Source organism: Pseudomonas putida, from assembly GCF_028682175.1.
GTDB lineage: Bacteria > Pseudomonadota > Gammaproteobacteria > Pseudomonadales > Pseudomonadaceae > Aquipseudomonas > Aquipseudomonas putida_AD.
Genome location: NZ_JANHKS010000024.1, coordinates 1 through 56516, shown reverse-complemented (window position 1 = coordinate 56516; position 56516 = coordinate 1). Strand labels below are relative to the sequence as shown.

The following is a 56516-nucleotide window of genomic DNA, read 5'->3' as shown; positions in this document are numbered from 1 at the left end:
GCGTTACTTCAGCAACTTGACCTTGCCGTCGTAGTAGCCCGCCTTCTTGAGGATGTCCTCCATCTTCGTCCCGATGGCCTTGGCCCCGGCTTCGACGCTGGTCTTGCCGAGCATGATGGCGGTGCCGTTTTCGCCGACCACTTCAGAGATTTCCGGCCATTGCGGGAAGCGTGGACGGTAGTCAGGCACGCCGCCTTCCCAGGAGGTCACCATCGGCTGCACGAACGGGTATTTCTTCTGCACCTCAGGATCCTTGTACACCGACATCCGCCCACTCACGCCACCGGCCTCCAGGTACGGCTTGGCCATGGCCTCGGAGGTCACCCACTGGATGAACAGCCACGCGGCGGCTTTCTGTTTGTCGTCCGAGTGCGCGTTGACCCCCAGCGAGAACCCGCCCAGTGCCGGCTTGAGCCCCGCAGGCCCCTTGGGTTCGGTGGCCACGGCCAGGCAGTCGGTGATCTTGGATTTTCCGGGGTCGGCCAGGGTGCTGTAGAACGCCGACCACTCGGTGATCATCGCCACCTTGCCCTGGGCCAGCGCGTTGACCGCTTCGTTGTGGTCATAGTCGACGATGCCCGGCGGCATGAACTTCATCAGGTCCTGGCGGAATTGCAGGCCTTCCTGGGATGCCTTGGAGTTGAGGTTGGACTTGAAGTTGGCGTCCAGCAACGAGCCGCCGAACGGCCAGAGGAAGCGCATGAAGCTGTCCGCCGACTGCGTTTCGCCACGGCGCGATTGCAGGGCGTAGGCGTAGCGGTCCTTGGCCTTGTCGGTGAGCTTGGGCCCGTAAACCTTGAGCACCTCGTCCCAGGTCGCAGGGGGCTTGTCGAAGCCTGCATCCTTGAGCATGCACTTGTTGTAGAACAGCAGGCCCGAATAGTTATCGAAGGGCAGGCCGTAGGTCTGGTTGTCCCAGCCGCCGAAGGACTCCAGCAGGATCGGGAAGAAGCCGTCGAGCTTGAGGTCCGGGTCCGCGAGCTTGGGGTCCTTGGTGAAGGTGGTCACCGGTTCCAGCCAGCCGTTGCCGGCGAATTCGCCGATCCACACCACGTCGGTCAGCACCACGTCGAGCTGTTCGCCGGAGGTGAAACTCAGCACCTGGCGTTCGCGGCTGTTCTCGTAGGGGATGGTTTCGTAGCTGACCTTGATCCCGGTTTTTTTCTCGAACTCGGGCAGCAGCTTGATGGCGGCGGCGTAGCCTGGGCGGTCGAGGAAAATGGCCTTGATCTCGGTGCCCTTGTAGGGCGTTGCGGCCTCTTCGAGCGTCCAGGCCTGGGCGGCGCCTGAGCCGAGTGCGATTGACAGGGCCAGGGCATTCCATACCAGCTTGTTCATTACGTGACCTCTTTGTTCTTGTTGGTGAGGATTACGCGTTGTGTGCGCTGACGCGCGTCGGGAGTTACAGCACTGCTTATTCGGGGTGGGGGAGAATCACCGTCTTGAGCGCCCCGTCGAGAAATTCCGAGGGGTAACTGAACGCTTCTGTGGCCTGGGCCAGGTCGAAGCGATGGGTCACCAGGCAATCGACGTCCACCGAGCCTTGCGCCACCAGTTCAATTGCCCGGTCATACACATGGCCCATGCGCCGGGACATGCGAATGTCCAGCCCCTTGCGCCGCAGCAACGAAGCACTCAGGGGCGCGTACTGGTCGCCATCGGGAATGCCCACCAGCACCACCCGGCCGCCAATGCGCGCCGATTGCGCGGCGATCTGAAAGCCTTCCGGGGAGTTGGTCGCCTCCAGCACCAGGTCGACGCCGCGCCCCTGGGTCCATTCGGCGATGGCGGCGTGATCGGCGGACACCTCATCAGCACCCAGTTGCCGGGCTTTCTCGGTGCGGTAGTTGATCGGGTCGATGGCGTAGATCGCCTTCTTGCACAGCATCCGCGCCAGTTGCAGCAGGCACAGGCCGATGGGGCCGCAGCCGATGATGGCGACGGTTTCGAAGAGTTTTTTACTGCCCGCCAGGTCCATCGCATGGATTGCCACGCCCAGGGGTTCGAGCATGACTGCCTGAACCGGGGTGAAGTGATCGGGGACGGGGTAGATCTGGCTGGGCGCGACCACAATGTATTCGGTCATCGCGCCGTGGGTGTGGGGCGGGGAGCCGAGGAACTGCACGTGGGGGCAGAGGTTGACGTGGCCGCGATGGCACCATTCGCACTGCCCGCAAGGTTTGGCCGGGTCCACGGCGACCAGTTGCCCGGCCGCAAGGTTCAAGTGCGGATGATCGTCGACCACACGGGCGGCAAATTCATGCCCGGCGATGAATGGCTGGGTGATGCGGGCGTGGCCGATGGCGCCTTCCTTGTAGTAATGCAGATCGCTGCCACACACGCCGACGGCGCTGACCCGCAACAAGACCTCACCGGCCGCAGGCACTGGCACCGGCTTTTCGCCGATGCGGATGTCGCGGATGCCATGGATATACGCAGCCCGCATTCGGTGTGCTCCTTGACATTTGTATTTTTAGAATTACAAATGATCGTAGAGCGAAATATTTTGCTGTCAAGTTCCAGAATGAACACGCACCTGTAGGAGTGAGCTTGCTCGCGATTGCGGACCGTCAGCCCCCACATGTGTGACACCTAGACCGCCATCGCGAGCAAGCTCACTCCTACAATTGATCGGCGTTGGCAGGACCACAACAACAATAAATCCAGGGGACACGATTTTGACTGAGCTCAGTTTGACCGGCATCGAGAAGGCCTACGGCGATATCAAGGTGTTGCACGACATCCACCTGAATATCGAAAGCCGCGAATTCGTGGTGTTCGTCGGGCCGTCCGGTTGTGGCAAGTCGACCCTGCTGCGCTGCATCGCGGGGCTTGAAAGCATCACCCAGGGGCAGATACGCATCGGCGCCCGAGACGTGACCTACCTTGAGCCCGCCGACCGTGGCGTGGCGATGGTGTTTCAGTCCTACGCGCTGTACCCGCACATGTCGGTCTACGACAACATCGCCTTCGGCCTGAAGATGCAAAAGACCCCTCGCGAGCAGATCGAAGCCAAGGTGCGCAACGCTGCGCGCATCCTGCAACTGGAACCGTTGCTGGAGCGCAAGCCCAAGGCGCTCTCGGGCGGTCAGCGTCAGCGGGTGGCGATCGGACGTGCCATCGTGCATGAGCCCGAGGTGTTTCTGTTCGACGAACCCCTGTCCAACCTCGACGCCTCGTTGCGGGTGCAGATGCGCATCGAGATCGCCAAGCTGCATGCCGACCTGCAGGCAACCATGATCTACGTCACCCACGATCAGGTGGAAGCCATGACCCTGGCCGACAAGATCGTAGTGCTGAACAAAGGCTGCGTCGAACAGGTGGGCTCGCCGCTCGAGCTGTATCACCACCCGCGCAACCGCTTCGTGGCAGGCTTCATTGGCTCGCCGCAGATGAGTTTCCTGCCGGTGCAGGCAGTGCTGGTGAGTGCCGAAGGGGTACAGGTCAGTCTGCCGGGCGGCGCCAGGCTGTTGGTGCCGGTCAAAGGTGAGAACGTCAGCCCCGGTCAGCCGCTGACCCTGGGTTTGCGCCCGGAGCACTTGTCCGAGCGTGGGGCAGGGGATGCGCAGATTCCAGTGACGGCATTGGTGGTTGAGCACCTGGGCGGCGAGACCTTCACCCATGCCCAGACCGCCGAGGGCAGCGACCTGATGGTCAAGGGCGACGGCATGTCTTCGGTCAAGGCCGGGCAGACGCTGGCTGTGGGTGTATCAGGGGCGCGCTGTCACCTGTTCGATGAGCAGGGGCAGGCGTTGGCGCACCTTCGGCATTACACCCAGACCTACACCGACGGCGGTGCCCTGTACGGCGGTAAGCTTACTGCGCCAGTCACCTCGTTCCCGTAGCAGCCGGGCTTGCCCGCGGGTGATCTTGAGACCGCTCCCGCCGGCAAGCCGCGCTGCTACGGTAGTGGTCATCAGAGAAATGGTAGAGAGTCACTCCCGCTCCGACATCGTCTCCTCCAGGTGGTCGATGTGCTCGAAGCGCTCCACCAGAAAATCGATCAGGCTGCGCACCCTCGCCGACAGGTGCAATTGCTGCGGGTACACCGCGTAGACGTCGGCGCGGGTCGGGGTCTGGTCTTCGAGCACCAGCCGCAGGCGACCACTGCGTACATAACGGGCGATGTCCCATTCGGCGCGCAGCAGAATGCCGAACCCCTCCAGCGCCCAGTTCAGGGCCACCTCTCCGTCGTTGCAGCCCAGCGCGCCTCGCACCTTGACGTTCTGCGTCCTGCCGCCGTTGGTGAAGCTCCATACCCCGTAAGGCGTTTCGTTCTGGCGCAGGAAAATGCAGTTGTGATCTTGCAGATCTGCCAGGCGCGCCGGCACGCCATGTTTTTCCAGGTACAGGGGCGATGCGCACAACAGGCGCCGGTTGGAGGCGATCTTGCGGGCATGAAAGGCCGCGTCGGGCAGGGTGCCGAAACGGATGCCCAGGTCAAAACCGTGGGCGGTCAGATCCAGCGGGTGGTCGCTGATTTCCAGCTGGATTTCCACCTCCGGATAACGGGCGAAAAACGCCGCCAGCGCCGGGCCAATGTAGCGCCGCCCGAAGCCCAGTGACGCATTGACCCGGATCAGGCCCTTGGGCGTTGCGCGGCTGCTGCTCACCAACTGCTCCACCTCTTCGATCTGCGTGAGGATCCGCGCGGCGTGGGAAAAATACAGCTCGCCCTCGGCGGTCAGGCTCATGGAGCGGGTAGTGCGGTTGACCAGCCGGATGCCCAGCCGGGCCTCAAGGGCGGTCAGGCGCTTGCTCACCGCAGGCGGCGTCACGCCCAGCTCCCGAGCGGTTGCGGCGAGGCTGCCTTGCTTGGCCAGAAGGTAGAAAAACTGCAGGTCCAGAGACTGATTCATTCGTAACTCAAAGTTATGGATGTAGTGATTTCAAGGAACTCACTGCTTTGGTTTCACTACATATACTCCGCTCACACCCCGCTTGAACAGCCCTGTTCGAGGGGAAAAACAAGAACGTTTCGAGAGTGGAGTTGAACATGAGCGCATACAAGATTGCAGCGATCCCAGGCGACGGCATCGGCGTGGAAGTGATTGCCGCCGGCGTTGAAGTGCTGCAGGCCCTGTCGAAGAAATCCGGCTTTGCCCTGGACTTCAAACACTTCGACTGGAATTCGGACAATTACCTGAAAAACGGCTACTACATCCCCGAGGGCGGCCTTGCGGAACTTAAAACCTTCGACGCGATTTTCTTCGGCGCCGTGGGTGCGCTGAACGTGCCGGACCACATCTCGCTGTGGGGCCTGCGCTTGCCGATTTGCCAGGGCTTCGACCAATACGCCAACGTGCGCCCGGCCCGTGTGTTGCCAGGCGTGAAGAGCCCGCTGCACAACGGCGAGCAGATCGACTGGGTGGTGGTGCGCGAAAACTCCGAAGGCGAGTACTCGGGCAATGGCGGTCGCGTGCACCGTGGGCTGCCGGAAGAGGTCGCCACCGAGGTGTCGGTGTTCACCCGTGCCGGGGTCGAGCGCATCCATCGCTTCGCTTTCGAACTGGCCCGCAGCCGTCCGCGCAAGCACCTGACCATGGTCACCAAATCCAACGCCCAGCGGCACGGCATGGTGCTGTGGGACGAGATTTTCTACGAAGTCGCCAAGGACTTCCCGGACGTGAAGATCGACAAGGAACTGGTGGACGCCGTCACCACGCGCATGGTGCTCAAACCCGGGACGCTGGACGTGATCGTCGCCACCAACCTGCACGCCGACATTCTCTCGGACCTGGCCGCCGCGCTGTCCGGCAGCCTGGGCATTGCGCCCACCGCCAACCTCAACCCGTCCCGCCAGTTCCCGTCGATGTTCGAACCCATCCACGGCTCGGCCTTCGACATCACCGGCAAGGGCGTGGCCAACCCGGTCGCGACCTTCTGGACCGCCGCCCTGATGCTCGAACACCTGGGTGAGCCGGCGGCGGCCAAGCAACTGATGTCGGCCATCGAAGCGGTCACCGAAAGCGGCCTGCACACGCCTGATCTGGGCGGCACGGCGACCACCCGGCAGATCACCGATGCGGTGCTGGCGCTGATCAATCGCTGATTCGAATCACAGGCTACACCGATGCTGATTGTAGGAGCGCGCTTGCTCTGGGCGGCATTCCGACGATTGCGGTAGGTCTGCAACGAATGAGTTGGCTGACACTATGTCATCGTCGGAATGCCGCCCAGAGCAAGCGCGCTCCTACAGAGACTGGGCTTCGGCCTGACCTCAGCTATTCCTGACAACAATAAAAAATCAGGGCCCTGTCATGAAAAGAATCCTGTCCAAGCTCTATGTCCAAGTGCTCATCGCGGTGATCCTCGGCGCCATCGTCGGCGTGCTGGTTCCCGACACCGCTGCCTCGCTCAAACCCCTGGGCGATGCCTTCATCAAACTCATCAAGATGCTGCTGGCCCCGGTGATTTTCCTCACCGTGGTGTCGGGCATCGCGCGCATGGAAAGCATGAAAGAACTGGGGCGCGTGGGTTTTCGCGCGCTGCTGTATTTCGAGGTGGTCTCGACCCTTGCGCTGGTGGTCGGACTGATCGTGGTCGACGTGTTCAAGCCCGGCGCCGGGATGAACATCGACGTCGCGACGCTGGACACCTCGAGCCTTGCCACCTACACCGCAGCGGTCAAGCATGACTCGTTCATGGACTTCGTCATGAACATCATCCCCGACACCATCGTCGATGCGTTCGCCAAGGGCAACGTGCTGCAGATCCTGCTGTTCTCGATCCTGCTGGGCGTGGCGCTGGCGCAGGTCGGGCCGCGCGGCAAGGTGTTCGTCGATGCGCTGGACAGCCTGATGCAGGGCATGTTTCGCATCGTCAACATGGTCATGCGCCTGGCACCGATCGGCGCGTTCGGGGCGATTGCGTTCACCATCGGCAAGTACGGCTTCGGCTCGCTGTTCTCCCTGGGCAAGCTGATGGCGTGTGTCTACCTGACCTGCGCGCTGTTCGTGATCTTCGTGCTCGGACCGATCTGCCGCTACAGCGGTTTCAGCCTGTGGAAATTCCTGCGTTTCATCAAGGAAGAACTGTTCACCGTGCTCGGCACCAGTTCTTCGGAGTCGGTGCTGCCGCAGATGATTTCCAAGATGGAAAAGGCCGGGGTGTCCAAGCCGGTGGCCGGGATGATCATTCCCTCGGGTCTGACCTTCAACCCCGACGGCCAGGCGATCTACTACACCATCGCGGCGATCTTCATTGCCCAGGCCACCAACACGCCGCTGACCCTGACCGACCAGTTGATCGTGCTGGCGGTATTGATGTTCACCTCCAAGGGCTCGGCGGGGGTGACCGGTTCGGGCTTCATCATCCTGGCTGCAACCCTGGCATCGCTGGGCACGATTCCGGTGGCCGGGATGGTCTTGCTGCTGGGCGTGGACCGCTTCATGTCCGAGGCGCGTGCGATCACCAACACCATTGGCAACGGCGTCGGCACCATGGCCATCGCCAAGTGGGTCGGGGCGCTGGACACCGCGAAGATGCACCGTGCCCTCAACGGCGAGCCTGAGCCTGTCGCGCAGCCGCAGCCTGTCGAGAAAGCACCATCGTCGTCAACGGGGCTTCGGCCTGCGCTGGGGAGCGTTTCTCAGGGCTGATGCGTTGGCGCGCAGTGGATGAAGGTCGATGACTTGAGCCACTGCGCGTCGGGGTAGTAGATGAACAGCAGTTGCCCGTCTTTCAGGGTATCGATCAAGGGCCTGGCCACGGCGCTTCCCACAGCGGGGCAGCCGTGGCTTCTGCCGAGCCGGCCATTCTCGCGGGCGAAGGCATCGCTGACGTAATCGGCCCCGTGAATCACCACATCCCGTTCGAACGCCCGGTCATTGAAGCCCGGCTCCAGGCCGTCCATGCGCAGGGAATAGCCGTTGCGCCCGGTGTAGGGTTCGCGCGTGCTGTACAGGCCGATGCTAGACGCAAGACTTTGCGACTCGTTGGAGAAATGCGTGGCCAGGTTTTCGCCGCTGTTGCGCCCGTGGGCCACCAGCTCGCGAAACAGCAGGCTGCGCTTGGGCAGGTCGAATACCCACAGGCGCGGCGTCGTGGAGGGCAACGAGTAATCGATGACCGCCAGGCGTGTCGGCTCAAGCGGGGTTTGCCCGGCGCGGCATTGTGCCGACTGCACTGCAAGCTCGATCACCTTGGGGTCGGCATCCGGCGCGGCCTGTTGCAAGGCCGCTTGCAGCGAGGGCGGGGAGGCTGCACACGCAAGGTTTGTGCAGAGCATCAGCGCTGGCAGAATCCACGGTTTGAACGGCATCGGCAGGCACTGCACGGGCTGTGAAGGTAGCCGCCAATATCCTCAACCACACCCGTGTTTGGCAAGCCTCAGTGATCCCGATGTCACGCGCCCATTGCATAAAGCCAAAGGGCCACTATGCTGCTCCCAGCGACTTGTTTTACAGTTGCGCTTGCTGTTCGGCGTTCCATTCATAACAACCCATAACTTGTCGAAGACAGCTTGCGATGTTCCGTGCGTTGCTGCCTGGCGAGCCTTGAAATGGCACCGCAGGCGTGACACGGGTGCAGGAATGATCGGCCTCGCAAAGAAGGTTCGACGATGCGCCTCACTTCTCTGTTTACCGGCCTGTTGCTGACGCTGTTGGCAAGCTCCGTGCTGGCCGCCGACGCCACCCCGCAACCTGAGGCCGTGGTCAGCAAGGCTCAGGTACTGGAAGAAAAAGCTGCGGAAAAGGACGGCCCCACATCACCAGTGCCCAAGAGCGAAACCATTACCAAATCCGAAGCCCAGGCCGTGGACCCCGCTGGCGTGCAGCCCGTCGATGACGCGCTGGTGTGCCTGTCGCGCACCATCTATTGGGAAGCCAAGGGTGGCAGCGATGCGGACATGGAAGGGGTGGCCAGCGTGGTGCTCAATCGCCTTGGCCATGAAGGGTATCCAGACACCATCTGCGCAGTGGTCAAGCAGGGTGTTGAGAAAAAGGCCTGTCAGTTTTCCTGGTGGTGCGACGGGCGCTCCGATCAGGTCAAGGAAGATGATCGCTACGCCGCCTCCAAGGAAATCGCCCGCAAGGCCCTCAACCAGCAACTGACCGACCGCACCAAAGGCGCGATGTACTTCCACGACCGCAACGTCAAGCCAGACTGGGCCAGCGAGTACATCAAGACCGCCGAAACCGGGAAGTTCCTGTTCTACAAGCCCAGGGACGGCAAGGCGAAGTGAGGGGAGCGCTTCGATCCCAATTCTCCGTAGCAGTCCGGGGTCAGACACAAATCCTGGGAACGCCCCAATCCCCGTAGCAGCCGGGCTTGCCCGCGGGAGCGGTCTAGAGGGTGAACCCGTTACTGCTGCACCCCAAACATCGCCGTCCAGTAAATCCCCGCATCGCTCTTGGGATCGGTCGCATAGGACGCGCCCAGTTCGCGGTACGCCGGGTTCATGAGGTTGGCGCAATGGCCGGGGCTTGCCAGCCAGCCTTCGACCACTTTGCGGGCGCTGTCCTGGCCTGCGGCGATGTTTTCGCCGATCTGCTGGCCGATGTAGCCCGCCAGTTCAGCCCGGTCCCCCGGCGTTCCGCCGTTGCGGCCCTTGTGGTCGAAGTAGTTGTTGTTGGCCATCGAGCGGGTGTGGCCCTCGGCCGCGCTGGCCAGGCTGTCGTTCCAGGTCAAGGGCGAAGCAGGGCCGTAAGGCTGCCCGCCACATTGATGGGGCACGCTGCGGGCGGCGTTGATCAGCCCGAGCAGTTTCTGCCCTTCAGCCTGGGAGTTGCCCAGCCCGCCTGCCAGCAGCGGCCGCGCCAGTACGATGCGCCAGTCACGGTCGACACGGCTGACACCCACATCGACGAATTGCGGATCGAGCACCACCTGGCAGAAGCTTTCCTGCACCGCCTTCATGGCCGACTGCGCATCCCGGGGGCCGGACAGTGAAATCGCCTGCACCGTCACCATCGGATACGAGGCCCGGGCCAGCACTTGTTGCAGATCGACGCTGCCAGTGGCCGGCAGGTTCAGGCGCGGGTCGGCGGTCAGGGGAGGGAGTTCCTGCGACACCACGTTGGCGCAAGGCTGGGCCTGGCTGCGGAAAGTATTGATGGACTGGATCAGTTGCGTTTCTTCGCTGGCCAGCGCGGTCCCGGTCAACATCAGCAGCGATGACAAGGCTGCAAGACCTGTAGTGAATGAGGTGAAGCGCATGTGGATCTCCCTTGAACTGGCTGCGGCCATGATGCGCGATTTTGTCAGTATCGAAATAGTCTGAGCGACAGAATCTGCGGAGGTTGCAGTGTGATGGCAGCTTTTTGCAATGATGTGGGCAAAAAACACTGTGACCAACTGCATCCTGCCTCAGTTGCCTTACCACCATTCTGCTCGATTCACGCCTTGCATTGACAAGATTCCATCCATGAAAGCTCTTGCAGACAAGCACCTTCCAGCCAGTCCCCTCAGGAATGGCTGTTATCACCCGGCCCCGTCTTCTGGGCGGGCAGGCGGATTGAGAGGATGACGACGTCGAAACCCTCACCCTCTACAAGGAATACCGCCATGACCCTGCAAGTAAGACTCGATGCCTTCAAAGCCGATTTCGTCGCCGGCAAACCGCCTTACAACGCCCCCGCGCCGGTGCACGCGATCATGAAGCGTGCAACCGACGAACTGATCGCCTCGGGCCAAGCCCTGCGCACCCTTAAAGTCGGTGACAAGGCGCCGGTCTTCACCCTGAACGACCCGGACGGCAACCCGGTATCTTCCGCCGAACTGCTGGCCAAGGGGCCGTTGGTCATCAGCTTTTATCGGGGTGTGTGGTGCCCGTACTGCAACATGGAGCTGCAAGCGCTGGAAGAGGCACTGCCGCAGTACCGCGAGCTGGGCGCGAATCTGGTGGCGATCTCTCCGCAGACCCGCGTCAACAGCCGCAAGTCCGTGCGCCAGAATCACCTGAGCTTCCCGATTCTCAGTGACGTCAAAAGCCGCGTCGCCGAAGCCTTCGGCCTGCGTTTCAAACTGCCGGATTACCTGATCGACCTGTACAAGGGGTTTGGCAATGATCTGCCGGTGTTCAACGATGACGACGCCTGGGTGCTGCCGATGCCGGGCCGTTTCGTGATTGGCCAGGATGGCGTGATCGCATACGCCGAAGTCAATCCGGATTACACTCAGCGCCCGGAACCCACTGATTTGCTGCCCGCGCTGCGTGGCTGAAACCTGCAATGCAACCGGGCCGTCACTGTTGTGGCGGCCTCTTGCGTATTGATCTGTCTTGAGTCTTGCCGAGGAGTGTCGATGGATCGCCTGGCCGCGATGCAAACCTTTATCTGCGCTGTGGAAACCGGCTCGTTTTCCGCCGCTGCGAAACGCCTGGGCGTCGGGCAGCCGGCGGTGTCGAAGTCCATCGCGGCGCTCGAGGAAAACCTGGGCACGCGCCTGTTGCTGCGCACCACCCGGGGCCTGACGCCGACTGAAGCCGGGCAGACCTACTACGACGCTGCCCGCAGGGCCATCGATCAGGCCGACGAAGCCGATGCCGCCGTGCGCGGGGCAGGTTCGGGGTTTACCGGGCGCCTGCGGGTCAGCGCCGCCGTGACCTTCGCCAGCATGCACGTGGTGCCGTATCTGGGGCCGTTGCTGGCTCAGCATCCACAATTGGAAATCGACGTGGTGCTGGATGATCGCAGCGTCGATCTGGTGGAAGAGGGCATCGACGTTTCCCTGCGCATGGGTGACCTGGACGATTCTTCGATGACGGCCAGGCGCATCGCCCGGGGCAAGCGTCGGATCATTGCCACACCCGCTTACCTTGAATGCTACGGCACGCCGAGTCATCCGCGGGATCTGGAACACCATCAGTCGGTGGTCTACAGCCGGGGCAGTGGTGGCAACAACTGGCAGATGCGCCGAGGGGATGAGGTGTGCAATGCATCGCCCATAGGGCGCTTGCGGGTGACGGCGGCGGAAGGGGTGCGAGCGGCGGTGCGCGCCAATCTGGGACTGGTAATGGCCTCGGAATGGATGTTCGCCCCGGAGCTGGCGAGCGGTGAAGTGGTCACCGTGCTCGACGACTGGACGCTGCCTCCCATCGACCTGTGGGCGGTCTTTCCCGCAGGACGCATGAGCAGCGCCAAGGCGCGGGTGTTCGTCGATTACGTGGCCGCGTTGCTGGGCGGTCTTCCGGCCCCGACGAACCCGTAGCAGTACGGCCGGGCGGCGTTCCGCTTGCCAGCGAGGGCGATCTTGCGGCCGTCCCCGCCGGCAAGCCGTGCTGCTACGGGTCTGAGGTCGACCTCGAATCCCGCAGGCAACCACGCCCCCGTAGCAGCCGGGCTTGCCCGCGGGAGCGATCTTCAGACCGCCGTCGCCGGCAAGCGGAACGCCGCCCGGCCAAGGCTGCTACGGGGCAGGCGTTACAACGTGGCCTTGACCTGCAAACCGACGATCAAGGTGTTGTCGATGTTCTCGCCATAGAACGCGCCGGGCTCGATGATGTACTGCACCGACGGGCGCAAGGTCAGCCACGGCGTCACTTGTGCGCCGTAGGTCATCTCCACCAGGCCTTCGCCACTGGCCAGGTCGGGGAAGTCCTGACCGTTGGCCAGCGCGGCATTTTCCTGCACGTCGCGGCTGCGGGAGTTGAAGACTGCGCGACCATAGCCGATGGCGACGGTGTCATTGGGGCGCGACACGAACGGCTTTTTCAACGCCAGACCGGTCGAGTACCAGCGACGAAACGGCGCGGCGGCTGCGCTGGCATTGGAGAACTGACCGAACACATGCACGTTGCGACCGCTCACCTCATCGGAATTCCACACGGCCTGGTCCATCAGGAAATACGAGCCTTCGCGGCCGGCGACTTCCTTGTTGGTGCCGATACGCGGCGCGTCAGAGGTGTCGTAGTAGTAACCGACGCGGTACTCGCCGGGCATGTCGCCGAGCACGTTGTAGATCGCTTCGATGGGCAGGATGTTGCCGGTGCTGTCCTTGGGGGTGACGTGCCAGGCGCGGCTGGAATTGCCGTTGCTTGCGGCATCGACCTTGAAGGCGGCGACCTGCACGGCGAAATTCGGCGTGAAGCGGTACTTGGCCATGCCGCCCAGGTGCGCGTTGGGGTAGTTGCTCCAGCCGCTGCCGCCGGACATCGCCAGCGGGTGGCCGCAGAAACCGGCGTTCATGAAGTTGCACAGGATGCCGCTGGACAGCCCGCCCAGGTCGTTGCCCATGGCCATGTAGCCCAGCTTGACGTTCAAGGCCGGCGTGAACAGGGTGTTCTCATAGCTCAGTTCGGTCAGGCGCGTGTACAGCCCGCCGTAGTTTTCCTGCACCGGCAGGCGGTTGCCCACCAGATCGCCCGAGCCGTCGTTGCCGCGTCGGTCGTTGATGGTCAACTGCACCTTGCCGCCGCTTTCCAGGTCCAGCAGCTTGCCCAGGTCGAACTGCGCACCCAGCTTGACGTTCTGCGAGTAACGGGTGCCGCGCTGCTTGCCGCCGTGGGCGTTATAGACGGTCTCGCCGCTGTAGTCTCCGGTGAGCTTGACCCCTTGTTCCGCCAGGCGCGTACGGTTGCCATTCCAATCGCCGGTCATGGTCGAGCGGTCCATCCAGTCATCGGCGATAACCGGCGCAGACGCCGCCATTGCCAACATGGAACCGACGACCAGCGCCGTAGAAAACCCACGGCGCGAGCCGGAATCTGCGAAGAAATGCGAAGGAGTGCTCATCAAGAAACCTGAAATTACATAAGACCACCCCCAGGGGCGAGGGCGGCAAAAGAAGGGGTATGCGCAGGCGCGCTCAAAAGCGGGCGATATGAAAACATATTTATGTACCGACTAGTTAATTCATTTTGGCGATTGCGACTATCGTCGTAGGTCATTGTTCCTGGACGATCTCGATCGGCACCTGGCCGAAGTCTGTAGGAGCGCGCTTGCCCGCGATCTGGCGCGAAGCGGCAGCAACGTTGGTGGATGCGTAGTATCTGGAGGAACTGCGCCGTCTGGTTTTGCTGCCGGTCCCCGGCAGATCGCGGGCAAGCGCGCTCCTACGGTCTGCGGCCAGGATCTGTGTCAGTTCAGGCCTTCCACCAGCCGCCTGAAAGCCGGCAACGCCGGATTGTCGTTGTCGTGCCGCGAGACCATGTACAGCTCGGCATGCAGTTGCGCATCGAGCAGCGGCTTGAACACCAGACCCTCGCTGTGCAGCTGCGCGGCAGAGGCGGGGACGATGGCCAGGCCCAGTCCGGCCTTGACCATGCTGACCACCGTATGGGTCTGCCCCAGGTGGTAGACGTAGCGCGGCTTCACCCCGCTCAGGGCGAACAGGCCGGCGATGCAATCGTAGAAATAGCGGCCTTCGTCGGGGGCATACATCACGAATGCCTGCTGATCCAGGGCGTTCACGGCAATGGCCGTCTCCCTTGCCAGCGGGTGATTGTGCGGCAGCACCACCAGCAAGGGTTCGCGGCTGATCAACTGCCCACCGAGCCCGTCGGCGTCGTTGATCTGCCTCACGAAGGCGACGTCGATCCGGTGCGCGGCCAGGGCTTCCAGTTGCGCGCTGGACACCATCTCCCTCAGGGTGAATTGCAAACCCGGCAGCTGTTCCTGCGCACGGGCCAGCAACTGGGGAATCATCTGGTAGGCGCTGACCGCTGTGAACCCCAGCGTCAGGCTGCCGGCCTCACCCCGTGCCAGGCGTCGCGCACCGTCGGCCGCCTGATCGGAAAACGCCAGGATATGCCGCGCATCACGCAGGAATCCCGCCCCCGCGATCGTCAGCCTGACCGAGCGGTTATTACGCTCGAAGAGTTGAATCCCCAACCCCCGTTCCAGCAACTGCACCTGTCGGCTCAGGGGCGGCTGAGTCATGTGCATACGGATCGCGGCGCGGCCGAAATGCAGCTCCTCGGCCACTGCGACGAAGCAGCGCAGTTGATGTAATTCCACGATTCAATATCCGCATCAATCCATACAGTCTCTATGTTAGACCTGAATCGATCCCTGCTCCTATCATCGTCACGAGGTTGTACGACAACAAAAACAATATGCCCGCCCTACAGGGAGCGGGAGGGAGACACACCATGCTCAGCAAAGCCCTTCCAGCGGACTATGCCGACGCGCAAGCGAAGGTCGGCCGCCACCGTTTTCTGATTCTCTCGATGATCTTCATCGTCACCGTGATCAACTACGCCGACCGGGCGACCATGTCCATCGCCGGCACTGGCGTGGTCAAGGACCTGGGCCTGGACCCGATGATGCTGGGCATGATCTTCTCCGCCTTCGCCTGGGCCTACGCCCTGGGGCAGATCCCCGGCGGCTGGCTGCTCGACCGCTTCGGCGCGCGGCGTGTGTATGGCGCAAGCCTGGTGCTGTGGTCGGTGTTCACCATGGCCCAGGGCACCGTGGGCTGGTTCGGCCTGATGGGCGCATCCGCGGCGATGAGCCTGTTCGCCATGCGCTTCATGCTGGGGCTGGTGGAGTCCCCGGCGTTTCCGGCCAACAACCGCATCGTCTCCTGCTGGTTCCCCACCAGTGAGCGCGGCACGGCCTCGGCACTGTTCAACTCGGCGCAGTACATGGCGGTCGTGCTGTTCACCCCGTTGATGGCCTGGCTGACCCACGCCCTTGGCTGGGAGCACGTGTTCCTCTGGATGGGCGCGTTGGGCCTGGTGCTGAGCGTGTTCTGGTTCGCCCTGTATCGCGAGCCCCACAGTGACAAGCGCCTGAGCCCCAAGGAACTGGACTACATGCGCGAAGGCGGCGCCCTGGTGGATCTGGAGCTCAATCGCACAAAACAGAAGAGTAAAACCAACTGGGGCGAGGTCCGTCAGCTGTTCACCAGCCGTACCCTGTGGGCGATCTACATGGGGCAGTACTGCATCACGGCGCTGACGTATTTCTTCATCACCTGGTTCCCGATCTACCTCATCAAGGGCCGTGGCATGACTATCATGGAGGCCGGCTGGGTGGCTGCGTTGCCGGCGATCTGCGGCTTCTCCGGCGGTGTACTGGGCGGGATGTTGTCTGACCTGCTGATCCGTCGCGGCATACACCCCTCCATTGCCCGCAAGACCCCGTTCCTGATCGGCATGCTGATGTCCACCGTGCTGGTGCTGGCCAACTTCACCGACGCCAACTGGATCGTCATCGCCCTGATGGCCATCGCGTTCTTCGGCAAGGGCCTGGCAGCGGTGGGCTGGGCAGTGCTGTCCGACACGGCGCCGAAAAACATGGTGGGGCTGAGCGGCGGCGTGTTCAACGGCATCGGCAACATCGCCGGGATCATCACGCCGCTGGTGATCGGCTACATCGTCGCCACCACCGGCTCGTTCAACACCGCCCTGTGGTTCGTGGCGGCCCACGGGTTGCTCGGGGTATTTGCCTATGCCGTTCTGGCAGGGCGTTTCGAGCGAGTGGTGCTGCGCTGATCCCCTGGCGCAGGGACGCGCTCGAACAATAATTGCAGGATGTATCAAGGCGGCGGACAGTGTTTCTTACTGTTGCGCCGTCACCCCCTGATTTTCCTTCCCCACAGGTCAGTTCTGACCTGCCTTCGCTGATTGATGAATCCGGCTCAAAAGCCTGTGCCATTCCCTGTGTATAGTCATCTTGGTTGCCCGCCGTTAACGTCGCCGTCTGACGCCCATGCCTGTTTTTTGGCTGGCGACGGGCCATTGGTCCAGTTCACGACACATCAGTGCTCACTTTTGCAGTGAAAGCCTGTCGGAATCAATGAACAGGCTGAGGGCATTACTGGCCCAGCTCATTTCCGCCCGTTTCACCAAGGCATTGGTCATTGCAGCAGGTAGGCGCTTGATGAAACAGCTCGATCTACAAGTGATACAAAAGGCCCGCCAGTGGCTCGCTGCCGGGGAGTCGATATGGTTGTGCACGGTGGTGTCGACCTTCGGCTCGGCACCTCGCGGGCCGGGGGCGATGCTGGTGGCGCTGCCCACCGGGGAGCATCGCGGCTCGCTGTCCGGCGGGTGCGTGGAGGATGACTTTCTCGAGCGCGTTGCCAACGGCCAGTTCCCGCCGGGCAATCAGGTGGTTCGTTACGGCGAGGGTGGGCTGGCCCCGACCTTGAAACTGCCGTGTGGCGGCGTCCTCGATGTGCTGGTGGAATTCATCACGCCGGATGAGGCCAACCGCGCCCATCTGGCCTGTGTCGAGGAGGCGTTGACCGGCGGTGAACTCGTCACCCGCCGGGTTTTTCTCGACAGTTGCGAAAGGACCCACCGCCCCGGCGCCATGAACGAGCCCCGTGTCGCGGTGGACGACGGCTGTATTTCGGTGCGCATTGGCGCAGCGTTTCGCCTGTTGCTGGCGGGGCTCTCACCGGTGGCCGAGTATTGTGCCAACTACGCGCTGGCGCTGGGGTACGAGGTCATCCTGTGCGACCCGCGCACCGAGGTGACCGCAGGCTTTTCCATGCCCGGAGTGGAGCTGGTGCCAGTGCTGCCTGCGGTTTTCATCTCGGAAGGGGGCTGCCACGGCGCAACGGCGGTGGTGGCGCTGACCCACGACCCGCGTCTGGACGACCTGACCCTGCTCGAAGCGGTTCGCACCCAGGCGTTCTACATCGGCGCCATGGGCTCCCAGCGCACCAGCGACACCCGCCGCGAGCGGCTGGTGCGCATTGGTGGGTTGAATGAGACCGCACTGGCCAGAATCCACGCGCCCATCGGGCTGAACCTTGGCAGCAAGACACCCGCTGAAATCGGCATCGCGGTGATGGCCGATATCATTCGGGTGTCCAGCGGCGTCGAACGCCGGGCGCTGTAACTGGCAGGTCGGGATCAGCGTGCGGCTAATACGTCCTTGAGCACCGGTACGGCAGACATCGCCTTCGGCCAGCCCACGTAAAACGCCAGATGAGTGACCACTTCCGCCGCCTGCTCGCGGGTCAGGCCGTTGTCCATCGCACGGTTGAGGTGGAAGGTCAGTTGGGCGGACTGGTTCTGAGTGATAAGCGCTGCCACGGTGATCAGGCTGCGGTCCCTGGGCGTGAGGTCAGTGCGGCGCCACAGATCACCGAACAGCACGTCATTGGTATAGCGCGCCAACTCCGGCGCCGTCGCGCCGACCGAGCCCTGAACCGAAGCTCGGCGTTTGGCCTCGCTGTCGGGGTCCAGTTGCAGGGGCTCGCTGGGCGGCGGGGTGATTTGCGCGGGGTCCAGCCCTCGTTCGGCAAACACCTGTTTAGCGACGCCCACTGCCGACATCGCGTTGGGCCAGCCACTGTAGAACGCCAGGTGGGTGATTAGGCCGGTGATCTCGCTCGGCTTCACGCCATTGTCCAGCGCAAGCTTGATGTGCCCGGTCATTTGCGCCGTCTGGCCGCTGGCGACCAAGGCGGCCAGGGTAATCAGGCTGCGGTCGCGGGGCACAAGGCCCGGGCGTTTCCACACCTCTCCGAACAACAGGTCGGTGGTGTATGCATACAGTTGAGGCGTGACCTGCAACACGTCCGGCGAGGGCTTGGGGTCGGGACGCGGTTTGCCTTCTTCAGCACTCGCCAGCGCGGAAAACAACACGCTGGCCAGGGTGGTGGTGATGAGTTTCATGGGTGTGCACCTGTGCAAGGGCCCGCCCGCCACATAAGCGGCGAGGGGCGGTAAGGGACAGAATCAGCGGTTCACATTCTTTTGCAGGTGCGCGGGATAGCGCTCGCCGACGATCTGGATCTGGCGCAGGGCCGAGTCGATGGCGTGCAGGTCCGAGACTGTCAGCTCGATGGCCGCCGCGCTGTTGTTTTCTTCCAGGCGATGGAGTTTGGTGGTGCCGGGGATGGGGGCGATCCAGGGTTTTTGCGCGAGCAACCAGGCAATCGCGATTTGCGCGCGGGTGGCGACTTTGTCGTCCGCCAGCACCCCGAGCACCTCAACCAGTCGGGCGTTGGCCTTGCGGTTTTCCTCGGTGAAGCGCGGCGCGACGTTGCGGAAGTCGTCCTGGGCGAAGGTGGTGCTGGCGTCGATGGCGCCGGTCAGAAAGCCCTTGCCCAGCGGACTGAACGGCACGAAGCCGATCCCCAGTTCTTCGAGCAACGGCAGGATTTCCTTCTCCGGCTCACGCCACCACAGCGAGTATTCGCTCTGTAGCGCCGCCACTGGCTGCACAGCGTGGGCACGGCGGATCGAGTCGACGCCGGCCTCGGACAGGCCGAAATGCTTGACCTTGCCTTCGGCGATCAGATCCTTGATGGTCCCGGCGACCTCTTCGATGGGAACGTTCGGGTCGACGCGATGCTGATAGAACAGGTCGATGCGGTCGGTCTTCAGGCGTTTGAGCGAGGCTTCGGCCACGGCACGAATGTTCTCGGGGCGGCTGTCCAGTCCTTGGGGGACTTCGCCGTTCTTGAAGCCGAATTTGGTGGCGATAACGACCTGATCGCGAAAAGGCGCCAACGCCTCGCCCAGCAGCTCTTCATTGGTGAAGGGGCCATAGGCTTCGGCGCTGTCGAAAAAGGTCACGCCCTGGTCGAAGGCAGCATGAATCAACTCAATGGCGGCCGATTTTTCCATCGCCGGGCCGTAGGCGAAGCTCACGCCCATGCAGCCCAGACCGATGGCCGAAACCCTAAGGCCGTTGTTGCCCAGTGTGCGCTGTTGCATCTGTTGTCTCCTCGATTGGCATTCAACACACCTTATATTCCTGTACCATCCTCAACAATCTGCCATAGGCTGCATGAGTACATGAGGAAAATTCATAAATGATTCGTGCCGACTTGCCCGAGCTGACTGCCTTCATCGCGATTGCCGAGCACCAGAGTTTCAGTGGTGCGGCCCGGATACTGGGGGTTTCGCCTTCGGCGCTGAGCCATTCGATGCGCAACCTTGAGGCGCGTCTGGAGATGCGCCTGTTCAACCGCACCACGCGCTCGGTGAAGTTGACCGAGGCGGGTGCGCAGTTGCTTCAGGGCGTGCGCCCGTTGCTCGTTGACCTGACCAATGTGGTCAACGAGGTCACTTCGGCGCGCAATACGCCGTCAGGTTCGATTCGTATCAGCGCTTCGGAATCGGCGTTTCGTCCGCTGGTGCGGCACGTGGTGCCGGGTTTTCTGGCGAAGTATCCGCACATCCACCTGGAGTTCATCGCCGACGGCAAGCTGCTGGACATCGTGGGGGAGGGGTTCGATGCCGGGATCCGTATTCTCGATGATGTACCCAAGGACATGATCGCCGTGCGTTTCGGTGCGCAGATGGTGTTTGGTGCGGTGGCGTCGCCCGATTATCTGGCGCGTCATCCAGCGCCGGTGACGCCGCAGGATCTGAGGCAGCACCGTTGCATCCGTTTTCGTTTTGCCAGTGGTGCGCTGTTTCGCTGGGACATGCAATACCAGGAGCAGAGTACGAGCCTGGATGTCGACGGGCCGATCACCCTGGACAACCTCAATCTGATGATCGAAGCGGCGCTGGCCGGGGTCGGGATTGGCTGGGTGCCGCTGGACCAGGTGAGTGGGCACCTTGAGGCCGGGCGTCTGGTGCAGGTGTTGCCGGAGTGGGGCCCGACCTACCCCGCCCATTGCCTGTATTACCCGGCCAACCGCCATCCGCCAACGGCCTTGCGATTGTTTGCCGAAGCCGTGCGCGAATGGGCGGCCACCCAGGAAGGCCGGTAGCGAACTCAAGCGCGCTGACGCCGGCAAGCCGGACTGCTACGGACCTGCGGGTGCACACCAACCCCGTGAACACCCCAAACCCCGTAGCAGTCCGGCTTGCCGGCGTCGGCGATCTCGAGGAGGCCCCCGCCGGCAAGCCGTGCTGCTACGGACCTGCGGGTGCACACCAACCCCGTGAACACCCCAAACCCCGTAGCAGTCCGGCTTGCCGGCGTCGGCGATCTCAAGGGCGCCCCCGCCGGCAAGCCGTGCTGCTACGGGATCGGGGGGTACGCATATCTTGTGACAGCCACAAACCGGGTAGCAGTCCGGCTCGCCGGCGTCGGCGATCTCAATGACGCCCCCGCCGGCAAGCCGTGCTGCTACGGAATCGGGGGGTACGCAAGTCCTGTGAGCACCACAGATCCCGTAGCAGCCGGGCTTGCCCGCGGGGGCGATTTAATGGGCGTCACCGTGAGCAAGCCCTGCCGCTACGGATAATACCGCTCCATCACATACTCAAGCGAAGCCGGCAAGGTCTGGCCGTGGCTCATGCCATCGAAGCTGTGGTACTCAAGCTTCAACCCTGCAATCCCCTTGAGCCTTTCAACCAGTTGCCTGGCCAGCCGATCCGCACCGGCCGCCGGCGTCGCTTGCGGGGTGGCGGGCTCGGCGCTGCCGCGCATCAGCAGCAGGCTGGCGTGGGGCGTGCGCAGTTGTCCGCTTTCCTCCTCGATCAGCTTCTCGTCCCACCACAACGACGGGCTCGCCGCCGCATAGTGGTTGAACAGCAGCGGGCGGGTGAACAGCGTGTGCAGCACCAGCAGCCCGCCATAGGAATGGCCCCACAGCGTCTGCTCATGCTCGTCGAGCTTGAACTGCCCGGCCACCTGCGGCCGGATCCGGTCGCGCAGCAGGTCGAGAAACCGGTCGGCGCCGCCGCTGGGCACCTGGGTCAACGGATCGGTCTGGGTTGCGGCACCCGGACGCTGCGGGGTGTAGTCCATTGTGCGGGCATTACGCTCGATGCGCAGCGGCGTCTGGTAGCCGATGGCGATCAGCACAGGCGCCTGTCCCTGCGCCAGCTTCTTCAGCGCAGCCTCGTCGAACGCACCCAACGCCGCGTTGCCATCGAGCATCCACAACGAGGGATAACCCTGGACAGGTGCCGCCCTGTGCGGCTTGCCGACCCAGATCCGGTAATGGCGCTCGCCATCGACTGAATCCAGATCGAACGAGGTGAAGCTGTAGGGCAGGTCCTGGCGCTCCAGGATCTGCGTGTCCATCGGCTGGTCCGGTGCGGGCCGCGCCAGGGTGGTTAACCCGGGCACAGTCAGCAGCAGGACGAGCGCCAGAGGTCTTGGCAAAAGGTTCATCAGGCGGTCTCGTCAGGTTCAGAACGATGCAGTCAGGCTGGTGTACAGCGTGCGGCCAGGCTCGTTGTAGGTCGCCGCGCCCGCACCTTCGATGTTGGCCACGCCCTGGGCGTTGCCCTCACGGAACAGGCGCTTGTCGAACAGGTTGTCGACGCCGGTGGTCAGGCTCAGGTTTTTGGTGATGGCGTAGGTGCCGCTGACACCTGCGATGGCGTACGGCGACAGCTGGTTGTTGGAACTGCCGGTGACCCGCGCGCCGTGATAGTCGTATTTCTTCGGCTTCTGTTTGCCGTACCACGCAACGCTGGCCTGGAACGACAGGTCGTTGGTGGCCTGCCAGTCGAGCATCGAGTTGAGGGTGTACTTGGGCGTCACCGACAGCACATCGCCGGTTTCCTTGTTTTTCGATTGCAGCATGTAGGTGAAATTGTTGTTCCACGTCAGCGCCTCGGCCAACGGAATCGTCAGGTTGCCCTCAAGTCCCTCGACCAGGGCCTTGGGCACGTTCTCCCACTGATACACCGCCGCGTTGGCATAGGTGCCGGTGCCGCCGGTGGCGCTGCCGACCGGGGACAGGCCCGACTCGATCTTGTTCTTGTAGTCGTTGCGGAAGTACGTCAGGCCCGCGACCCAGCCATTGGCCTTGTACTCGATGCCCAGTTCCTTGTTGACGCTGGTTTCGGCCTTGAGGCTGTCGTTGCCTTGCAGGTAGCAACTGGTGGTCTGGCCGTAGCAACCCTGGCCGCGGCTGTAGAGCAGGTAGTTGGGGTTGAGCTGATACAGGTTCGGCGCTTTGTAGGCGCGGGCGATACCGGCCTTGAGGGTGAGGGTGTCGGTCAATTGGTGCGACAGGTTCAGCGACGGGCTCCAGTTATCGCCGACGATGTCGTGGTGATCGAAGCGCAGGCCCGGGGTGAGCATGGTGCCTTCGAACAGCTCGATGTTGTCTTCGGCGAACAGCGAGAAGATGTGCGCTTCGGAGGTGGTGTCACGGCCGGTACTGGCCAGGCCGCTGACGGCGCCGCCTTCGCTGGTGGTCTGGGTGTTGGCGCTCGGGTCGTCGAGTTTCTGCTCGACCCATTCGCTGCCCAGGGTCAGGGTCTGGTCCACGCCTGCGTGCAGCGGCAGGTTGACCTCGCCATGGGCAGTCAGGTCGTGGAGGGTGGCGGTGTAGAAATCGCTGTTGCTGAAGATGCCTTCGGTGCCGCCCGCCAGGCCTTCGTTGATCCGCCGGTTGCGGGTCTTCTCGTATTGCAGGTAGGCCAGGGTGCTGCCGAAATCCCAGTCGCCGCGATGGGTCACCGAGTAGGTTTCGCGGTAGGTGCGGTTGGTTTCGTGGCCCAGCAGGTTCTTCACCGTGGCGTTGCTGTTGGTGTTCTGGGTGTCGCCGGTGTAGATGTTGCCCTGGCGGCTGAAGCCGGCTTCGAATTCCAGGGTCTGCTCGGGCGTCAGGTGCCAGCTGAGCAGGCCGTTGACGTCCTTGTTGCGTACGCCTTCGCGGCCAGCGGGCAGGGTGCCGATCTGGTTGCCGGTGCGCAGGGACTCGTGGCCTTCGTTGATGTCGGCGTCGTCGGCATCGGTCTTGGCGACGTTGCCGTACACCCGGTAGCTGAGGGTGTCGGTCAGCGGGCCGCTCAGGCCGAAGTTCATGCGCTTGGTGGCGCCTTCGTCCTTGTGTGTCGGGAACGAGGTATAGACCGTGGCGCTGCCGTGGGTCTGGGTCCCGGCCTTCTTGGTGATGATGTTGATCACGCCGCCTGCGGCACCGTTGCCATAACGCGCCGCAGCCGGGCCGCGGATGACTTCGATGCGCTCGACCTGATCGGCCGGCACCCAGTTGGTGTCGCCGCGGCTGTCGCGCTCGCCACGCCAGCCGTAGCGCACCGAATTGCGGCTGCCGACCGGTTTGCCGTCCACCAGGATCAGGGTGTTTTCCGGGCCCATGCCGCGGATGTCGATCTGGCGGTTGTTGCCGCGCTGGCCGCTGCTGGAGTTGCCGGTCAGGTTCACGCCCGGCATGGTGCGGATGATCTGCGACAGGTCATTGGCCGGCGGGCGTTTCTTGATGTCCTCGGCAGTGATGACCGACACCCCCGGTGCCTGCTTGATCTCTTCTTCGGCGGTGGCAACCACGTTCTGGTCAGGCAACTGGATGGCGGTGGATGGCTCCGGTTCAGCAGCGGCGTGGACGGCGCCCGCCAGCAGGCAGCCGGACAGCAGCACGAAAGGGGCAAGTGAGGGCAGGGGGCGCAACGACATCGATGATCTCCGAGGGAACGACATGACGCAGGAAGATCACGAATGATAATGACTGCTTTTTGCGAGTAAAGCGCATTAACTTTCTAAACATACTCCGCCGTTTCACACGCTTGCAGGAGCGCGCTTGCCCGCGACCGCTGTCTGACCGGCAATGCTTTATCGCCAGAACGATCGCGGTCGCGGGCAAGCGCGCTCCTACAGGTCGCAGGTACACAGGCGCAAGCGTTGCGCACGCCGACGCCGGCAAGCCGTGCTGCTACGGGATCGGGGGTGTACGCAGATGTTGTGAACACCACAAACCCCGTAGCAGTCCGGCTCGCCGGCGTCGGCGATTTCAAGGACGCTCCCGCCGGCAAGCCGTGCTGCTACGGGATCGGGGGGGACGCAAATCCCGCGAACGCCACAAACCCCGTAGCAGCCGGGCTTGCCCGCGGGGCGATTTCAAGGGCGCCGACGCCAGCAAACCATGCTGCTACGGCTGGTGTTCATGTGCTAAGGGCAACGTCATGTGCATGATGAGCCCGGGCGTGCCGTTACTGGCCCACAGGTTGCCGCCCTGCAACTGCACCGCGCGGCGGGCGATGGCTAGGCCGAGGCCGAAGCCTTCGCTGCTGGTGTCCAGACGCTGGTAGGGCACGAAGATGGTTTCCAGATCGTCCTCGGCCACGCCCGGCCCTTCATCCTGCAGGCACAGGTGCCAGTGATGGTCCTCGCGCCAACCGGAGAGGGTGATCTTGCCTTCGGGCGGTGAGAAGCGAATGGCATTGCGCAGCAGGTTTTCAAGGGCCTGGGCGACGCTGTCCAGATGCACCTGCACACAGCAGTCGGTATCCAGCAGGCACAACAGGCGCCGGGGGGACCAGCCACTTTCGAAACTGGCGTCTTCGCACAGCGCCTCCCAGACCGACAGCATCAGCACCGGCTCAGTGGGCAGTTGCGGGCGTTCGGTGTCCATCCAGGCCAGATCGAGGGTGTCTTCCAGCAGGCGCTGCATGTCGTTGATTTCAAGATCAAGCCGCGCTCGCAATTGCTCGGGGGCAAGATCGCTGTCGTGGGCGATGCGCAAGCGCGCCAGCGGTGTGCGCAGTTCGTGGGACAGGGTGCGCAACAACAGCCGCTGCTGGTTCAGGCTCTGGCGCAGACGCTCGGCCATGTGCTCGAAGGCGCCGGCCAGTTCACCCAGTTCATCGCGCCGGTTCATCAGCGGCAAACCTGGGCCGGCGCTGTCCAGATCATCGGCCTTGAGGCTGTCGGCGCGGTCGCGCAGGCGGTTGAGCGGCACCACCAGATGCCGATAGATCAACAGCCCGAGCAAGGCCGCCAGCAGCGTCGGCATGACCCCGTGGCTGAGCACGTGGGTCCAGGGTGTCAGGCCGCCGGGCAGCAGGCGTTCGGGCAGTTGCATGACCAGCCGGCCCTGTTCCGGCGCCTCGGGAAATTCGATGCTGACGAAGGGCAGCTCATCCTGAAGGCGCCGGCTCATGGGCCAGTCGAGTTTGCGCATGAAGGTCAGGTGACTGGATTCCAGTGCGGTCAGCCGCGTCGTGCCCAGGCTCTCCAGATGGGGACCGATGATCGCCACCCAGGTGTTCTCTTCATCCGCCAGCCGATGACGAAACTGCTCGATGCCTGTCGCACCCTGATCGCGCCAGATCTGCTCGGCCTGTTGCGCGTAGCGGGCCAGATAAAGCCGGTCCGCCTGATCCAGGAAATAGGTGCTGCGCTCGGCCGAGAGGCCCCAGGTCCAGATGATCCACGTCAGCAGCAGGCAGAAGGAAATCTGCAGAAGCGCCAGCTTCCACAGCAACGGATGACGACGCATCAGCTTCTGTCCGTGTCGATCAGGATGTAGCCCTGGCCGCGCACGGCCTGAATCTGCAGGTGGTTGACCCCCACGGCGAGCAGCTTGCGTCGCAGGTTGCAGACGTGCACGTCCAGCCCGCGATCCAGCCGGGTGTAGATCCGGTGCAGCACCTGTTGATAGAGAAACGCTTTGCTCAGGGCTTCACCGGCGTGCTCGCGCAGGGTCATCAGCAGCCGGTATTCCGAAGCGGTCAACCCTGCACGTTGATGAGCATGGGTGACGTCCTGCACCTCGTCATCGAACTGCACCAGGGCGTCGTCACGGGCGACCCTGGGCGCCTGGGTGCGGGCCATCCGGCGAAGCAACGCATTGGCGCGGGCATCCAGTTCGGCGAGGCTGAACGGCTTGGGCAGGTAATCGTCGGCGCCCCGGGTAAACCCGGTAATGCGGTCCTGCTCGGCACCCAGGGCCGACATCAGCATCACCGGCGTGTCGTCCTCCGTGCGCAGGGTTTCGAGCAATGTCAGGCCGTCCATGCCGGGCAACATGATATCCAGCAGTGCCAGGTCGAAACGCCTGGCTTGCACCGCCGCCAGGCCCTGATTGCCGCATTGGCAGGCGGTCACGGCAAAGCCGCGCTTTTGAAAATGCAGGTCCAGGTCATTGCGCAGGCGCGCGTCGTCTTCGACCAGCAGCAGAGTAGGGGTCATGGGGAGGCTTAGGTGAAATGACTTTATGAGAATCGTTCGCGGTTGCGAATATCTCATTCCTGGCCTGTTTGCGCAAACGTTCAGTGATGTCCTACGCGGCGCAGTGCCGACGCGGTTGACGTTCTGATCGTTGTGGATGCGCCGCTTTCAAGATCGACCCGCGGGCAAGCCCGGCTGCTACGGGCTTGTGTCGATCCCCTCGTAGCAGCACGGCTTGCCGGCGGGAGCGATCTTGGAAACGCCTCACACCGACTGCACACCCTCGCACCGCTGGCTGGCATGGCTGCGGTACAACGCCACAAGCGCCAACACCGCCAACCCCGCGATCACACTTGCCAATGCACTGATCGCCACGTGCAAACTGAACAGGTCAATCAGGTACCCGGTCACCACCGGGATGATCCCTGCTGGCACATAACCGCCCATGTTGAAGATTGCGTTGGCCTCGGCACGGCGCTTGGGCGCGACGTTCCGGGCGATCAGGGTCAGGCCGCCCAGTTGACCGAAGCCTTGCCCGGCACCGGCCAGCAGTGCCGCGGCGATCAGCCAGGCCGGTGAGCCCAGTTGCAGGGCGGTCCACAGGCTGCCCATCGCCAGAATCGTCATCAGGCCGCTGAGCATGAACACCTGGTTCATGCCGCGCTTTTTGGCCGCAAACTGCACACCCACGGCGGTGAGAAACATCGCAAAAGCCATGAAACCGGCAATCAGCGGGCTGTTGGCGTGCAGCAGGGTGGCGAGCATTTTCGGCCCCAGGGCGAGCACGAAACAGGTGGACGTCAGCCCCGGACCGAAGAACGAAACACCACGTGCCACGATGCCAACGTGTTCTGCGGCCACCGATGGCAGCTTCGGCCGAAAGCGCCCCGTGCCCAGCTTGACAGCGGGCTGGCGCATCACCACCAGCAAGGCCAGCAGCAACAGCACGATTTCGCTGTTGAACACCCAGTCGATGGGCGCTGCAACGTATTGCGCGATCACGCCTGCCAGCAACGGCCCGGTGCCTGCGCCCAGGACCATCGACACGGAGGCAATCAACGAGGCGAAAGGCTTGCGTTGTTCGCTTGCGTGTTCGACCACATTGGCCATGCCCGCCGACACCACGATCCCCACTGAAATCCCGCTGAGCAGCCTGGCCAGCATCAGGATGGCGACGCTGTCTGCGTGTTCGAACAGCAAGGCGGCGACAATGGCGATCACCACTCCCGGCACCAACAGCGCCTTGCGGCCATAGTGGTCAGCCAGTTGCCCGGCCACGGCGAGGGTCAGCAGCAGGCCAAGGATGTAGCAGCCGAAAATCACCGTCAGGGTGCCGGAGCCGAACCCCAGGCTCTGCTGCCAGTGGCTGTAAAGCGGGGTGGCGGCGTTGGACAGGATGAACACCGCAGTGACGATCCAGGCGGCCCTGAAGATGGGCAGGTTTCCCGAATGTGGGGGTTGTACGTTCATGGCAAAAGCCTCTCATGGATTTCTCTGTTGCCGCCGAGGATAGAGAGCAGCATGAGGGGCGGGAATTGGCCGCAGGCGCATACGGCATGTGAAAAAATTCACATGGGGTCGGGTGACGCCAGGCATTCGATGAGGAAATCCAGCACCACGCGAATCTTGCCTGCGTTGCGTAGGTCCTCGTGATAGGCCAGCCAGACGGGCAGGCTCAGGGCTGTGTCGCAGGCCGGAGCGCGCTTGAGCCGGTACTCGTGGGCGAGAAAGCCGGGCAGCAACACCAGCCCGCCGTCGCCGGCAGCCGCCTGGGCCTGCACCCGCAAGTCATTGCTGGAAATCACCAGCGCCCGACCGTCCAGATGGCCGCGCAACCATTGCTGTTGCACCGAATGGTCCATGCTCTGGTCGTAGCCGATGAACTGATAGTCGGCAGGTGTGTGGTTGTCCAGGTAACGTTCGCTGGCGTACAGCGAGAAGGGCAGGTCGGCCAGGTGTTTGGCCACCACCTGGGCCTCTTCGGGGCGGGCGTAGAGCAGGGCGACGTCGGTTTCCTTGCGCGCCAGCGAAGCAATGGATTTGGAACCGACCATGCGCACCGTCAGCCCAGGATGGCGCTCGCGCAGCCGGCCGATATTCGGAGCAATCAGGGTCGCGAGAAAGGCCGGGGGCGAGGAGATGACCACCTCGCCTTCGATGCGATCATGCTCGCCACCGGCAAAGCGTTGCAGGGCGAACGAGGCGCTGGACATCTGCTCGGCGAATTCACTGACCCGCAACCCGTCGACGGTGAGTTCGTAGACCCGGCCACGGCGGTCCACCAGCTTGAGTGCCAGCGACGCCTCCAGTGATGCAATGCGCCGCGCCACGGTCGCGTGCTCGACGCCCAGCGTGCGGGCTGCGGCGGCGAGGCTGCCTTCACGGGCAAAGGTGGCAAAGAAGCGCAGATCGTCCCAGTCGAACATGGTCGCGGCGGGGTCCTGAAAAAGTGGGATTGCGGCCGCTCACCTTAGCAATTCGAGCGCGCCGGCAGAAGCCGGTATGATGCACGGGTTCAGCCTTCATCAGGATTTCCATGTTCACCATCACGCGCCTTGCGAACACCCCACCGGAATCGATCGACAGCCAGATCATGCAGCTGGTGATCGACTACGTGACCGACATCAGCATGGTCGGCATCGCCCCGAGCAACCCGTTGTACCCGCTGTATCAGTACGGCGTGGGCCATGAAGTGCACCAGTACCTGCAGGCGATGGATGGCTCGCGGGGCATGCCGGTGGAATTGATCGTCGCGCTGGATGCCGAGGATCCGTCGATTGTCGCAGGCTTTCTGCTGTACCTGCCGGTGCAGGACGATCCGCAGGCCTGTGCGGTGGCGTACATGGCCGTGCAGGCAGCCCGCCGCAGGCAGGGTATCGCACGGGCGATGCTGGAGAAGATGCTCGAGCGTTATCCCCACGCGGAACTGGCCTGCTTTGTCAGCAAGGTGCCGTACTTCGAGGCGATGGGGTTCCAGGTGCTGTCCGCCCGCGGCCCACAGGTGGTGATGAACACGCGGGACCGACAGACCGACGGCTTGCTCGCGGTGCTCGACGTCGCGCCGATCTACAGCTCGGTGGAAGTGCGGCAGATTCATGCGTACCTGCTCAACCAGCACGGCAAACGGGCCATGGTGGACGCCGAAAAACAGCGCGACCGCCACCTGGACCAGATGACCCGCCAAGCGAAGTTGTTCGTGATGGGCCGGTTAGCCGCTAACGACCCGCAATCCCCAACCCCGTAGCAGCACGGCCGGGCGGCGCTCCGCTTGCCGGCGTCGGCGATTCCAAAGCCGCCCCCGCCGGCAAGCCGTGCTGCTACAGGGATAGGGGTTGGCCTCAAGTGGCGTGACCAACCCGATTGCGTAGGAGCGCGCTTGCCCGCGAATGCGTCAGGCCAGACACCTCGATATCGAGTGAACCACCGCCGTCGCGGGCAAGCGCGCTCCTACAGGTTTGTGCCAGACCCGGATCGTGCGCAGTACGCTCAGTCCTCCCGAATCTGTTCGTCCAGATCGATGCCGCCAGGCTGTCTGCTCCACACCTCCAGCAGGAAATCCGGTTCCTCGTGGCGCAAGGTGCGATGCAGTCGCAGCCTTGAATGCAGCAGGCTGTGGGCCTCGCGTCCGGTCATGGCGCAGCCGTCGATCGGTTGCAGCCAGTGGCAGGCCAGCACGGCGCCCTCGGGCGTCAGGCTGGCAAGCATGTGGTCGATCACCTCGATAAAGGACGCAGGCGTCAGGTAATACGCCCACTCGCTGACCACGATCAGGTCGAACGATCCTTGGGGCCAGTCCTCTGGCAGGCGACCCTGCAAGACCTTTGCCCTCGCAAACCGTTTCAACCGCTGCACGGCCAGTTCCACGGCGCGCGGGCAGAGGTCCATGCACACCAGGCTGTCGCAACGCCGGGCCAACGCCACGCTCAGCTCGCCGTTGGCGCAGCCGGGTTCGAACGCCCGCTCATAGCGCTGGCGGGGCAGTGCGGCCAGGGTCAGGTCGCGTTTGCGCTGCTCGTACCAGCGGGTGCGAAACGCCCAGGGATCGTCGCTGTCAGCAAACAGCTCATCGAAATAGTCGGCAGGCAGGCTCACAGGAACACCAGTTCGAAAGGCTGCAGCATGCGCTCCAGCGTGTCAGGAGCCAGGACCGGGGCGCTACCGGTGCTGGAGTCGGTCTGCAACTGGGTGGCATGGGCTTCGATGGCCCAGCGCTTGCGCCGCTGCTGCTCTTCATTGAGCACCAGCTTGCGTGCATGGGCCCAGGGAATTCGTGGGTCGTTGGGCTCGGCCCAGTGCCAGGCCCACACCGGTGTCTCAAGCAAGGTCGCCCCGGTATTGGCCGCTGCCTGAGCGGCGCAATGGCCTACGGCTTCGTGATCGCAGTGGCCGTCGTGTCGCCAGGTGGTGATCACCACATCGTCAGGCCCCAGGTCTTCGCTGAGCAGGGCGATCAGCGATTCCGCCCGATCCGCCACCTGGCCGTCGGCGATGCCCAGGCGTTGCCAGCACAGACGCTGCACATCGAAGCCCAGCCGGGCGACGGCGCGCTCGCTTTCCTTGCGCCGCTCCAGACGCAGCATCATCTGTGGCCACTGCGGCGAATCCGCATGGCTGGCCTCGCCATCAGTCACCGAGATCAGTTGAACAGGATTGCGCCGCCCGACCATCCCCGCCAGCAGGCCACCGCAGGCGAGGATTTCGTCGTCCGGATGAGGCGCCAGCACCACCAGCCGCGAGCCGGTGGGCACCAGTTCGCTGAGGGTAATGGGGCGCACGCCTTGCAGTGCCGGGCTGGTCTGCCAGTCGGTCAAGGGTGTGCCACGCACGCCAAAGGGATCTGAGTTACTCAGGGCCATGTTCATAGGGTCCAATCCTCCGTTTCCTGTTTGGCCAGTAACTGGCCCAGGTGCGCCAGATCCCGTTCGGCGTGGCTCTGACGAATAAAGACCGGCAAATCCACTGCCAGCCGGGCAAAGTGCGAGTCGCGACAGAATGGCGTGGCACCCAGTGCGCGGCCCACGTGCTGACACACCTGTTCGACAGCCATTTCCACCTGGGCGCGCAGGCGTTGCACTGCCAGTTGCGCGTCATCCCGGGGATGGGCGTCGATCCACGCGGCGCATTCGCGCAGGGCCGCCGCCGCGCCGCACAACGCGGCATCCACCGCGCCCAGGTGTGCGTCCCCATGAGGGTCGTCGCGGCCTTTGCCACGCTGCTCGCGCAGGGCCTTGGCCAGCGCCACCGCCGCGCCATACCACGCCGCAGCGATGCCTGCGCCGCCGTGCCAGAATCCGGGCCTGCTCAGGTAGGCGCCGGGCCCGCCGACGCTGTGGCCCACCACGCCGTCGAAGTGCACGTCGACACTGGCGGTGCTGGCCATCCCGACTGCCTGCCAGGCCTGCCCGTCGACACTCACGCCGGGGCTGTCCAGGCGCACCGCGACCAGTTGCGGTTGATCGTCTGCAGCCCAGGCAGTCAGCAGCGCGTAGTCGATCTGCTGGGCGCCGGAACACCACGCCTTGCGGCCGCGCAGCAGCACTTCGGTACCTTGGTGCTGGACGATAGAGACACGCGCATCCGGCGGCTCGGCCGCCCAGACACCCCAGATGCCGGGCAGGAAAAACGGGTTGAAGGCCAACTCGGCGAGGATCGCCAGGGCATCGGTGTGGCCCTCGTACAGCTTGAGCAGCGCCAGATCGATGCCGCCCACGGCTGCCAGTTGTTGCCAGCGCGCCAGGGTCTGGCCGCTGGCGGGCAGGGGCAGTTGGTCCAGGCCGTGCTCGATGCACAGGCGCATGGCTTCGGCCAGCGCGTCGCCGCTCATGGGCGGGTTGGGACGCCGGGCAAAATCGGCCAGCAGCGCGTCGAGGGTGAGTGCGGTGTCCGCCATGCCTGAAGTGCTCCCTGAGGTATCTGGCTGTCGAGCAGCTCCTGACATTCGGCACTGACCCGGGCGCGGGGTTCCGAGAGATTTCAGGTCAAATAAACCAGGCTGATAGAGATGCGCGGTTTTGTCGCACCCGCAAGTCCGGCCCCGTTACATCTCGGGGGGCGCAAGCAGGTAGAATGCGGCCCCATGAAACTCGTCCGAACCCACCAATCGCTCATTGCCTGGATGCTCTACGGCGCCATCCTGTTCACCGGGCTTGTGTGCAGCACCAGCCACGGACAGATGCTGCGGGCATTCAATCAGGTCGGCCCATCGGCCGATTGCAGTGCCGACCATGGGATGTCGGGGCAGATGGACATGGCGCAGATGGGCGATCACGCGCAACTGATGAAATTGTCCATGACCGATTGCGCCTTCGCCGGCAGCCTGGCCCTGGCGCTGGTGTTCTACATCGGCCTGGGCTGGCTGGCGCGCACCTTGCGCAAGCGCGTGCCGCGTTCGGACTACCTGCTGCGCAAACCTCCGCGACATCTCTTCCCCGGTCTTTCGCCCCAGGCGCCCTGAACGCTGGCCGCGAAACCCGCTGACTGTTTGGCGTCGCCCGCCCTGGGGCTTTTAAGGCTGCAGGCCGGGCGAGTAAAGGCTGGCGCCAACGCTGGCCGCTGCTTCAGAGAGTTCGTCACATGAATGATTTATTGACCCGCCGTCAGGTGCTGACCGGCATGAGCGTGCTGGGCCTGGGCCTGCTTGCGGGCTGCGATGGTTCGACCACCGCGCTGGATTTCAAATACGGCAAGGATCTGTCCAACAAGATCATGGGCCGTACCTTCAAGCTCACCGACACTCAGGGCGAGGTGAAGACCCTGTCCAGTTATCGGGGGCTGATGCCGATGGTGTTCTTCGGTTTCACCCAATGCCCGGCAGTCTGTCCGACGGCCCTTGCCCGCGCGGCCCAGATCAAGAAGATCATGGGCGAGGACGGCAAGACGCTGCAGGTGATCTTCATCACCGTCGACCCCGAGCGCGACACGCCAGAGATCCTCGACGCCTACGTCAAGCAGTTCGACCCAAGCTTCGTTGCCCTGCGCGGAACCCTCGAGCAGACGCAGCACGTGGCCAAGGAGTTCGGGGTGTTCTACGAGAAAGTCCCGGCCGGTGAGACGTACACCATGTCCCACACCGCCACCAGCTTCGTCTTCGACTCCCGGGGCAACCTGCGCCTGGGCCTGTCGCCATCACTGTCCGCCAAACAATGCGCGGAAGATCTGACCACTGTCATGGAGGTCTGCTGATGACCGCTCTGTTTTCCAAATCCGTACTGGCTTTCTCGTTGCTGCTGGGTGCGAGCGTTTCGGCCATGGCGCAGACCCGCGTGGACGATGCCTGGGTGCGCACTACGGTGCAGGGGCAGCCGACGTCGGGCGCATTCATGCGCATCACCGCCGATACCGACAGCAAGCTGCTCAGCGTCAGCTCGCCGGTGGCCAAGGATGTGCAGATTCACCAGATGAGCATGACCGATGACGTGATGCGCATGGGCCCGGTGGATTCGGTGGCGTTGCCTGCGGGCAAGGCGGTGTCGCTGGACCCGGACGGGTACCACGTGATGCTGATGGGGTTGACCGGGGCGATCAGGGAAGGGGATCAGGTGCCATTGACCCTGACCATCGAGAACGACAAGGGCGTGCGCGAAGAAGTGCAGGTCACGGCCCCCGCCAAGGCCATGTCGAGCCAGATGGACATGGGCCACGATCACAGCAAGATGCATTGATGTAAGCGGGGGGCAACCGATATCGCCCCTCAGTCCCGTAGCCGCCGGACTTGCCCGCGGATCGATCTCGATCCCCTGTGGGAGCGGGCTTGCCCGCGAAAGCGTCAGGTCAGACACCTTGATGTTGAATGACCTACCGCCTTCGCGGGCAAGCCCGCTCCCACAGGTAATCGCTGGAACCCCGACGGCAAGCGGAACCCCGCCCGGCTGGACTGCTACGGTTCAGGCCATTGCCATCCCTACCAGCAACACCAGGTTCAATCCGATAATCAACAACGCAATCCCCCACGCCAGCCCTGTCAACACCGGCCCGGTGACGAAACTGCCCATTAACTTCCGGTCCGACACGAAACGCACCAGCGGCACGATCGCAAACGGCAATTGCATCGACAGGATCACCTGGCTCAACACCAGCAACTTCGCCGTCCCTTCGGCTCCGTAAAGACTGGTCACCACAATCACCGGAATGATCGCCAGACCCCGTGTCAGCAGGCGTCGCACCCAACCCGGCAGTTTGAGGCGCAGGAACCCCTCCATCACGATCTGCCCGGCCAGGGTGGCGGTGACCGTGGAGTTGATCCCGGACGCCAGCAGCGCAATGGCGAACAGCGCTGAGGCTATCCCCACCCCGAGCATCGGCGAGAGCAGGTGATAAGCCTGCTCGATTTCCACCACGTCGGTCTTGCCCGCCTTGTGAAACACCGTGGCGGCGGTGATCAGGATCGCTGCGTTGACGAACAGCGCCAGCGTCAGTGCGATGGTGCTGTCCGTCACCGCCCAGCGCAGGCCGATGCGACGGCCCTCATCGGTGCGCGGGTAGGCGCGGGTCTGCACGATGGAGGAGTGCAGGTACAGGTTGTGGGGCATCACCGTCGCGCCAATGATGCCGATGGCCAGGTACAGCGCCGCAGGGTTGGTGACGATTTCGGCCTTGGGAATGAAGCCTGCGAAGAGTTCGGCCATGTCCGGGCGGGCAAGCACCATCTGGATCGCGAAGCAGCCGAAGATAATCAGCAGCAACGCAATGACGAACGCCTCCAGCGCCCGAAAACCTTTGCCCATCAGCAGCAAGATCAGGAATACATCGATGGCCGACAGCACCGCGCCCCACACCAGCGGGATGCCGAACAGCAGGTTCAGGGCAATCGCCGTCCCGATTACCTCGGCCAGGTCGCAGGCGATGATCGCGACTTCACAGGCCAGCCACAGGGCAATGCACACCGGCCGGCTGTAGCGCTCGCGGCAGGCCCGGGCAAGGTCCCAGCCGGTGACGATGCCCAACCGCGCCGAGAGCGCCTGCAACGCAATCGCCATGAGGTTGGACAGCAGAATCACCGACAGCAACAGGTAGCCGAATTGCGAACCACCGGCAATGTCGGTGGCCCAGTTGCCGGGGTCCATGTAACCCACGGCGACCATATAACCCGGGCCGGTAAAGGCCAGCAGGCGTTTGAACCAGTGCGTGGTGTTCGGCATCGCGACACTGGCGCTGGGCATGCCGCCCCCCAGTGTGTCGTCGCCGGGGTTGGCCCGGTTCTTTATCGGTTGCATCGCTCGCTTTCCCGCTCTGATGAGGATCGCCTGGGCGCAACGTCGACGATCCGGAACAGGCCCCCGGATCTCTGCGCGTACTCAGGGTTAGCTTAATAACGAAGAACTGGCCAGTGAATTTAGGTAATCGCCAAAACCTTCCCGGCAGCGGCATGCCTTGCGTGCGCTGGTGATGACGCTGTTGCGGGCGGTCCAGACGATCTGCGCGCCGCTGCGTTCGAGGTCTTGCACCAGGTGCACGTCCTCGTGGGCAGGCAAGGCGCGGAAACCGCCGGCCCGCACATAGGCCGTCGAAGACACCCCCAGGTTGGCGCCGTGGATGTGCCGGTGGTCTTCGACGAACCGGTAATGGGCGTCGTAATGAATCTGCACATGAGGCGGGTGTTCCGACCAGTCGGTGACCTGAACCACGCCGCACACGGCATCGGCGCTCAGGGCGACCTGCTGCGTCAGCCAGCCGTGAGGCACCACGGTGTCGGCGTCGGTGAAGGCCAGCCAGCGGGCACCGCGTTCGAGCATGCGCTGGGCGCCGGCGGCGCGGGTCATGCCGACGTTGCGATGGCTGCAGGCGACGGTCAACACGCCATGGGCCTGCGCAATCATGGCCGAATTGTCGGAGCAGTCGTCGAGCATGACCAGGATTTCTACCGCCTCGCCCTCGAGCCCGTCGTGGCGGGACGCTGCGATCAATGAACGGATGCAGTCATCCAGGAATTCTTCTTCGTTGTGGGCGGGGACGATGATCGCAATCATGGGCGAGCCTCTGACTGGCGCTCGCGAGAATCGCGCAGGCCTTTGTGATGTCGACGGGCCGCGAAAAAATTGGTTGCAAGTATTTTCGTTCAAGCCGACGCCGCGGCATGCGGCGTGGGCGTCTGACAACGAATCAGGCGGCGAGGAGGGCTTTGCCGATGGCTTCGTTGAAGGCCGGCAGGTCGTCTGGCGTGCGCGAGGTAATCAGCGTCCAGCCGTTGGCCGGGCACGCCTTGACCTGGGTGTCGACCCAGTCGGCAGCCTTGGCGTTGAGCAAGTCGATGCGCACGCTGGGGTAGGACGTCAGCGTCTTGCCGCCGACCACGCCTGCGTCGATCAGCAGCCAGGGGCCGTGGCAGATCGCGGCGACCGTCTTGCCGGCGTCGGCGAATTCCTTGACCAGGCGCTGGGCATCGGCGTCCTGGCGCAGGGTGTCGGCGTTGACCGTGCCGCCAGGAATGACCAGCGCGTCGAACTCGGCGGCGGACAATCCGGCGAGGCGCGTATCGGAGGTGACGCTGGTGTCTTTCTCGGTGTCGTGCAGGAAGGTCTGCGCATCACCGCCCTTGATGGTCGCGTGGGTCACCGTCGCGCCCATGCCTTGCAAGGCTTGCAGCGGCTTGAGCAGCTCATCGCGTTCGATGCCGGTGTTGGCGGTGATGATCAGGACTTTCTTGCCGGTGAGGGTCGTGCTCATGATGGTGATTCCTTTTGAGTTGAACAGCGCCCGACAGGTCGGGCGATATGGTTCTCTGAGGAAATCGCAAATACGAAGTTCAGCCCGATTGCATCACCGGGCCTTGGCCGCGACCTACAGGCAGTCGCGTGCCGCTTTCTCCAGAGCACTCTTGCCGAACGCCGAGGCCAGTGGCGCGCGCTGATAGAGGAAGGCGCGAGTATTGGGGTTGCCCTTGAACACTTCGAGGATATCGTCCTGGGCCACTTTGCCGGACACCAGCAACTTGTAATGACCCTTGGTCTCGGTCAGCGTGGTGTCTGGCTTGATCTTCTGCCACTTCTCGAAGACGCACTGCGCGTAGTCAGCGGCGGGCTTGGGAGTTTCCATGTTCACGGACGGATTGTTCGGGGTGGAACCACAGCCGGCCAGGGAAAGGGCCAGCACACTTGTCAGCAGTAAGAGACGCATCTATTTCATCCTGAAAACAGAAGTTGAAACACTTATTAGGCGATGAGCTGCCGCGCTATCAACGTGCCATTACCTGGCAGTTTCCAGGTGCCCGGCAAAGTGCTTGTTTTGTCTCGATTTAATATTGTTTGAAGTTAAGAAACAAAATCATTTGCGTTAATGATGGGCGCGCCCACTATTAGTTGGCGCGTATGTTGACCATCAATTCGGGAAATGAAAAGAGCGCATTCGAAAATATCACCCATGACCGTTCGTACGGAAAAACGAATATTTCTCAACGCCCGCGTGTTCACCTCACGAACACCGTCCGGCACTGGATGATCCAGGCGTCGGGTCTCACGGTACATGTAGCTACGTGGCATTTTGAGGCCACAGGCTGTTTTCTGTGCCCAAGCGAGATGTGCTGAGGTTTCGATTGCCCTGGGGGCAATGGTCTTCGATTTGCACCGGCTTTGTTTGCGGTTCGATAACCAGAACAAGAAGGTGGAGGTATTTATGCAATTCAAACAAGCGATCCTTGCTCTTGCCATTGGTGGGGTGCTGTCGGCATCCACCGTGCTGATTCCTGACTCGATCTCTCACTCCAGCAGCGCCTACGCCAAAGACGGCGGTGGAGGCGGCGGTGGCGGTGGAGGTGGAGGCGGCGGTGGTGGTGGTAACGGCGGCGGTGGTGGAGGCAATGGAGGCGGCGGCGGTGGTAATGGGGGCGGTGGTGGTGGCCACGGCGGAGGCGGCGGTGGCAACGGTTCTGGAGGCGGTGGTGGCGGCTCCGGCGGCGGATCAGGCGGCGGATCAGGCGGCGGCTCGGGTGGTGGCAATGGCGGCGGCAACGGCGGTGGCGCCGGAGGCGGAAACGGTGGCAACGCAGGTGGCCATGCCGGTAACGATCACGGCAACCACGATGGCGCCAATCATGATCGCGGCGATGACCATGGCAATCATGCAGCCAACCACGATGCAAATCATGAGGCCAACCACGAAGCCAACCATGAGGCGAATCACGAGGCCAACCACGAAGCCAATCATGAGGCGAACCACGAAGCCAATCATGAAGCCAATCATGAGGCCAACCACAACGTGGGCGACGACCGTGGCAACCACGCGGCCGATCACACCCAGATAGGGGACGATCGCGGCAACGACCAGGCTCGCGCAGGCGATGACCATGGCCGTGACCGTGGCAATCATGACCGTGGTGACGATCATGGCGGCCGTCGCGGCCATGCCCAGCCAGGTGATGACCACAGCGCCGACCAGGCTCGCGCAGGCGACGACCACGGCCGTGACCGTGGCAATCATGACCGTGGTGACGATCATGGCGGCCGTCGCGGCCATGCCCAGCCAGGTGATGACCACAGCGCCGACCAGGCTCGCGCAGGCGACGACCACGGCCGTGACCGTGGCAATCATGACCGTGGCGACGACCACGGTGGCCGTCGCGGCGTACAGGCTCAGGCCGCTGACGAAAGCCGTGTCTGACATGCTCTGAAGAACCGGGTGAAGCCGCAGGAAGCGGCTTCGTACCGGGCTGCATCCCTTCGGTATTACCCCCAATACCTCGTGAATTTCCCCACCGGCAGCGGGGACCAATCCCCGGTCCTGACATTTACCGTGCCAAGTTGTTGCATCAAATTGTTACGATATTTTTCACTGGAACCCGCGAGTTTCCTGACTCCGCTGGCCATCGTTTTAATGTCACAACGCGCACTTTCTGACTCTGGCAAGGCTTTTGCCCCTTCACCCAATACCTGCGGACGCCACGGCGTCTGACCGCAGCCGTTGGATGAAACACAAATGCCCTGTGCATGAGTTGAAGGTGAGCCACCATGAAGCAACCCACGCGTTTAAAGTTCCCCTCCATCAACGGGCTTCAGCTTTTGCGCGGATCTTCCGCGGTATTGATCGCCCTGAGTATGGGGTTGACGGCGGTCCATGCCGGGCCGATCGACAACGAAGATCAACCTCCAGTCACCGACCCATCGGCCTACACCGATCCGCCTGCGGATCCAGCCGCTGCGTTGAACAACCTGCTGACGCTGCCGGAAGCCAACGAAGGCGCGCTGGACCTGCCCAATGGCATAGAGGGCACGCGCGCCTCGACCCGGGTTGAAAACGTGCTTCCGCCTTCGGCGCAGACCAGCTTCAACTACCCCACCAATGGCAAGCCCAGCCCGTTGTTCGGGGCCCAGCCATTCACTCAGCCAGTGCTGTTGTTCGAAGAGTTCGGGCCGACCAAGCTCGATCCAACCCAGACCTCGCAAGTTCCGTTCCCGCCGCCCACCCTGGGTCCAGGGCCTGCTCAGGACCCGACCAGCGTCGCCCGCAGCGGCCCGTCGCCTGAAGCCCTGGCTGCGTTTCTCGCGGCACCCGGCCTGACGCCGTATCCGACGCAGTACGCCAACTCGCTGGACCGCAACCCCTGGCAGGCGCAGATCCAGGACTTCCTCAACCGCCGCGTGGATGCACCGGCTGAAGGGCGTCCACCAGGAAAAGGCTGGTCCCATCAGCGCTGGAACGAGTTCTACCCGCAGATCGCCTACAAGACCGTGCAGACCGGTGCCCACAGCAACAGCGGGTTCCGCGATCACTTGCAGCTGCATGATTACAAAGGCGGGGAGTGGGGGCCAGGCGGGCTGAACTACTACCCGGACGGCAGCACCAACCATGGCGGCACCGCCAGCGGGATCGGCGTGCGCATTCACCCCTTGATGCCGGTGCAGGAGCACAACTCGGTCTGGACCTTCGACGGCACCCTGCCGCCCAAGCTGCTCATGGTGCGCTACGGCCAACCGGTGCTGATGCGTCACTACAACGGCCTGCCGATCGACCCGTCCGCCAACAAGGGCTTCGGTTTGCACACCATCTCCACTCACGAACACAACGGCCACAACCCGGCCGAGAGCGACGGCTATGCCAACGCGTTCTTCTTCCCGGGGCAGTACTACGACTATCGCTGGCCGATGCAACTGGCCGGCTACGACACCATCAACACCAACGCCAAGGATCCGCGTGCGGCATTCCCCTGTGCGCCGGGCGAAACCCTGTGGGTCAACGATGACTCGCCAGGCCTCAAGACCTGCGACCACGGCACCATCAAGATCCGTGGCGACTGGCGCGAGACCATGAGTACCCACTGGTTCCACGACCACATGATGGATTTCACCGCCCAGAACGTCTACAAGGGCAACGCGGCGATGATGAACTACTACAGCGCCCTGGACCGTGGTAACGAAGCCATCGACGATGGCGTCAATCTGCGTTTCCCCAGCGGCTCGTACCTGGCCTGGGGTAACCGCGACTACGACGTCAACCTGACCGTGGCGGACAAGGCCTGGGATCAGAACGGCCAGCTGTGGTTCAACCCGTTCAACACCGATGGCTTCCTTGGCGACGAGATGGTGGTGAACTGGGGCTACAAACCGTACCTGGACGTGCGCGCCCGCAGCTATCGCTTCCGCATCCTCAATGGTTCGGTGTCGCGCTACGTGAAGATCGCCATGGTGCGCGAAATCAAGGGGAACGGCGGTGAATTCCCAGGGCCGCAAGGCTCCGGTGTGTCCTACGCCCGGGTGCCGTTCCACATGATCGGCAACGACGGCAACATCATGGAACACGCCGTTCCGTTCGACGGCACCATGGACCTGGACGGTGACGGTGACCTGAAAAACAACTTCGGCATCCTGCCAACCCAAGGCATCGCCGAGCGCTACGACATCATCGTCAACTTCGGCAAGAACGGGATCAAGGCCGGGGACAAGATCTACATGGTCAACGTCCTCGAACATGAGACCGGCAAAGGTCCGAAAGGCGAAGTGCCGCTGGGCGACGTGTTGTCCGGCAAGTATCAGGCGGTGATCAAACAGGGCAGCAAGGGGCCGCAATGGGACAAGGGCGATCCGGTGGTCGGCATGTTCATGCAGATCAACGTCAAGCCTTATACCGGCCAGGACCTGAGCATGGATCCGGTGGCGTACGAGCCTGCCAAGCCCGGCAAGGCAGAAGGCAAGGTGATGATCCCGCTGACGATTCACCGCGACAACGCGGCGGATCAGGCGCTGTTGGCCAATGCGCGGCACCGCACCTTTATCTTCGGCCGCTCCGACGGGACCGACTCCACCCCATGGACCATCAAGACCGACGGCGGCCTGGGCTTCAACATGGACCCTCGGCGGTTGTCTGCCTCCACTCACCTGGCCAACGGGCCGACCTCGGCGGGGTACCAAGGCACCGGCACGCTGGAAATCTGGAAAATCCAGAACGGCGGCAACGGCTGGACCCACCCGGTGCACGTGCACTTCGAGGAAGGGATCATCCTCAGTCGCGGCGGCAAGGCTCCACCTGAGTGGGAAAAATGGGCGCGCAAAGACGTCTATCGCATCGGCACCGACAGTGGCGACAATGTAGAAATGGCGATCCATTTCCGCGAATTCGCCGGGACCTACATGGAGCACTGCCACAACACCCAGCACGAGGACAACTCCATGCTGCTGCGTTGGGACATCGAGCATCCAGGGCAATTCCAGCTGATGCCCAACCCGATGCCGACCTGGGATGGCGTGGGCTACGTCAGCTCTGCGGCGCTGCCTACCGCCTACACCGGCGACGGCAACGGCCCTTCGGTGAAACTGGCAACTGCCAGTGGTGGCACCAGCTCCGGCGGCGGTTCTTCCTCTGGCGGTGGCTCGGGTGGTGGCTCTGGTGGTTCCGGCTCGGGTTCGGGCGGTGGTTCCGGTTCGTCCGGCTCGGGCAAAGGCAAATAGCGATCCGGGGGATCGGGGAGGTTGAAGTCATGTTCCAGATGCTTCGCAAGGCCGCCATTGCTGTGACCGTATCGATGATCGCCATGGTCTGGGGCAGCGTCCCGGGCGTGGCCGGCGATGTTCAGCCGGACACGCCCTGGGGCAAGGACTTCTTCCCCAACACGGTGCTGATCAACCAGGACGAACAGCCGATGAGGTTCTTTGACGACCTGATCAAGGGCAAGGTGGTGGTGATCAATTTCATCTTCACCTCCTGCTCGGACTCCTGCCCGCTGGAGACTGCACGCCTGCGTCAGGTGCAGAAGCTGCTGGGGGATCATGTGGGGCGTGACGTATTCTTCTACTCGATCAGCATCGACCCGGAAACCGACACCCCGGCCGTGCTCAAGCAGTACGCGGCCAAGTTCAAGGTGGCGCCGGGCTGGCAGTTCCTGACCGGCAACAAGGACGACATCGTCGAGTTGCGGCGCAAGCTCGGGCTGTTCATCGAGGGTGTCGACAACGGTCGCACCACCGATCACAACCTGAGCCTGATCGTCGGCAACCAGGCGACCGGGCGCTGGATGAAGGCCTCGCCGTTCGAGAACCCCTACATCCTCGCCGACCACCTGGGCAAAAGCCTGCAGAACTGGAAAGTGGCCGACGCCAACCAGAACAGTTACGCCGACGCGCCTGAAGTAAGGCCGCCAAGCCTGGGCGAACAGATCTTCCGCACCCGCTGCAGTGCCTGCCACACCCTGGGCAACGAAGGTGAGCAGACCACTGGTATTCGTGGGGTAGGGCCCGACCTGCTTGGGGTGACCCGTCAGCGCGACGGCGAGTGGCTGGGGCGCTGGCTCAAGGAGCCCGATGTGATGCTCGCCGAGAAGGATCCTGTGGCGGTCAAGTTGTATGAAGCCTACAACAGGGTGGCCATGCCCAACCTGCGCATGGAAGACAACGACATCGGCCAGGTGATCGCCTACCTGCAAGAGGAGACCGACCGCCAACAGCCGCAAGAGCACATGCATATGGCCGGGGATGATCCCCATGCCGGGCACAACATGCATGAGATGCATGAAGGGCACGTAATGCCGTAGCAGCACGGCTTGCCGGCGGGGGCGTTTCTGAAACCGCCGCAAGGACATGTGCTGGATGGTGATCGTTTGTGCTCGATATGCGCGAAGTAATTTGACAATGCTCGTTTAGTCATTAGAGTGAGCGATATCGAGCATCATCGCTCTTCAGGAAAAACGAGGTGACGTCATGCCAATCGACCTGCAACGGGCCGCCTATTCGGTACTGCTGCCTGCATTCTCCGGGCTGGAACTGACGGATGCCATGCGCCGTTATCTCGAACGCGGCGGGGTGTCGATCCTGCTGGGCGAAACCCGTGACGAGTACCTGGCACGCAACATGAGTTTCGAACGTCGCCGCTCGGAGACACACGCCCATTTCAGCCACATCGCCGAACAGGCTGCGGCGTTGACGGGTGTGCCGGTGCTGGTGGCCGTAGACCAGGAACTGGGCGGTATCCAGCGTTTGCACCGGCTGGTGCCGGGCATGCCATCGGCCGCTGCGCTCAAGGAATTGACCGGCGAAGAAATCGAAGCCCGAAGTTACGAAATGGCCAGTGCGGCTCGGGTGATGGGCGTCAATCTGTTTCTGGCGCCCATCGTCGATGTTGTCAACGGGGCCAACCCCTGGCTGCACAATCGCAACCTGGGAAGCGATCCGGACGAGGTGTCGCGCATCGCCTGCGCATTCATTCGTGGCGTGCAGAGGGCGGGGGTAATTGCCACGGCCAAACACTTCCCGGGGCACCATCAAACCGAGCATGATCCAGCAGTCAATGAAGCAACGGTGCCTGGTTCATTGACCGATCTTGAAGACGGCCTGCAGGTCTTCAGGCAAGTGATCGCCACCGGCGTGCAGGCGATCATGCCCGGCCCTGCGGTGTTCCCGGCGCTGGATGAACAGCAGTCGGCATCGACCTCACAGAAGGTCATCGGCCTGCTGCGCGATGAGCTGGGCTTCGACGGTCTTATCATCTCCGATGATCTGGACGCCGTATCGATCCTGCGTGGCAACAGCCTGGCAGAGACTGCCGTGGCTTCATTGCGCGCGGGTGCTCACTTGTTGCTCGTTTCCAGCGAAGCGGGACTGGCTGAGCTGGCCGCCGCCATCGTGGAGGCGGTGGAGCAGGGCAGACTGGCGCAGGACGCGCTGCTGCGTGCCGCGCAGAAAGTTCGGGACCTGGCCCAGACATCGCGGGCACAGGTGGACTCGGGGCTGTACGTCTCGTACCCGATTTCGGGTGGCCATCTGACTCGTCGCGTTGTGCGCTGAAACCATCGCGATAGAGCGATTTTGCCGTAGGCAGGACAGGGCGCGGCGCGGCACAATGGCGGCACGCTCAAAGACCTACCTCACCAAGAGTCTGCCGCCCATGTTCACTCCGCTTGCCATGCCCCGACTGCTGGAACTGGCCCAGCGTTCTGCCGCCATTACCGAACCTTGCACTTGCATCAGCAAATCCCTGGCCGGATGGGAAGGGCTGCCGGTTTCACTCAAGGAATCGCAATTGCAACAGGTCGCATCACTGGTCGCGGCGGAGGAAGAAGACCTGACGCTGGACGAGTACCACCCCAACGGCACCCATTACTGGTCCGTCCAGGCACCCATCGCCCCGCAATTTTTCCCCTACAACCGCTGCGGCGTCTGGGCTTGCACGCTGTGCAGCCGGCACTTCCTGCGCTACGCCGAGGCAGGGGCCTATCACATCGAACAACGCATCCGCAGCCTTGACCCGATGTTGATCGTGGATGAGCCGTTCACCGGCATAGGCCGCAGCTAAATCCCTACGGGGATCCCTCGTAGGAGCGCGCTTGCCCGCGACAGCGCCCGGCCAGACCCCTCGATGTCGAATGGCCCACCGCAGTCGCGGGCAAGCGCGCTCCTACGGCCTTCGGCCAGAATCACATGATACCCACGACGCAAACCCCGTAGCAGCCGGGCTTGCCCGCGGGAGCGATCTTGCGGACGCAATCGCCGGCAAGCCGTGCTGCTACGGTGAGATCACCGCAATACCACCCCCATAAAAAATTATTTCAACCGCCCGTTGACAGCTTCGTTCGTTCAAAACTAATCTGCATACAGCGCTGCACACATGACGGCGCACATGCTCGTACATGAGCTGCACTTGTACCTTTCTGCCCAAAAACAAATACATCGGTGAGGTCAAAAAATGCTTCGTTCCTTCTCTCGTTCCGTCCGCAACATGCTCCTCTGCGCCGCCGCCACCGGTGCGCTGCTCAGCCAGGTTCCGGCGCAGGCCGCCGATTCGCTCTGGCAGGGTGTGCAGAAAAACGGTGTCTTGCGTTGTGGCGCCGCAGTCGCTGCGCCTTACGTCATGCGCGATGCCAAATCCGGTGAATACAGCGGCTACTTCGTCGACCTGTGCCGTGACTTCGGCGAGCGTGTGCTGAAGGTCAAGGTCGAGTTCGTCGACACCAACTGGGACAACCTGGTGGCCGGGCTGCAAAGCGACAAATGGGACCTGGCCATGGCCCTGAACCAGACCCCTGAACGCGCGATGGCCGTGAGCTTTTCGGTGCCTGCCACCGACTACCAGGTGTCCTTGCTCATCAACAAGGACAACCCCAAGTTTGCCAACGCGCAGAACAGCCTCGCCGACTACGACAAACCTGACGTGACCTTCGCCGTGATGTCCGGCACCGCCCAGGACAAGGCCATTTCCGCGGTCATCAAACAAGGCAAGATCATGCGCCTGGCCGGCATGGACGAAACCCGCCTGGCGGTGATGTCCAAGCGCGCCGATGTGCTGGTCGACGCCAGCGACACCAATCACCTGTTTGCCGTGGCCAACCCGGGCTGGAGCAAAGAGGTCCTGCCAAAACCTGCGCTGGCCAAGCAGGGCGTAGCCTTCGGCTTGCGCCGTGATGCATCCCCGGCCGATCTGCAGGCGCTCAACATCTATCTGTCTCAACGTCGCGACACCGGCGAAATCGACGCGCTGGTGGACAAGGCATCGGTGCTGGCCAACGCCAAGCCTGCGCAGTAACCCTGGGCACATTCATTCAGCGCAATTCAGGGAGAGCCCCATGACCGATCTGGCACAACCACTGGCCGGGCATACCATTCTGGTCACTGGCGCGTCCGGCGCCATCGGCAGCGCGATTGTCGAGCGACTGGCCGCCGAAGGCGCTCGTCCGGTCATCCACTACAGCCGTGACCGGCAGGCAGCCGAGCAGTTGCTGGCGCGAGTGGGCGGTGACGGGGTCATCGTCCAGGCCGATCTGTCCGCCGAAGGTGGCGCCGATGGCCTGTGGGATCAGGCGCTGAGCCTGGCCGGGCGCATTCATGGCCTGGTCAATAACGCCGGCATTCGTACCGAGGTTTCAATCGATGCCGATGTGGATACCTGGCGCGCTGCCTGGAACCGCGAGTTTCAGGTCAACTTCTTCTCGGCAGTGGATCTGTGCCGTCAGGCCGTGAAGCACTTCCGGGATAACGGCGGCGGCAAGATCGTCAACATGGCGAGCCGGGCAGGGCAGCGCGGCTACTCAGCCCAGGCACTGCCGTATGGCGCGACCAAGGCGGCGCTGATCAACCTGACCAAGTCCCTGGCTGCAAGCTTCGGCCCCCAGGGTGTGGTCGCGGTGGCCATCGCGCCGGGGTGGGTGAAGACCGAGATGGCCGACCAGTTCGTCGCCCAGTTTGGCAAGGCGGCAGCGGTGGCTGATATCCCGATTGGCGACATGGCCCAACCCTCGGAAGTGGCGGAACTGGTGGCGTTTGTGCTGCGCGACTCACAACGCTCTCTCAATGGCGCGACGCTGGATGTAAACGGCGCCAGTTATATACGCTGACAGGAACTTCATACATGAAACGCTTTGCAGACAAAGTTGTGATTGTGACCGGTGGCGGTGGCGGAATTGGTTCGGCTATATGCCAGCGCTTTGCAGATGAAGGGGCCAGGGTGGTGGTCACCGACATGAATAAGGATGCGGCCCAGGCGGTTGTCAACGATATAACCGGCAAGCACGGAAGTGCAGTGGCCATTGCGGCGGATATTGCTTCAGGTGATGCCTGCCGTGATCTGGTCCGGCAAGTTTTTGAGCAATATGGGCGTATCGATGTCTTGGCCAATAATGCCGGCATCAATCGCCGTGGCAACTTGCTGTCGCTGACCGAAGATGACTGGCACGCCAGCTTCGCGGTGAACCTTGATGCGATGTTTCATCTGTGCCGCGCGGTGTTGCCGCACATGATCGCCGCCGGTGGCGGGGCCATCGTCAACACTGCCTCGCAGTGGGGGCTGTACCCGGCGCCCAACCACATCGCCTACAACGTGACCAAGGCGGCGGTGGCGTCCTTTACCCAGAACCTGGCCCGGGATTACGCGCCGGACAAGGTACGGGTCAATGCCGTCTGCCCGGGCGAGGTGCACACGCCGATGCTCGAAGCCGGGGTCAGGCGTTCAGGTCGCACCATCGCCGACCTGGACCGGATGGTGCCCTTCGGGCGCATCGGCAAACCTGAAGAGGTGGCGGCACTGGTGGCGTTTCTGGCCAGCGACGAAGCGCAGTTCATGTGCGGCTCATTAGTTGAAATAACCGGTGCACAAGCGGTCGCCTGATTTAACCCGCTATCAGGCAAGTCATTGGTGTTATCGAAACAACAAGAGCATGACGTGTTCAGTGCTCGCGGTGAAGTGTTGCCCGCGGGTACTGAAACTCACACTTTGCAACTTTACCGATTCCCGAAAACAGCCAACTTGCGGCGTTTTCCTGGAGAACCCGATATGACAGTTCCTCATCTCGTGGCCAGCACGCCACCGGTTTCGCTCGTCGACAACAAGCCAGGCGGCGACTTCATCCAGCTTCGCGACGTGTACAAATCCTATGGCGAAGGGTTGGTGGTCATGGATCGCCTGAGTCTGGACATGCGCGCCGACGACCGTCTGGTCATCATCGGCCCGAGCGGCAGCGGCAAGAGTTCGTTGCTGCGGGTGATGATGGGGCTGGAGAGCATTCAGGGCGGCACCATCAGTTTTCAGGGCAAGCCGTACATCGACGGCCAGGCGAAGAAATCCGGCAAGCCGCTGGACGCGCGCCTGCAGACCCAGGTCGGCATGGTGTTCCAGCATTACACGCTGTTCCCGCATCTCTCGGTGCTCGGCAACCTGATCCTCGCGCCAATGAAGGTCCATGGCCTGTCCCGGGCCCAGGCCACGGAGAAGGCTCGGTTGTTTCTTGCCCGTCTGGGCCTCGAAAGCAAGCTCAACGCCTGGCCCAGCCAGCTGTCGGGTGGGCAGAAACAACGGGTGGCCATCGCTCGTGCGCTGATGCTCGAACCCAAGTTGATGCTGTTCGATGAAGTCACCTCGGCGCTGGACCCGGAAATGGTCATCGAGGTGCAGAACGTCATGCTGCAACTGGCCGAAGAAAAGATGGCGATGATCATCGTCACCCACGACATGCACTTCGCCCGACACATCGCCACCCGCGTAGTGTTTTGCGCCAACGGCAGAGTGGTCGAGCAGGGCCCGCCCGAGCAGATCTTCACCTCCCCCAGAGAGCCTCGCACCCGCGAGTTCCTGCAAAAAGTGCTGCATCTGGATTGAGGGCGCGACCATGAACTATCAGTTCGATTTTCACTTCCTGACCGGCAACTGGGGCGTGCTCTGGGATGGCCTGAAGGTCACCCTGGAGCTGGCGCTGGTCTCCAATGTGGTGGGTGTGGTGCTGGGCTTCGGCCTGTGCCTGCTGACCCTGAGCCGCTGGTTTTTCATCCGCTGGCCGGCGCAGCTGTTTATCGAGTTCTTTCGCTGCACCCCGGCGCTGCTGCAGATCGTCTGGTTCTTCTACTGCGTGCCGATGCTGTTCGACGTGTTCATCGGCCCGATCACCATGGGCGTGCTGGCGCTGGGCCTGAACCTCACGGCCTTCAACGCCGAAGCCTATCGCGCCGGGGTTCAGGCGGTGCCTCGCGAGCATCTGGACGCCTGCGTCGCCCTGGGGCTCAAGCCTTGGCAGCGCACGCTGTACGTGATTCTGCCGCAGGCTCTGCGCACCGCGCTGCCGGTGCTGATGACCAACGGTATTTCGATCCTGCAACAGAGTGCGCTGGTGGCCATCGTCGCCGTCGCGGACCTGATGTACGTCGGCAAGAGCATCGCCACCGAGGCCTATCGCCCGCTGGAAACCTATTCGTTGATTGCCCTGATCTACCTCGCCCTGTCGCTGCCGATCGCGCAGTTCGTGCAGTGGCTGGAGCGTCGTCAGGACAGCGCCCTGGCGCGTTGAGGAGAAGCTCATGCAGATCGATTTCATGGTGGTGTTTTCTTACTGGCAGGTGCTGGCCAAAGGGCTGGCGCTGACCCTGGCGTTCACCGTCAGTTGCGCGATCCTGGGCAGCCTGGGCGGGTTCTTCCTGAGCCTGTTGCGCCTCTCGAAAAACCGCTTCGTCAGCGTGCCGACCGGCCTCTACGTGGAGCTGTTTCGCGGAACACCCTTGCTGATCCAGCTGTTCTGGATCTTCTTCTGCCTGCCGGTGGTGTTCGGTATCTCGGTGCCGCCATTCGTGTCGGTGGCGCTGGCCCTGACTCTGTACATGACGGCGATCACCAGCGAGACCTTTCGCGGCGCGCTCAAGTCGATTCCCTCCGAGCAGCATGACGCCTGCGTCGCGCTCGGCGTGGCGCGCTGGAACAAGGTGCTCTACGTGATCTTCCCCCAGGCCCTGCTGCGTGCGGTTCCGCCGCTGCTTTCCAACGTGGTCAGCCTGTTCAAGGAGAGCGCGCTGATCTCCTCGGTGGGCATCGCTGACCTGATGTTCGTCGGCCAGAACATTTCCAACAGCACGGCGCGCCCGGTCGAGTTCCTCACTGCGGTGGCGGTCATCTATTTCCTCGTCGCGTTCCCGCTGACCCGGCTGGTCGGCGTGGTCGAGTCGCGAATGCTCAGACGCTACGCCTACTGAGCCAAGTCCTTACAACCCCTGAATGCACCAAGTGGAGAGACGACCCATGCAACAACTCAAAGGCATCATGCCCGCGCTGGTTACCCCGTTCGATAAAAACGGCGCGGTGGATTACGACACCCTGGGCTCGCTGGTGGAGTTCCACCTCAAGCAAGGCGTCACCGGCCTCGTGCCGCTGGGTTCGACCGGCGAATCCTACGCCCTGACCAACGACGAGCGTCGTCAGGTCATGGCCACCGTGCGCGAAGTGGCAGGCAACCGCGCGATGCTGATCGCCGGGGCCAACGGTTCCTGCACCCGCGAGGTGATCGAGCAGGTGCGCCAAGCCCGCGACAGCGGCTACCGTAACGTGCTGGTGGCGCCGCCTTACTATGCGATCCCGACCCAGGAAGAATTGACCGGTCACTACCAGGCCATTCTCGATGCCGTGCCGGACGTCAACGTGGTGCTCTACAACTACCCGATCCGCACCAACGTCGAAGTCGGCTACAGCGTGCTCGACGCCCTCCAGGACCACGACCGGGTGATCGCCATCAAGGAAAGCGCCGGCAACCTGCTGCGCGCCATCGAGATCGGCGACAGGTACAAGGGCAAGATCCAGCTGTCCTGCGGCTCGGACGATCAGGCGCTGGACTTCTTCCTGTGGGGCGCGACCAGCTGGATCTGCGCGCCGGCCAACTTCCTCGCGCCGCAGATCGTCTCGTTCTACAACAAATACACCTCCGGCGATCTGGCCGGTGCGCAACAGATCGTGCGTTCGATGTTCCCCTTGATGAACAACCTGGAAAGCGGCAAGTTCATCCAGAAGGTCAAGTACGGTTGTGAGCTGGCCGGCTTCAAGGTTGGCGTTGCGCGCATGCCGCTGCTGCCGCTGACCGACGACGAGAAAACCGAATTCCGCAAGGAGTTCGAAAAGCTGTTGGGCTGATACCTTGCCCGCACCGATGCCCCGGGTGTCGGTGCGCACGCCCTTGATCTCAATCCTGTCATGACAGAGAGCTTTTCTATGATGCCCATGCAATCTTCCACGCCGCTCCCGGGTGCAGATCCAGCCACGCGCGAAACCGCTGTCGTCGTGGGCGGCGGCATCGTCGGCGTGTGCTGCGCGTTGTACCTGCAGCGCGAGGGGTATCGGGTCACCCTGATCGACCCCGAAGCGCCGGGCGACAGCACAGCGAAGTGGAGCTGCGGGCAGATGGCGGTCAGCGAAGTGATCCCGCTGTCCAAGCCTGGCATCCTGAAAAAGATCCCGGCCTGGCTGCTGGACCAGAAAGGCCCGCTGGCCCTGCGCCCCAGCGCACTGCCGGGGATACTGCCGTGGTTCCTGCGTTTCGTCGCCTGTGCGCGGCATTCGCGGATCGTCGACATCTCCAACGAGATGGCAACCCTGACCCGCCACGTTTACACCGATTACGCACCTTTGCTCGACGCCTGCCCGGACAAGACCCTGATGGGTGAGCGGCCGATCATCGAAGTCTTCGACTCGGCCAGTGGGCTGCAGGGCGAAGCCGGACACATGGACCTGCGTCGCTCGCTGGGTTTTCAGTCAGAGGTGCTGGACGCGGCGGCCATCGCCGACCTGGAACCGGCGCTGGCGGGAAAATTCAAGCACGGTTTGCTGTTCCCGGACTGGCGTGCGGTCAGCGACACCAAAGGTTTTATCGCGGCACTGACGGACAGTTTCGAAAAGCAGGGCGGGGTGCGGATTCGCGCCCAGGTTCGCCAACTGGATGAAAGCGCCGACCGCGCCACTGGCGTCACGCTGGCCAACGGCGAGCGGCATCGGGCCGACCATGTGGTGATCGCCGCAGGCACCGGGTCCAGTCGCTTCTTCCAGCAATTGGGCAGCAAGGTCCCGTTGGCGGGAATCGCCGGGTATCAGGTGCTGCTGCCGGACGCTGGCGTCGATGTGCGCCATTCGGTGATCTATGCCGATGGCGGTTTCTGTTTTGCGCCCATGACCCGTGGCTTGCAGATCGGCGGGACCATCGAGTTCGCCGCTGCCGATGCGCAGCCCAATTTCAAGCGCGCCGAAATCATTCTGGAAAAAGCCCGCAGGATCCTGCCGGACCTCAAGCTCGACGACATCGAATACGGTGTCGGCTACCGGCCATTTTTGCCGGACACCAAGCCTGTGATCGACTGCAGCCAGCGCCTGGGCAACGTATTCATGGCCTTCGGTCACGGCCAGTTGGGCCTGACCCTGGGCGCGACCACCGGCCGCCTGATCGCTGACCTCGTGGCGGGCCGCAAGCCTGCCCAGGACCTCAAACCCTTTAGCGCCACCCGCTTTTGACGGAGCTGTTGATGAAATCCTATGCGCAGTTGTACATCGATGGACAATGGGTCAGCCCGGTCAAGGGCGGCCTTTTCGAGACGGTCGATCCTGCCAGTGAAGCGGTGATCGCCCAGGTGGCCGCCGCCACTTGCGAAGACATCGACCTGGCGGTGAAAGCTGCCCGCCGGGCATTCGACGAAGGTCCGTGGCCGCAGATGAGCGGCGCAGAACGTGCCGCCGTGCTGCGGCGCATCGCCGAGGGCATTCGCGAGCGTCAACACATGCTGGCGGAGCTTGAAGTGCGCGACAACGGCAAGCCTTTGCCCGAAGCGCTGTGGGACATCGGCGACACCGCCGGTTGCTTCGATTTCTACGCAGATCTTGCCCAGGGGCTGGACGATCAGCGCGAACAGAGCGTGGCGTTGGCCGATGAGCGTTTCAGCTCGGTGGCGCGCAAGGAGCCGGTGGGCGTGGCCGGGGCAATCATTCCCTGGAACTTTCCGATGCTGATGGCCGCCTGGAAGGTCGCGCCTGCACTGGCATCGGGGTGCTCGATGGTGCTCAAGCCGTCGGAAATGACCCCGCTGACCGCGCTGGAACTGGCCGACGTCGCCCATCAGGCCGGGTTGCCGGCCGGTGTCCTGAACGTGGTGCCGGGCCTGGGCCCTGATGCCGGTGCGCCGCTGAGCGAACATCCGGGCATCGACAAGCTGGCCTTTACCGGCAGCGTGCCCACCGGTTCGCGGATCATGCAGGCAGCGGCCCGGGACATCAAAAACATCAGCCTGGAGCTGGGCGGCAAGTCGCCGTTCATCATCTTCGATGACAGCGACATCGAGGCAGCGGTCGAGTGGATCATGTTCGGCATTTTCTGGAACCAGGGCGAGGTCTGCTCGGCGACGTCCCGGGTGCTGGTGCAGCGTGATCTGTATGAGCCGTTGCTGCAGCGGCTGGTGGAACAGACCCGCAGCCTGAAAATCGGCCAGGGCCTGGAAGAGGATGTGTTGCTCGGCCCGCTGGTCAATCGTGGGCAGTATGACAAGGTGCTGGCGGCCATCGCCCGCGGGCAGGAAGAGGGCGCCACGCTGCTCTATGGCGGCACGCGTCCGCCCGGGTGCGACAAGGGCTTTTTCCTCACCCCGGCGATTTTTGCCGACGTGCCGCAGGACAGCTGGATCTGGAACGAGGAGATCTTCGGCCCCGTGGTGTGCGTGCGGCCATTCACCGACGAGGCCGAGGCTGTGCGCAGTGCCAACGACTCGCGCTTCGGCCTGGCCGCAGCGGTGATGTCCGCTGACTTGCCACGGGCCGAGCGGGTAGCGCGCAAGCTGCGGGCCGGGATCGTCTGGATCAATTGCTCGCAACCGACATTCACCGAAGCGCCCTGGGGCGGTTACAAGCAGAGCGGCATCGGTCGCGAGCTGGGTGAGTGGGGCTTGAACAACTACCTGGAAACCAAGCAGATTACCCGTTACGACAGCCAGCAGCCCTGGGGCTGGTACATCAAATAGGAGCCGTTCATGCGCTGGAAGAAAACCCTGCAGATGGCCGATGTGCACTGCGAAGGCGAGATCGGCAAGGTGATAACCGGGGGCGTGCTGGATATCCCCGGCAAGACCATGCTCGACAAGATGAACTACATCAACGAGGTCGACGACAGCCTGCGCCGGCTGGTGGTGCTGGAACCGCGCGGCTGCCTGCAGATGTCGGTCAACCTGCTGCTGCCGCCGACCCGCCCCGAAGCCCAGGCCGGGTTCATCGTGCTGCAGGCCGACAAGGCGCACCCGATGTCCGGCAGCAACTGCATCTGTGTGGTCACCGCATTGCTGGAACTGGGGATTGTGCCGATGCAGGAACCCCGGACCACGGTGGTGCTGGACACCCCGGCGGGGCTGGTGACGGCCACGGCCGACTGTGAAGACGGGCGCTGCAAGCGTGTGTCGCTGGACATGGTGCCGGCGTTTGTCGAACAACTGGACGCCGTGATCGAGACCGAGGCGTTCGGCCCGATCAAGGCTGACATCGCCTTCGGCGGGGTGTACTACGCCCTAATCGATGTCGAGCAGATCGGCCTGACCATCGCCCCTGAAAATGCGCGGGCCCTGGCGACCCACGGTGTGCAGCTGCGCGGCCTGATCAACCAACAGGTCTCGGTGAGCCATCCGACACTGCCGTCGATCAATGAAGTGGCCTACGTGATGTTTCGCAATCGCGTGGACGACAGCACCTGGCAAACCTGCACCACCTTGCCGCCGGGCAGGGTGGATCGCTCGCCCTGCGGCACCGGCAGTTCGGCCAACCTCGCGACGCTCGCGGCCCGGGGCAAGGCGGTGCCGGGAGACCGGCTGACGTCGCGCTCGACCATTGGCGGCGAGTTCAAGGTCGAGCTGCTGGGCTTGACCGAAGTGGGGGAGCGCGCCGCGGTGCTGCCTCGGGTGACGGGCCGGGCGTGGGTCTATGGACTGCACCAGATCGGTGTTGACCCGGATGATCCGTTGGCGGCCGGTTTTATGCTGAGTGATACTTGGGGCGATGGTTTTTAACCTGGCCTGCGCTGGTGTAGAGTTGCGCGCCGGTCCATTGCCCGGCCGCATTGCCGAGAACAAGACCTGATGAGCAAAGACACCGCTGAACCCAGTGCCAAGCGCCATGGCGGGCGCTATATCTACGAGGAGCTGCGCAAGCAGATCCTGACCCTGAAACTCAAGCCCGGCGTGCCGCTGGACGAGGTGTCGCTGGCCGCCCAGTTCGGCCTGTCGCGCTCGCCGGTGCGCGATGCGCTGGCGCGTCTAATCAGTGAAGGGCTGGTGACCATCCTGCCCAACCGCACCACGCTGGTGACGCCGTTCGAGATCGAGGAATTTCCCAATTACGTATCGGCTTTGGACCTGATCCAGCGCGCCGTGACGCGGCTGGCGGCGCTGCACCGGACCGAGGAAGATCTGGTGCGCATCCGCGCAGCCGATGCGGCGTATCTGGAGGCGGTGACGTCGGGGGATTTCCAGGCGATGTCGGAGATCAACAAGGCCTTCCACATGGCCATCGCCGACGCGGGCAAAAACCCGTACTTCATCAGCTATTACGAGAAACTGCTGGGAGAGGGGCAGCGGTTGCTGCACCTGCATTTCGATTACATCGTGAGTTCTGTCAGCAGTTCGACGCAACTGGGCCGCGATCACGACGAAATCATCGACGCCATCACCGCCCGCGACGCCGACAAAGCCGAACAGGCCGCCCACGAGCACACCATGTTGTTCCAGCGGCGTTTCCTGGCGTATCTGCAGCAGAACCTGACCCAGGGGATGTCGGTGAAATAACCGAATCCAACACCCCCGTAGGAGCGCGCTTGCCCGCGACAGCGTCAGGTCAGACCCCACCATGCCGAATGACCCACCGCCTTCGCGGGCGAGCCCGCTCCCACAGGCTAGGCGGCGTGCTCATTGCTGTGGGCACCCTGGAAACCCGTAGCAGCCGGGCTTGCCCGCGGGGACGATCTTGAGACCGCCCCCGCCGGCAAGCCGTGCTGCTACGGGTCCTGTGTGAACGCTAATTTCACGCCAACCTCGATCCCCCGTAGGAGCGCGCTTGCCCGCGACAGCGTCAGACCAGACACCACGATGCCGAATGACCACCGCCTTCGCGGGCAAGCGCGCTCCCACAAGTTAGGCGGCGTGCTCATTGCTGTGGGCACCCTGGAAA

Annotated in this window: 52 protein-coding genes; 28 read left to right on the top strand and 24 right to left on the bottom strand. The window is 63.1% G+C overall.

Annotated elements, in window-relative coordinates; translation table 11 throughout:
- Positions 1 to 3 precede the first annotated feature (3 nt).
- Complete coding sequence (locus tag NPS29_RS17270) at positions 4 to 1338, bottom strand: ABC transporter substrate-binding protein (protein WP_274133952.1); 1335 nt, start codon at positions 1336 to 1338, stop codon at positions 4 to 6.
- A 76-nt stretch (positions 1339 to 1414) separates the two neighbouring features.
- A complete protein-coding gene (locus tag NPS29_RS17265; protein WP_274133951.1) occupies positions 1415 to 2446 on the bottom strand; it encodes a zinc-dependent alcohol dehydrogenase in 1032 nt (343 codons plus the stop codon).
- 232 nt (positions 2447 to 2678) lie between these two features.
- On the opposite strand from NPS29_RS17265, the gene NPS29_RS17260 reads away from it, so the two are divergent.
- Complete coding sequence (locus NPS29_RS17260) at positions 2679 to 3845, top strand: ABC transporter ATP-binding protein (RefSeq protein WP_274133950.1); 1167 nt, start codon at positions 2679 to 2681, stop codon at positions 3843 to 3845.
- A 90-nt stretch (positions 3846 to 3935) separates the two neighbouring features.
- Here NPS29_RS17260 and NPS29_RS17255 read toward each other — a convergent pair whose 3' ends face one another.
- On the bottom strand, positions 3936 to 4859 hold the full coding sequence (locus tag NPS29_RS17255) for a LysR family transcriptional regulator (RefSeq protein ID WP_274133949.1): 924 nt from the start codon (positions 4857 to 4859) through the stop codon (positions 3936 to 3938).
- 137 nt (positions 4860 to 4996) lie between these two features.
- Here NPS29_RS17255 and NPS29_RS17250 point away from each other — a divergent pair, with 137 nt between their 5' ends.
- Both NPS29_RS17250 and NPS29_RS17245 read left to right on the top strand, forming a co-directional pair.
- The gene (locus tag NPS29_RS17250) at positions 4997 to 6052 is read left to right on the top strand and encodes a tartrate dehydrogenase (protein ID WP_274133948.1); all 1056 of its coding nucleotides are present in this window, start codon (positions 4997 to 4999) and stop codon (positions 6050 to 6052) included.
- 208 nt (positions 6053 to 6260) lie between these two features.
- A complete protein-coding gene (locus NPS29_RS17245) occupies positions 6261 to 7601 on the top strand; it encodes a dicarboxylate/amino acid:cation symporter (protein WP_274133947.1) in 1341 nt (446 codons plus the stop codon).
- Here the strand turns inward: NPS29_RS17245 and NPS29_RS17240 are convergent.
- The gene (locus NPS29_RS17240) at positions 7592 to 8263 is read right to left on the bottom strand and encodes a murein L,D-transpeptidase catalytic domain family protein (RefSeq protein WP_425312524.1); all 672 of its coding nucleotides are present in this window, start codon (positions 8261 to 8263) and stop codon (positions 7592 to 7594) included. The two genes, NPS29_RS17245 and NPS29_RS17240, sit on opposite strands and share 10 nt — an antisense overlap.
- Positions 8264 to 8563: 300 nt before the next feature.
- Between NPS29_RS17240 and NPS29_RS17235 the strand changes: the two genes are divergently transcribed.
- Positions 8564 to 9187, top strand: a complete 624-nt coding sequence (locus NPS29_RS17235) for a cell wall hydrolase (RefSeq protein WP_274133946.1) — start codon at positions 8564 to 8566, stop codon at positions 9185 to 9187.
- A 119-nt stretch (positions 9188 to 9306) separates the two neighbouring features.
- Here the strand turns inward: NPS29_RS17235 and NPS29_RS17230 are convergent, their stop codons facing one another.
- The gene (locus NPS29_RS17230) at positions 9307 to 10161 is read right to left on the bottom strand and encodes a CAP domain-containing protein (protein WP_274133945.1); all 855 of its coding nucleotides are present in this window, start codon (positions 10159 to 10161) and stop codon (positions 9307 to 9309) included.
- Positions 10162 to 10509: 348 nt separating this feature from the next.
- Between NPS29_RS17230 and NPS29_RS17225 the strand changes: the two genes are divergently transcribed.
- Together NPS29_RS17225 and NPS29_RS17220 are read left to right on the top strand one after the other, a co-directional pair.
- The gene (locus tag NPS29_RS17225) at positions 10510 to 11166 is read left to right on the top strand and encodes a peroxiredoxin-like family protein (RefSeq protein ID WP_274133944.1); all 657 of its coding nucleotides are present in this window, start codon (positions 10510 to 10512) and stop codon (positions 11164 to 11166) included.
- 81 nt (positions 11167 to 11247) lie between these two features.
- Entirely contained in the window at positions 11248 to 12153 is a 906-nt protein-coding gene (locus tag NPS29_RS17220; protein ID WP_274133943.1) for a LysR family transcriptional regulator, read from the top strand.
- A gap of 212 nt (positions 12154 to 12365) precedes the next feature.
- Here NPS29_RS17220 and NPS29_RS17215 read toward each other — a convergent pair whose 3' ends face one another.
- Positions 12366 to 13601 carry a carbohydrate porin gene (locus tag NPS29_RS17215; RefSeq protein ID WP_425312527.1) on the bottom strand — a complete coding sequence of 412 codons (1236 nt, stop codon included), beginning with the start codon at positions 13599 to 13601 and terminating at the stop codon, positions 12366 to 12368.
- Positions 13602 to 14021: 420 nt separating this feature from the next.
- Positions 14022 to 14900 carry a LysR family transcriptional regulator gene (locus NPS29_RS17210; RefSeq protein ID WP_274133941.1) on the bottom strand — a complete coding sequence of 293 codons (879 nt, stop codon included), beginning with the start codon at positions 14898 to 14900 and terminating at the stop codon, positions 14022 to 14024.
- 134 nt (positions 14901 to 15034) lie between these two features.
- Between NPS29_RS17210 and NPS29_RS17205 the strand changes: the two genes are divergently transcribed.
- Complete coding sequence (locus tag NPS29_RS17205) at positions 15035 to 16381, top strand: MFS transporter (RefSeq protein ID WP_274133940.1); 1347 nt, start codon at positions 15035 to 15037, stop codon at positions 16379 to 16381.
- A 388-nt stretch (positions 16382 to 16769) separates the two neighbouring features.
- Positions 16770 to 17738 carry an XdhC family protein gene (locus NPS29_RS17200; RefSeq protein ID WP_274133939.1) on the top strand — a complete coding sequence of 323 codons (969 nt, stop codon included), beginning with the start codon at positions 16770 to 16772 and terminating at the stop codon, positions 17736 to 17738.
- A gap of 14 nt (positions 17739 to 17752) precedes the next feature.
- On the opposite strand, the gene NPS29_RS17195 is transcribed toward NPS29_RS17200, so the two are convergent.
- Both NPS29_RS17195 and NPS29_RS17190 read right to left on the bottom strand, forming a co-directional pair.
- Positions 17753 to 18520 (bottom strand): carboxymuconolactone decarboxylase family protein, encoded by a 768-nt coding sequence (locus NPS29_RS17195; RefSeq protein WP_274133938.1) that lies wholly within the window; start codon positions 18518 to 18520, stop codon positions 17753 to 17755.
- Between the two features lie 63 nt (positions 18521 to 18583).
- A complete protein-coding gene (locus NPS29_RS17190) occupies positions 18584 to 19567 on the bottom strand; it encodes an aldo/keto reductase (protein WP_274133937.1) in 984 nt (327 codons plus the stop codon).
- A gap of 98 nt (positions 19568 to 19665) precedes the next feature.
- Here NPS29_RS17190 and NPS29_RS17185 point away from each other — a divergent pair, with 98 nt between their 5' ends.
- Entirely contained in the window at positions 19666 to 20574 is a 909-nt protein-coding gene (locus tag NPS29_RS17185; RefSeq protein ID WP_274133936.1) for a LysR family transcriptional regulator, read from the top strand.
- Positions 20575 to 21044: 470 nt separating this feature from the next.
- Here the strand turns inward: NPS29_RS17185 and NPS29_RS17180 are convergent, their stop codons facing one another.
- The 6 genes from NPS29_RS17180 to NPS29_RS17155 form a co-directional block, all read right to left on the bottom strand.
- Positions 21045 to 21929, bottom strand: coding sequence for an alpha/beta hydrolase (locus NPS29_RS17180; protein ID WP_274133935.1), 885 nt, complete (start codon positions 21927 to 21929; stop codon positions 21045 to 21047).
- A gap of 18 nt (positions 21930 to 21947) precedes the next feature.
- Entirely contained in the window at positions 21948 to 24188 is a 2241-nt protein-coding gene (locus NPS29_RS17175; protein WP_274133934.1) for a TonB-dependent siderophore receptor, read from the bottom strand.
- A gap of 472 nt (positions 24189 to 24660) precedes the next feature.
- Positions 24661 to 26010, bottom strand: a complete 1350-nt coding sequence (locus NPS29_RS17170) for a HAMP domain-containing sensor histidine kinase (protein ID WP_274133933.1) — start codon at positions 26008 to 26010, stop codon at positions 24661 to 24663.
- On the bottom strand, positions 26010 to 26702 hold the full coding sequence (locus tag NPS29_RS17165; protein ID WP_274133932.1) for a response regulator transcription factor: 693 nt from the start codon (positions 26700 to 26702) through the stop codon (positions 26010 to 26012). Before NPS29_RS17165 ends, NPS29_RS17170 begins: the two co-directional genes overlap by 1 nt.
- 243 nt (positions 26703 to 26945) lie before the next feature.
- The gene (locus NPS29_RS17160; protein ID WP_274133931.1) at positions 26946 to 28151 is read right to left on the bottom strand and encodes an MFS transporter; all 1206 of its coding nucleotides are present in this window, start codon (positions 28149 to 28151) and stop codon (positions 26946 to 26948) included.
- A 98-nt stretch (positions 28152 to 28249) separates the two neighbouring features.
- Positions 28250 to 29107, bottom strand: coding sequence for a LysR family transcriptional regulator (locus NPS29_RS17155; RefSeq protein WP_274133930.1), 858 nt, complete (start codon positions 29105 to 29107; stop codon positions 28250 to 28252).
- Positions 29108 to 29217: 110 nt separating this feature from the next.
- Here NPS29_RS17155 and NPS29_RS17150 point away from each other — a divergent pair, with 110 nt between their 5' ends.
- Positions 29218 to 29925 carry a GNAT family N-acetyltransferase gene (locus tag NPS29_RS17150; protein ID WP_274133929.1) on the top strand — a complete coding sequence of 236 codons (708 nt, stop codon included), beginning with the start codon at positions 29218 to 29220 and terminating at the stop codon, positions 29923 to 29925.
- Between the two features lie 242 nt (positions 29926 to 30167).
- Here the strand turns inward: NPS29_RS17150 and NPS29_RS17145 are convergent, their stop codons facing one another.
- The 3 genes from NPS29_RS17145 to NPS29_RS17135 are packed head-to-tail and all read right to left on the bottom strand — an operon-like array spanning position 30168 to position 32571.
- The gene (locus tag NPS29_RS17145) at positions 30168 to 30773 is read right to left on the bottom strand and encodes a class I SAM-dependent DNA methyltransferase (protein WP_274133928.1); all 606 of its coding nucleotides are present in this window, start codon (positions 30771 to 30773) and stop codon (positions 30168 to 30170) included.
- Positions 30770 to 31543 (bottom strand): PIG-L deacetylase family protein, encoded by a 774-nt coding sequence (locus tag NPS29_RS17140; RefSeq protein WP_274133927.1) that lies wholly within the window; start codon positions 31541 to 31543, stop codon positions 30770 to 30772. The genes NPS29_RS17145 and NPS29_RS17140 overlap by 4 nt, the downstream gene beginning before the upstream one ends.
- Positions 31540 to 32571 (bottom strand): acyl-CoA dehydrogenase family protein, encoded by a 1032-nt coding sequence (locus NPS29_RS17135; protein ID WP_425312523.1) that lies wholly within the window; start codon positions 32569 to 32571, stop codon positions 31540 to 31542. The genes NPS29_RS17140 and NPS29_RS17135 overlap by 4 nt, the downstream gene beginning before the upstream one ends.
- 186 nt (positions 32572 to 32757) lie before the next feature.
- Between NPS29_RS17135 and NPS29_RS17130 the strand changes: the two genes are divergently transcribed.
- The 3 genes from NPS29_RS17130 to NPS29_RS17120 all read left to right on the top strand — a co-directional run bounded on the left by NPS29_RS17130 (position 32758) and on the right by NPS29_RS17120 (position 34342).
- Entirely contained in the window at positions 32758 to 33135 is a 378-nt protein-coding gene (locus NPS29_RS17130; protein WP_274133926.1) for a DUF2946 family protein, read from the top strand.
- Between the two features lie 119 nt (positions 33136 to 33254).
- On the top strand, positions 33255 to 33863 hold the full coding sequence (locus NPS29_RS17125; RefSeq protein WP_274133925.1) for an SCO family protein: 609 nt from the start codon (positions 33255 to 33257) through the stop codon (positions 33861 to 33863).
- A complete protein-coding gene (locus NPS29_RS17120) occupies positions 33863 to 34342 on the top strand; it encodes a copper chaperone PCu(A)C (protein WP_274133924.1) in 480 nt (159 codons plus the stop codon). Before NPS29_RS17125 ends, NPS29_RS17120 begins: the two co-directional genes overlap by 1 nt.
- Positions 34343 to 34564: 222 nt before the next feature.
- Here the strand turns inward: NPS29_RS17120 and NPS29_RS17115 are convergent, their stop codons facing one another.
- The 6 genes from NPS29_RS17115 to NPS29_RS28745 all read right to left on the bottom strand — a co-directional run bounded on the left by NPS29_RS17115 (position 34565) and on the right by NPS29_RS28745 (position 39275).
- Positions 34565 to 35839 carry an Nramp family divalent metal transporter gene (locus NPS29_RS17115; protein ID WP_274133986.1) on the bottom strand — a complete coding sequence of 425 codons (1275 nt, stop codon included), beginning with the start codon at positions 35837 to 35839 and terminating at the stop codon, positions 34565 to 34567.
- A gap of 141 nt (positions 35840 to 35980) precedes the next feature.
- Complete coding sequence (locus NPS29_RS17110) at positions 35981 to 36646, bottom strand: glycosyltransferase (protein WP_274133923.1); 666 nt, start codon at positions 36644 to 36646, stop codon at positions 35981 to 35983.
- Between the two features lie 133 nt (positions 36647 to 36779).
- Positions 36780 to 37343, bottom strand: coding sequence for a type 1 glutamine amidotransferase domain-containing protein (locus NPS29_RS17105; RefSeq protein WP_274133922.1), 564 nt, complete (start codon positions 37341 to 37343; stop codon positions 36780 to 36782).
- Between the two features lie 114 nt (positions 37344 to 37457).
- Positions 37458 to 37793, bottom strand: coding sequence for a hypothetical protein (locus NPS29_RS17100; protein ID WP_274133921.1), 336 nt, complete (start codon positions 37791 to 37793; stop codon positions 37458 to 37460).
- Between the two features lie 351 nt (positions 37794 to 38144).
- Positions 38145 to 38516, bottom strand: coding sequence for a hypothetical protein (locus NPS29_RS28750; RefSeq protein ID WP_337993897.1), 372 nt, complete (start codon positions 38514 to 38516; stop codon positions 38145 to 38147).
- 69 nt (positions 38517 to 38585) lie between these two features.
- Positions 38586 to 39275 (bottom strand): hypothetical protein, encoded by a 690-nt coding sequence (locus tag NPS29_RS28745; protein WP_337993896.1) that lies wholly within the window; start codon positions 39273 to 39275, stop codon positions 38586 to 38588.
- A gap of 344 nt (positions 39276 to 39619) precedes the next feature.
- Here NPS29_RS28745 and NPS29_RS17090 point away from each other — a divergent pair, with 344 nt between their 5' ends.
- The 15 genes from NPS29_RS17090 (at position 39620) to NPS29_RS17020 (ending at position 56134) form a co-directional block, all read left to right on the top strand.
- Positions 39620 to 42553 carry a multicopper oxidase domain-containing protein gene (locus NPS29_RS17090; RefSeq protein ID WP_274133920.1) on the top strand — a complete coding sequence of 978 codons (2934 nt, stop codon included), beginning with the start codon at positions 39620 to 39622 and terminating at the stop codon, positions 42551 to 42553.
- A gap of 38 nt (positions 42554 to 42591) precedes the next feature.
- A complete protein-coding gene (locus tag NPS29_RS17085) occupies positions 42592 to 43632 on the top strand; it encodes an SCO family protein (RefSeq protein WP_425312526.1) in 1041 nt (346 codons plus the stop codon).
- Between the two features lie 166 nt (positions 43633 to 43798).
- Positions 43799 to 44881, top strand: a complete 1083-nt coding sequence (locus NPS29_RS17080; protein ID WP_274133919.1) for a glycoside hydrolase family 3 N-terminal domain-containing protein — start codon at positions 43799 to 43801, stop codon at positions 44879 to 44881.
- 100 nt (positions 44882 to 44981) lie between these two features.
- Complete coding sequence (locus NPS29_RS17075) at positions 44982 to 45389, top strand: hypothetical protein (RefSeq protein WP_274133918.1); 408 nt, start codon at positions 44982 to 44984, stop codon at positions 45387 to 45389.
- Positions 45390 to 45779: 390 nt separating this feature from the next.
- On the top strand, positions 45780 to 46616 hold the full coding sequence (locus NPS29_RS17070) for a transporter substrate-binding domain-containing protein (protein WP_274133917.1): 837 nt from the start codon (positions 45780 to 45782) through the stop codon (positions 46614 to 46616).
- Between the two features lie 40 nt (positions 46617 to 46656).
- Positions 46657 to 47424, top strand: a complete 768-nt coding sequence (locus tag NPS29_RS17065) for an SDR family NAD(P)-dependent oxidoreductase (protein WP_274133916.1) — start codon at positions 46657 to 46659, stop codon at positions 47422 to 47424.
- 14 nt (positions 47425 to 47438) lie between these two features.
- Positions 47439 to 48194 (top strand): SDR family NAD(P)-dependent oxidoreductase, encoded by a 756-nt coding sequence (locus NPS29_RS17060; protein WP_274133915.1) that lies wholly within the window; start codon positions 47439 to 47441, stop codon positions 48192 to 48194.
- Between the two features lie 165 nt (positions 48195 to 48359).
- Positions 48360 to 49181, top strand: a complete 822-nt coding sequence (locus NPS29_RS17055; protein WP_274133914.1) for an amino acid ABC transporter ATP-binding protein — start codon at positions 48360 to 48362, stop codon at positions 49179 to 49181.
- Between the two features lie 10 nt (positions 49182 to 49191).
- Complete coding sequence (locus NPS29_RS17050) at positions 49192 to 49863, top strand: amino acid ABC transporter permease (protein WP_274133913.1); 672 nt, start codon at positions 49192 to 49194, stop codon at positions 49861 to 49863.
- A gap of 10 nt (positions 49864 to 49873) precedes the next feature.
- The gene (locus NPS29_RS17045) at positions 49874 to 50539 is read left to right on the top strand and encodes an amino acid ABC transporter permease (protein ID WP_274133912.1); all 666 of its coding nucleotides are present in this window, start codon (positions 49874 to 49876) and stop codon (positions 50537 to 50539) included.
- 46 nt (positions 50540 to 50585) lie between these two features.
- Positions 50586 to 51467 carry a 4-hydroxy-tetrahydrodipicolinate synthase gene (gene dapA / locus NPS29_RS17040; RefSeq protein ID WP_274133911.1) on the top strand — a complete coding sequence of 294 codons (882 nt, stop codon included), beginning with the start codon at positions 50586 to 50588 and terminating at the stop codon, positions 51465 to 51467.
- A gap of 78 nt (positions 51468 to 51545) precedes the next feature.
- Positions 51546 to 52835 carry an NAD(P)/FAD-dependent oxidoreductase gene (locus NPS29_RS17035; RefSeq protein WP_274133910.1) on the top strand — a complete coding sequence of 430 codons (1290 nt, stop codon included), beginning with the start codon at positions 51546 to 51548 and terminating at the stop codon, positions 52833 to 52835.
- Between the two features lie 11 nt (positions 52836 to 52846).
- Complete coding sequence (locus NPS29_RS17030) at positions 52847 to 54328, top strand: aldehyde dehydrogenase family protein (RefSeq protein ID WP_274133909.1); 1482 nt, start codon at positions 52847 to 52849, stop codon at positions 54326 to 54328.
- 9 nt (positions 54329 to 54337) lie between these two features.
- Positions 54338 to 55360: a proline racemase family protein gene (locus NPS29_RS17025; protein WP_274133908.1), complete on the top strand. Its 1023-nt coding sequence runs from the start codon at positions 54338 to 54340 to the stop codon at positions 55358 to 55360.
- Positions 55361 to 55429: 69 nt separating this feature from the next.
- Positions 55430 to 56134, top strand: coding sequence for a GntR family transcriptional regulator (locus NPS29_RS17020; RefSeq protein WP_274133907.1), 705 nt, complete (start codon positions 55430 to 55432; stop codon positions 56132 to 56134).
- Positions 56135 to 56516 lie beyond the last annotated feature (382 nt).

Excerpts from the sequence above, each read along its gene's own strand:
- NPS29_RS17230 (WP_274133945.1), bottom strand. The coding sequence starts at position 10,161 with ATGCGCTTCACCTCATTCACTACAGGTCTTGCAGCCTTGTCATCGCTG.
- NPS29_RS17240 (WP_425312524.1), bottom strand. The coding sequence starts at position 8,263 with ATGCCGTTCAAACCGTGGATTCTGCCAGCGCTGATGCTCTGCACAAAC.
- NPS29_RS17070 (WP_274133917.1), top strand. The coding sequence starts at position 45,780 with ATGCTTCGTTCCTTCTCTCGTTCCGTCCGCAACATGCTCCTCTGCGCC.
- NPS29_RS17135 (WP_425312523.1), bottom strand. The coding sequence starts at position 32,571 with ATGGCGGACACCGCACTCACCCTCGACGCGCTGCTGGCCGATTTTGCC.
- NPS29_RS28745 (WP_337993896.1), bottom strand. The coding sequence starts at position 39,275 with ATGTCAGACACGGCTTTCGTCAGCGGCCTGAGCCTGTACGCCGCGACG.
- NPS29_RS17115 (WP_274133986.1), bottom strand. The coding sequence starts at position 35,839 with ATGCCCAGCGCCAGTGTCGCGATGCCGAACACCACGCACTGGTTCAAA.
- NPS29_RS17050 (WP_274133913.1), top strand. The coding sequence starts at position 49,192 with ATGAACTATCAGTTCGATTTTCACTTCCTGACCGGCAACTGGGGCGTG.
- NPS29_RS17215 (WP_425312527.1), bottom strand. The coding sequence starts at position 13,601 with ATGTTGGCAATGGCGGCGTCTGCGCCGGTTATCGCCGATGACTGGATG.
- NPS29_RS17205 (WP_274133940.1), top strand. The coding sequence starts at position 15,035 with ATGCTCAGCAAAGCCCTTCCAGCGGACTATGCCGACGCGCAAGCGAAG.
- NPS29_RS17090 (WP_274133920.1), top strand. The coding sequence starts at position 39,620 with ATGAAGCAACCCACGCGTTTAAAGTTCCCCTCCATCAACGGGCTTCAG.
- NPS29_RS17225 (WP_274133944.1), top strand. The coding sequence starts at position 10,510 with ATGACCCTGCAAGTAAGACTCGATGCCTTCAAAGCCGATTTCGTCGCC.
- NPS29_RS17170 (WP_274133933.1), bottom strand. The coding sequence starts at position 26,010 with ATGCGTCGTCATCCGTTGCTGTGGAAGCTGGCGCTTCTGCAGATTTCC.
- NPS29_RS17185 (WP_274133936.1), top strand. The coding sequence starts at position 19,666 with ATGATTCGTGCCGACTTGCCCGAGCTGACTGCCTTCATCGCGATTGCC.
- dapA (WP_274133911.1), top strand. The coding sequence starts at position 50,586 with ATGCAACAACTCAAAGGCATCATGCCCGCGCTGGTTACCCCGTTCGAT.
- NPS29_RS17200 (WP_274133939.1), top strand. The coding sequence starts at position 16,770 with ATGAAACAGCTCGATCTACAAGTGATACAAAAGGCCCGCCAGTGGCTC.
- NPS29_RS17155 (WP_274133930.1), bottom strand. The coding sequence starts at position 29,107 with ATGTTCGACTGGGACGATCTGCGCTTCTTTGCCACCTTTGCCCGTGAA.
- NPS29_RS17140 (WP_274133927.1), bottom strand. The coding sequence starts at position 31,543 with ATGAACATGGCCCTGAGTAACTCAGATCCCTTTGGCGTGCGTGGCACA.
- NPS29_RS17255 (WP_274133949.1), bottom strand. The coding sequence starts at position 4,859 with ATGAATCAGTCTCTGGACCTGCAGTTTTTCTACCTTCTGGCCAAGCAA.
- NPS29_RS17035 (WP_274133910.1), top strand. The coding sequence starts at position 51,546 with ATGATGCCCATGCAATCTTCCACGCCGCTCCCGGGTGCAGATCCAGCC.
- NPS29_RS17085 (WP_425312526.1), top strand. The coding sequence starts at position 42,592 with ATGCTTCGCAAGGCCGCCATTGCTGTGACCGTATCGATGATCGCCATG.
- NPS29_RS17120 (WP_274133924.1), top strand. The coding sequence starts at position 33,863 with ATGACCGCTCTGTTTTCCAAATCCGTACTGGCTTTCTCGTTGCTGCTG.
- NPS29_RS17220 (WP_274133943.1), top strand. The coding sequence starts at position 11,248 with ATGGATCGCCTGGCCGCGATGCAAACCTTTATCTGCGCTGTGGAAACC.
- NPS29_RS17080 (WP_274133919.1), top strand. The coding sequence starts at position 43,799 with ATGCCAATCGACCTGCAACGGGCCGCCTATTCGGTACTGCTGCCTGCA.
- NPS29_RS17250 (WP_274133948.1), top strand. The coding sequence starts at position 4,997 with ATGAGCGCATACAAGATTGCAGCGATCCCAGGCGACGGCATCGGCGTG.
- NPS29_RS17270 (WP_274133952.1), bottom strand. The coding sequence starts at position 1,338 with ATGAACAAGCTGGTATGGAATGCCCTGGCCCTGTCAATCGCACTCGGC.
- NPS29_RS17060 (WP_274133915.1), top strand. The coding sequence starts at position 47,439 with ATGAAACGCTTTGCAGACAAAGTTGTGATTGTGACCGGTGGCGGTGGC.
- NPS29_RS17025 (WP_274133908.1), top strand. The coding sequence starts at position 54,338 with ATGCGCTGGAAGAAAACCCTGCAGATGGCCGATGTGCACTGCGAAGGC.
- NPS29_RS17030 (WP_274133909.1), top strand. The coding sequence starts at position 52,847 with ATGAAATCCTATGCGCAGTTGTACATCGATGGACAATGGGTCAGCCCG.
- NPS29_RS17245 (WP_274133947.1), top strand. The coding sequence starts at position 6,261 with ATGAAAAGAATCCTGTCCAAGCTCTATGTCCAAGTGCTCATCGCGGTG.
- NPS29_RS17105 (WP_274133922.1), bottom strand. The coding sequence starts at position 37,343 with ATGAGCACGACCCTCACCGGCAAGAAAGTCCTGATCATCACCGCCAAC.
- NPS29_RS17055 (WP_274133914.1), top strand. The coding sequence starts at position 48,360 with ATGACAGTTCCTCATCTCGTGGCCAGCACGCCACCGGTTTCGCTCGTC.
- NPS29_RS17265 (WP_274133951.1), bottom strand. The coding sequence starts at position 2,446 with ATGCGGGCTGCGTATATCCATGGCATCCGCGACATCCGCATCGGCGAA.
- NPS29_RS17110 (WP_274133923.1), bottom strand. The coding sequence starts at position 36,646 with ATGATTGCGATCATCGTCCCCGCCCACAACGAAGAAGAATTCCTGGAT.
- NPS29_RS17235 (WP_274133946.1), top strand. The coding sequence starts at position 8,564 with ATGCGCCTCACTTCTCTGTTTACCGGCCTGTTGCTGACGCTGTTGGCA.
- NPS29_RS17175 (WP_274133934.1), bottom strand. The coding sequence starts at position 24,188 with ATGTCGTTGCGCCCCCTGCCCTCACTTGCCCCTTTCGTGCTGCTGTCC.
- NPS29_RS17195 (WP_274133938.1), bottom strand. The coding sequence starts at position 18,520 with ATGAAACTCATCACCACCACCCTGGCCAGCGTGTTGTTTTCCGCGCTG.
- NPS29_RS17150 (WP_274133929.1), top strand. The coding sequence starts at position 29,218 with ATGTTCACCATCACGCGCCTTGCGAACACCCCACCGGAATCGATCGAC.
- NPS29_RS17180 (WP_274133935.1), bottom strand. The coding sequence starts at position 21,929 with ATGAACCTTTTGCCAAGACCTCTGGCGCTCGTCCTGCTGCTGACTGTG.
- NPS29_RS17100 (WP_274133921.1), bottom strand. The coding sequence starts at position 37,793 with ATGCGTCTCTTACTGCTGACAAGTGTGCTGGCCCTTTCCCTGGCCGGC.
- NPS29_RS17045 (WP_274133912.1), top strand. The coding sequence starts at position 49,874 with ATGCAGATCGATTTCATGGTGGTGTTTTCTTACTGGCAGGTGCTGGCC.
- NPS29_RS17190 (WP_274133937.1), bottom strand. The coding sequence starts at position 19,567 with ATGCAACAGCGCACACTGGGCAACAACGGCCTTAGGGTTTCGGCCATC.
- NPS29_RS17065 (WP_274133916.1), top strand. The coding sequence starts at position 46,657 with ATGACCGATCTGGCACAACCACTGGCCGGGCATACCATTCTGGTCACT.
- NPS29_RS17165 (WP_274133932.1), bottom strand. The coding sequence starts at position 26,702 with ATGACCCCTACTCTGCTGCTGGTCGAAGACGACGCGCGCCTGCGCAAT.
- NPS29_RS17160 (WP_274133931.1), bottom strand. The coding sequence starts at position 28,151 with ATGAACGTACAACCCCCACATTCGGGAAACCTGCCCATCTTCAGGGCC.
- NPS29_RS17125 (WP_274133925.1), top strand. The coding sequence starts at position 33,255 with ATGAATGATTTATTGACCCGCCGTCAGGTGCTGACCGGCATGAGCGTG.
- NPS29_RS17075 (WP_274133918.1), top strand. The coding sequence starts at position 44,982 with ATGTTCACTCCGCTTGCCATGCCCCGACTGCTGGAACTGGCCCAGCGT.
- NPS29_RS17020 (WP_274133907.1), top strand. The coding sequence starts at position 55,430 with ATGAGCAAAGACACCGCTGAACCCAGTGCCAAGCGCCATGGCGGGCGC.
- NPS29_RS17130 (WP_274133926.1), top strand. The coding sequence starts at position 32,758 with ATGAAACTCGTCCGAACCCACCAATCGCTCATTGCCTGGATGCTCTAC.